Origin of the sequence: Vibrio sp. 5S239 (genome assembly GCF_041439575.1) — a bacterium.
GTDB lineage: Bacteria > Pseudomonadota > Gammaproteobacteria > Enterobacterales > Vibrionaceae > Vibrio > Vibrio kanaloae.
Genome location: NZ_JBGOOM010000007.1, coordinates 1 through 57,671, shown reverse-complemented (window position 1 = coordinate 57,671; position 57,671 = coordinate 1). Strand labels below are relative to the sequence as shown.

Sequence of the window (57,671 nt, the reverse complement as noted above, 5' to 3'; positions counted from 1 at the left end):
TATACGGCCCTGGAAATGACAACCAAACACCTGTAGATGATATTGATAAACGCGCGCTAGCGGGTGAAACTGTCATCGAGTCATTTTCTGCAGATTGGGGGAAGGGCTTAGTTATCGCCCTACCTATGAAATCGAGCGAAAACTATCGTGGTACCAACTGTGTGGCCTGCCATATGGCACCGGAAGGTGAAGTGTTGGGGGCCATTCGTCTTGAATACAACCTAAATCACGTCAACTCCTTGATCAACACTCAAACGATGGCCGCAATCGGTATTATGGCAGTGATCTCTTTTGCTGGGTTTATTCTAACAATGGGGTTGGTTCGTAAAATTATTGTTCGCCCACTGCAACACACCTCGCGCTTTATGACTCAAGTTAGCAACGACAAAAACTTATCAACTCGTCTACCAGATCAAAGCAAAGATGAAATAGGTACTTTGGCGAACTCTATTAATTCATTTATGGGGACGGTGTCTGACAGCCTAAAACAGGTGCAGAATACATCTCACAAACTGAATGCTTCCGCCACCCAACTAACTAGTGTCGCCCAAATTACAGAGCAAGCCGCCAGTGATCAGCAGAATGAAACCGCTGAAGTACAAAATAATGTGGAAGGGATACAAGCTCAACAAGTCAATGTAGAACAAGCTACTTTAACGGCATCAGACCTTATCAACCATACCGCTGACGTAGCATGCCAAAGTGCCAACCAAGCACACGACGCCAGTAATGAAATAAAGAACTTAGTGGCCAGCATTGAAGAAGTTAAACAGAAAATACTAATGCTCAATGAACAAACTGGAGAAGTGTCTTCGATATTGAGCGTAATTCGGGGCATTGCGGATCAAACAAATTTATTGGCACTTAACGCTGCAATTGAAGCTGCTCGTGCGGGTGAACAGGGTCGTGGCTTTGCGGTGGTCGCTGACGAAGTCCGTCATCTAGCATCACGAACCGCTGAAGCGACAAGTAGTATTGAATCGATTATCCTCCAATTCCAACAAGGCAGCGAAGAATCATTAACCTCTGCCGATCGCGTTTGCGAACAAGCACATCAAAGTTCAACAGATATTGATACGCTGTCCAATGAAATGAACGGTGTTGTGGAAGAGATGAAACAAGTATTAACACACGCTCGAAACATTCAGCAACAGACGCAATCCACCACACTAGCGACCATGGATGTTCAACAAAAAGTCGAAGCTATTACTTCTCATGCCGATAATACCTCACAATCTGCGGCTGAAACCCGCGACATCAGCAATGGCCTAGAAGAACTTTCTGATCATCTTGAATCACTGATTAATCAATTTACTCTATCTAACTCAGGCACCCATTATAAGAACAATTCATAGCACCGCTAAACTGCAGTATTACCATCTAATCCAAAAGTGCTCAGCCATGAGCACTTATGTCTTTGCCCAATATTAGAAAGCAACCTCAGTGCACTGCCACTATCTCCGAAGAATCTACTAACCTAGTTTAATAATAAAATCGAGCCCTCTTCACCCCTTCAGCTTTACTTTAAATAGGCTCTGTTATTAGATCTGCCACAGCAACGCGTTATGAGATCGAACAAAAAACAACCCTTCATGGTTTTTCTTGTCTGTAGACACAATATTTCTTTCGCCGAACAAGAATAAAGGTTGAAGCTGTCCGTATGACAGGTAATATGTTCAATCGATTTAGAAAGTATATACAACTCAATGTTTCGGCCAATAATTGTTCATTATTTATATTAATTTTAGGCCATGCTAATAACATTGAGTTGAATTTGTCCCTCAATGGAGAATGAAATCAACATGACTTACGCGCCTGTAACAGACGTACTTGGCGGCAAGCTAGCGGTAGACAGTGAAGTAACTGTTCGTGGCTGGATCCGTTCACGTCGTGATTCCAAAGCTGGAATCTCTTTCCTTGCCATTTATGACGGCTCTTGTTTCGACCCGATTCAGGCCGTGGTTCCTAATAATCTTAATAATTACGAAGACGAAGTATTAAAGCTAACAACTGGCTGCTCTGTTGAAGTAACGGGTAAGATTGTTGAGTCTCCTGCGAAAGGTCAAGACTTCGAACTAGCAGCAACTGACGTTAAAGTTGTAGGCTGGGTTGAAGACGCTGACACTTACCCAATGGCTAAGACACGTCACTCTATTGAATACCTTCGTGAAGTTGCTCACCTACGCCCACGTACAAACGTGATCGGCGCAGTAGCACGTGTACGTAACTGTTTATCTCAAGCGATTCACCGTTTCTACCACGAGCAAGGTTTCTTCTGGACTTCAGCTCCGCTTATCACTGCATCTGATGCAGAAGGCGCTGGTGAAATGTTCCGCGTATCGACGCTAGACATGGAAAACCTACCTCGCACTGACGAAGGCAAAGTTGACTTCAACGAAGATTTCTTCGGTAAAGAAACTTTCCTAACAGTATCTGGCCAACTTAATGCTGAAGCTTACGCTTGTGCACTAAGCAAGGTTTACACGTTCGGTCCTACGTTCCGTGCTGAAAACTCAAACACAAGCCGCCACCTAGCTGAATTCTGGATGGTTGAGCCTGAAGTTGCGTTTGCAGACCTTGACGATGTAGCGAAACTGGCTGAAGACATGCTTAAGTACGTTTTCGCTGCTGTTCTTGAAGAACGCCGCGACGACCTTGAGTTCTTCGCTTCTCGCATCGACAAAGAAGCAATCACTCGTCTAGAGCAATTCGTAGACGCCGATTTCGCACAAGTTGACTACACTGACGCAATCCAAATCCTACTAGACTCTGGTAAGAAATTTGAGTTTGACGTTGAGTGGGGCATCGACATGTCTTCTGAGCATGAGCGTTACCTAGCTGAAGAGCACTTTAAAGCACCAGTTATCGTTAAGAACTACCCGAAAGACATCAAAGCTTTCTACATGCGCTTAAACGACGACGGCAAAACAGTTGCAGCAATGGACGTACTTGCACCAGGCATCGGTGAAATCATCGGTGGTGCACAACGTGAAGAGCGTCTAGACATTCTAGACGAGCGTATGATTGCTATGGGTATCGACCCTGAGCACATGAGCTGGTATCGCGACCTACGTAAATACGGCACAGTGCCACACGCTGGTTTCGGTCTTGGTTTCGAGCGTCTAGTATCTTACGTAACAGGTATGGGCAACGTTCGTGACGTGATTCCATTCCCACGTACACCGCGCTCTGCAAACTTCTAATTCGAAACTAATTCGATATCAAAAGTTAAGAACAAATAAAAAACCTCCGCACTTGCGGAGGTTTTTTTATGTTCGGAATAAAACGAGACGACGGTTGCTTCTGCGTACCACCGCCTAAGATTCGTTATTCAAAAGCTAATCAACATCTTGGTCGATAGCGTATTTTATTGCGAGACCGCAGATTGCCATCATAACGAACGGGATAGCCGCAGTAGTGTATTCTGCCCAGGCCATATCAGCGAATGCTTTTGCCAACAATACGTGGCCGAGAATAAGCAGAAGCGCACACACAATCGCGACAATAATCAGCTTAGCTTCGTTTCCCATAGTCATTTTCAACATAACGGTATCTCCAATATTTAATCTACCGTTATTGAACCACAATTATTTACTTTATAAGGCGTACAATTACACCACAAACAACCCGTACAGTTACAATCGCTACCTCTTATTTTAGTACGTCATCTGATGCGCGATCTTACCAAGTAGGATAAGTGCCTGTTCTTTCTCTACAGTGAGTTCATAAGAAAAATTCAATCGAATTGCATTGCCTACTCTGCCTTGCTCACTAAATAAGTCACCCGATGCCACACTGATGTCTTGTGCAATAGCTAATTGATGGAATTGCTGGCTGTCGAAGTCAGGAGAGAAACGAACCCAGACAAAGTAACCACCAGCAGGCTCTTCAATCTTGATGGAATGCGGGAAGTACTGTTTGATGACGCTAATAAAGCGCTCTTTTCTAACCAACAGGTTTTTGCGCAGTTTACGTAGGTGATTATCGTAGCTTTCATGAGTCAAAAAATGTGCAACTCCAAGCTGCACAGGTGCGCTGCTCGACAAGGTAGAAAGAAGTTGAAGCTTTTGAATCGCGTCATTAAAGCGTGTGTTCACGACCCAACCGACACGATAGCCGGGGCACAGGCTTTTCGAATACGAACCACAAAGCAAAACAGAATCGGTATTATCAAAGGCTTTTAATGGCTTAGGTTTGTGCCCCTCATAATAAAGGTCTCCATACACGTCATCTTCAATAATGTAGGCTTCATGCTGCTCCGCAATCTTTACCACAAGGCGCTTCGCCTCTTCAGACAGGCTAGTTCCGGTTGGGTTTTGAAAGGTTGTCATCAGCCAGCACGCTTTTACATCTTGGTTTTTTAAGGCACGTTCAAACTGTTCGATGTTCAATCCATTAATTGGGCAAACATCCACTTCAATCGGGTTAAGCCCTAACCTCTCAACAGCCTGCAAAGCCCCGTAGAATGCAGGCGACTCAATCACCACGTTGTCGCCCGACTTAGTAACCGTTTGTAGGCTTAAATTTAGCGCTTCCATCGCGCCTGACGTAATCACAATATCTTGATGGTTAACCGTTATACCTTGCTGCAGATAACGCTGTGCGATTTGTCTTCTTAGGGACTCGCTTCCAGGTGGCAAGTTGTTAATCACACTGGCGCCGGTCATCTTCCTGCCAGCACTGGCAAGGTTTCGAGTCAAAGTCGGCAATGGGAAAAGGTCAGGGGCTGGGAATGCGGAGCCAAAAGGAATGACACCCTCTGCAGAGCTAGATTTCAAGAACTCGAATAGGCGGTCGTTGATCGCTTTCTTTTCGCGCACGAATGGCAGTTTATAATCAATGCCATCCACTCGTGGCGCTACAAAATAGCCAGACTGAGGCTTAGCGATGATCCAACCCTCACTTTCGAGCAATTGATAAGCTTGTAAGACAGTACTGTTGCTGACGTTATAATTACGGCAACTCACGCGTACAGAAGGAATCTTTTCCCCAGTTCGCCAAGTGTTATTAGCAATCTGAGTTCGAATATCCTTTGCAAGCTCTTCATAACGCGCCATCTAATTGTACTACCTAGAGAAATTCTGTGGGCCCAGATTTTATCACTAACGTTAACAACTATTGCTGCTAACCAAGTGATTACTTCTGATTTCTATAATTGTGTGAAATAGTTCACAGATAACTTTGTAAGCTTTGATAGTTTTGTACTCAAGGCGGGAGCTAAGGTCGCTCTTCGCCTCAATTATTTGATGTAACCCAGAAAACATGCGAGACAATAATGAAAAAAATAGAAGCAGACCAACTAAGTTACAAAGGAGAGTCAAACGGTGTTCATAGTTGGACAACACCGAGTGGACAGCCATATTACTGGCACCCAGACTGGCTCCATATCGCTGAAGATGCGACTGGTTCACATCCAAAGCAGAAACTCGACGTCGATCAAAACCAAGCACCAACTGAAAAACACGCGGTGTCGGCAATTCTTAAGCATTTAAACCAATGGGCTGCAGACAAGCTAGCGTCTCATCCTGAGATTGAAACAGGCTCCATCGAAGCTGAAATCAATCTGAAAAAGTAACAGGGTAAAGTAGATAACGAACCCAATCACTCGCGATTCTAACCCAGTATACAGACTGAATAGCCTCGAACCTCGACCGAGGCTATTCAAGTATCTTCATAAAAATGCAGCAATAACCCACACCTAGCTAACAAATATCCAACACAAACCAGTTTCTTGTATCAATCCACGAAAGCTATCGATAGAATCTCCGGTCTTATTCACGTCAGTTATGCTAATCATTCGTAATTCTAAAGTCGTGAATCAATGAATGCGTAAATCTAATAAGAATGAGAACAAAGGCTTATCGATGGGTACTTCAAATTACAATCAATCGCTAACGACTAAGTTATACGTCATTGCTGGTGTGCTGTTTGGCACCTATGGCAGTCGGGTGTGTCCTATGCTCGAGAGCTTAACGACGTTAGAGATTTTCACACAAGTCAGTATTGTGTTTGTCTTATTATGGCTCGCGCGTCGTTACCTATTAGCGCAACATACCTTGGTCAAGCAAGGCCGATTCGCGCAACTCGATACCCTGCTATTTTTTGTTGCAAGTGTGCCTTTCGCGCTCTACTACAACTTAAGCTATGAATTCACCATAGATAGTAATTTGAAGGTGCTGTTTGGAATGAGTCTATTCGGCTTCTTTACCGGAACCATTCTTCAATTGAACGCTAAGCTCAGCCAAATGGATAAAATGGAGACGACTGGACAATTCAACTTCCAACTGGTTGGTGAAAGGAGTTCGCTGGTTAACCAAATGATTGGTTTGGTTATCGTGCTTCTGGTAACACTGACGACTATGTTGACGATGATTGCTGTCAAAGACATATTTTGGCTAGAACATAACCCTGACCGCTTATTGGATGGCACCGGCAAGATCAGCGTAATCAAAGAGTTCATTTATTTGGCTGTGGTACTGGGTGGCTACGCGATAACCATCATGACGCTTTGGAGCAAGCTAATTAAGCGTATTCTCCTGAGCCAAGAGCACGCATTAAACAAAGTCACCAATGGTGATCAAGGCGTTCGCTTACCTATTTTCGGCTACAACGAGCTTGGCTCAATGGCATCTATGACCAATACCATGCTTGATAGCCTCGAAACCGCGCAAAACGAAGTCAAAACCACACGTGACGTGGCCATTGTGAGCTTATCGGCATTGGCTGAATCTCGAGACAATGAAACGGGCGCACATATCCTAAGAACTCAAGAGTACGTCAAGGTACTCGCACAAGAACTCAGCAAATCAGAAACCCACTCAAGCTTGTTAACACCAAACTACATCGAGTTGCTTTACAAATCTGCGCCTTTGCACGACGTAGGCAAAGTCGGTGTGCCTGATAGCGTGTTATTGAAGCCGGGCAAATTGACGGACGAAGAGTTTGAGATAATGAAAGGTCACCCCGCGATTGGTGCTGAAGCACTTTCTATTGCAGAAAAGCAGCTAGGAAGTAGCTCTTTCTTAAGAGTCGCAAAGGAGATATCTCTGACTCACCACGAGAAATGGAATGGCAATGGTTATCCTAATCAGTTGTCTGGTGAAGATATCCCGTTATCTGGCCGTTTAATGGCATTGGCCGATGTTTATGATGCGCTCATCTCGAAGCGAGTCTACAAGCCAGCCTTTACTCACGAACAAGCCAAACAGATCATCTTAGAAGGCAATGGGACGCATTTTGATCCGCAAGTTGTCCAAGCTTTTCTAGCTGTTGAACAAGCGTTCGTTTTAATTGCCGCGACCTACAAAGATGGAAAAAATGTAGCCAACGAACTCGAGCGCGAAAGCTTTATTGCTCAACCTGCCTAATCTATTCAAAAACCACTAACTTCTTGCACCCTATGGGTAACCCGTAGGGTGTTTTGTTATCAAATTTCCTCTTTAGTCAATAAATCTGATTGAAATGGATTTTTTTTGGTCTTTCTGTTCACTTCGTATTGTCATAAAAATCCCATACAGGTATAAATACCCATAGATACTATCCCCTCTCAATTGACATGGATGAAGATTATGTTTGAAAAAGTGTTAGCTGCTCCCGCCGATCCTATCCTCGGCCTTACTGAAGAGTTTAAAAAAGACTCTCGTGCAGAGAAAATCAACCTTGGTGTGGGCATCTACAAAAATGAAGATGGTCAAACGCCTGTACTTAAAACAGTAAAGAAAGCAGAAGCTGCACTTCTTGAAAACGAAAAAACCAAATCTTACCTAACAATTGAAGGTACAGCTGAATACGGTTTAGCGGTTCAGAAGCTTCTTTTCGGTTCAGATACTGAGATCGTTACGTCTCAACGCGCTAAAACAGCACAAGCGCCAGGTGGTACAGGTGCACTTCGCGTAGCGGGTGAATTCATCAAACGCCAACTGGGCGATGTGAAAATCTGGATCAGTAACCCAACTTGGGCTAACCACAACGGCGTTTTCGCTGCTGCGGGTATCGAAACGGCTCAATACAGCTACTACAACGCTGAAACTAAAGACAAAGACTTCGCTGGCATGGTTGCTGACCTAGAGAACGCTTCTGAAGGCGATATCGTTCTTCTTCACGGCTGCTGTCACAACCCAACAGGTATCGACCCTACTGCTGATGAATGGGAAGTACTGGCTAAACTGGTTGCTGAGAAGAAACTGCTTCCTCTATTCGATTTTGCTTACCAAGGTTTTGCAAAAGGCGTTGAAGAAGATGCTGCTGGCCTACGTGTTTTTGCTCAATACAACAAAGAGATCCTTGTTGCTAGCTCGTTCTCTAAGAACTTCGGCTTGTACAACGAACGTGTAGGTGCATTCACTCTGGTTGCAGAATCTGCAGACGTAGCAACGACAGCGTTCTCTCAAGTTAAGAGCATTATCCGCTCTATCTACTCTAACCCACCAGCGCACGGCAGTGCTGTCGTTACTCACATCCTTGGTGATGCTGATCTACGTGCTGAATGGGAAGCAGAAGTAGCAGAAATGCGTGACCGTATCCAAGAGATGCGTGAGCTATTCGTAACTACACTGAAATCTGAAGGTGTAGACGCAGACTTCACATTCATCGAACGTCAAAACGGCATGTTCTCGTTCTCTGGCCTAAGCAAAGAGCAAGTAACTCGCCTAAAAGATGAATTCGCTATCTACATTGTTGGTTCTGGCCGTATCAGTGTTGCTGGTATGACTAAGTCAAACATGGGTCCTCTATGTAAAGGTATCGCTGCGGTTCTTTAATCGTAAAGCGAAACCTGTATTTGTAGACCTATAGATATGCAAAAGCCAGCGACTAAGCTGGCTTTTTTGTGTCTGTCTTCTTTATTTATGAGCGGTTAAGACACGTTGTCTTTGCGTTACTAGTTAGTACTCTAGGAAAAACTCCACGCCCAGTTCATTAGTACGTTCACTACGAATCTTACCTTCACCATCTCGATGTTGGTATGACCCACCAATCGCAAACTTGTTGGTCACTAGATAACGTAAACCTAAATGATAGATCTCTTCATCAAACAGATCACTTCGATTCACTTGCACACTCCCGTTGGCAATCCAACGTTTCGCAAAGCCATAGTTAAGCCCAACTTTTACCCCTTGAATGAACTCCGTGTCTGAAGATTCAGTTCGGTTGGTATCATTATCTTCGACCTGACCTTTAGTGATACCAAGCAGGTAGTAAGCAACCACATCTAGATCTTTCTTAATGCCGTAACGGTAACCAACACCCGGCATAAGCGTATCAATTCGAGTTGTGGTGTCATCTGGGTGAATGAAGCGTGCACTGTAGTCGCCCAACAACAACCAACCGCCAGTCATCGCATAACTGCCACCCAATCCAAACGACGAAGCATTGTTATTTCCACCAGCATCTTCATTTAAGCTCCCCGAATACGCCGTGGCATATATATGGTCATAATCAAGAATGGGTACACTATGAGTTTCTGCCCACAAACTTGGAGAAAACATAAAAACGGTAGATACCAAACTAAGCTTCCACTTCGACATTTCTATCATCCTTAAACTAGCACTCCATTAGTTGAAAGATTAGCCTATCCATAAGACTTCAAAAAGGTTTTACCTCACAGATTGATTTGTGACGGCAAATTATTATGAAATGTTGTACCATGAAATCATACGAACTAATGGATGATCATTATGGATGCTGAGTTATTAGAGATTCAAAACTTTCTGGCACAATACCCTCCTTTCACCGATCTCCCTGAAGATATGTTGGCGAAAGTCACCAGTAGTGTGGAAATTTCTTATTATCGCCAAGACACACCTATCATTCACTTTGGTGACCAAATTCACGACCTTTACATCGTGCGAAGCGGTGAGGTTGAGGTGTATCGTCGTAAGGGCGAACTCTATAATCGCCTTGATGAAGGTCACCTATTCGGCCAAATGGGTCTACTCACTAACAACAAAGTTCGCTTCCCTGTTAAAGCAATAGAAGACACTCTGCTCTACTGTGTCCCAGAGGCAATTTTTCAAGAACTTTATGACAACTATGACTCTTTTGCTGATTTTGTCGAAGTGGAAGACAATGCGCGATTACGCCAAGCCAATTCCAATAATAACGATGCTAACGATCTATCGACATCAAAGGTAAAAACGCTGCTCACCGGCGAAGCCCCAATGATAGAGAAAACGTGCACTATCCAACAAGCCGCCACCATGATGGCAGAAGACAACGTCTCTTCCTTACTGATCATCGACCCAGATATTGTTGAAGATGATGAGGACGATTCAACCCCTGTGATCGGTATTATTACCGACCGCGACTTGTGTACACGTGTACTTGCAGAAGGTCTAGAGCCATCAAATGAAGTTTCAAGTGTCATGACGCCAGAAGTTATCTCACTCGACCACAATGCTTACGTATACGAAGCCATGATGACCATGCTTCGCTATAACGTACACCACCTGCCCGTGCTAAAAGATAAGAAGCCAATCGGCATTATCGAAGCGACTGATATCGTACGGTATGAATCTCAAAACTCTCTGCTACTGGTAAGCAGTATCTTCCAACAACAAAGTATTGAAGACCTTAAAGTGCTTTCGGAACAAGTGAAAGATAGCTTTGTACGCTTGGTTAACGAAGATGCCAATGCTCACATGGTCGGCACCGCGATGTCAGTAATTGGGCGTAGCTTCAAACAACGTATTATCGAGTTAGGGGAAGAGCAATTGGGTACGGCGCCCATTCCTTATTGCTTCCTAGCTCTCGGCTCTATGGGGCGTGATGAACAGCTGCTTGTGACCGACCAAGACAACGCCATTATTCTTGATGACACATACGACGAAGCAAAACACGGCAAGTACTTTGAAGAGCTTTCAAAGTTCATTTGTGACGGCTTAGACCAATGTGGTTATGTTTACTGTACCGGTGACATCATGGCAACCAACCCGACTTGGCGTATGACACGTAGAGAATGGGAAGAGTGCTTTGCGGACTGGATTGATGATCCAAATCCGAAAGCCTTACTGAATGCTTCTATCTTCTTCGACTTAGATGGTGTCTACGGCCGTTTGAAATGGGCTGAACAGCTGAACAGTTTCATCGTAAGACGCGCACGCAAGAACAACCGCTTCCTAGCGTGTCTTGCTCGTAACGCACTAAATCGAACACCGCCTCTGGGCTTCTTCAAAGATTTCGTTATGGAAAAAGATGGCCGCCATAACAACTCAATCAACCTTAAGCGTCGCGGTACTGCACCGTTGGCGGATCTGATTCGTGTTCACTCTTTGGCGGTGGCCTCTCGTTCGAAGAACTCATTTGAACGATTAGATGACATTATCGACGCAGGTATTTTGCCAAAAGGCAGAGCACAAGACCTGAAAGATGCCATGGAGTTCATCTCTTTGGTTCGTATTCGCCACCAAGCGCACGATGTCGACAACAACATCGAGCCTGATAACAACATCGAGCCAGAGAACCTGTCTGACTTCGAGCGACGCAACCTAAAGGACGCATTCCAAATCTTAAGTAATGCGCAAAACTTCCTTAAGTTCCGTTACCAAGCTAGCAATAAGTTTAAGTAGGGCCTATGAACAAACTATTTAGATCACCTGCGGTCGATTGGCCTTTTAAATTTGCTCAAAAACTAGAGCGTTCAAAGGATAAGCGTTTAAAGAAGTTCTACAGTGAGCCACTTCCCGATCCAGACACTCCGCTGTCTGAGGTGACCTTTTTAGCTGTGGATTTTGAAACCACAGGCTTAAATTCGGCGAAGGATGGCATTATTACCATTGGACTAGTACCTTTTACACTCAATCGTATTTATCTAAGACAAGCAAGGCATTGGACGCTAAGGCCTAAGCAAAAACTGGAAGAAGAATCTGTCGTTATTCACGGTATCACACACAATGACATCATCGATGCGCCGGACTTAAACGAGGTGCTTGATGAGATTTTGGACGCAATCGCCGGGCATATTCCTGTTGTTCACTACCGCCGTATTGAGCGTGAGTTCTTAGACAACGCGTTGAAAGTAAGGTTAGGAGAAGGTATTGAATTTCCAGTATTAGATACACTAGAAATCGAATCTCAAATTCAGAATAAATTGGTTGGTGGTTTCTGGAATAGACTAAAAGGTAAGAAACCCGCATCAATAAGGCTTGGACAAAGCCGACGTCGCTACCATTTACCAGATTACACCCCACACCACGCTTTGACTGATGCCATTGCAACAGCAGAACTACTCCAAGCACAGATTGCGCACCATTACAGCTCTGACATGCTTTTAAAAGATTTCTGGCTGTAGATGCTGATTATATTAATCGTAGTAAATAACTGGTCACCCTAGCTTGTTAAAGCGCTCGATAACTGCGTTGAAATTTTTGATTATAGAATAACTATTTATCGAAAAATCCGCCCTGGTTCTCAAGTCTTTTTCTTACGCTATTTCGGAATACTCACTGTAATTGGTATTAATTACCATAAGAACTACGATAAATATTTGAAACATATAAAAACGCCGCTTACGCGGCATTTTTATTCATTTCACGTAAATAAATTAAGCATATTTCTCTTCAAAATCTTTCATGAAGCTCACCAATGTTTGGACACCTTCCAATGACATTGCATTGTATAGTGATGCTCTCATTCCGCCTACAGCTCTGTGCCCTTTTAGCGACTTCAAACCAGCAGCGTCTGCCAGCTCTAAGAACTTCGCATCTAGTTCAGGTTTCGCTAGTTGGAATGGTACGTTCATTCTTGAACGGTTTGCTGTGTGAACGTCGTTCTTGTAGAAATCAGAATCATCAATCGCGTTGTAAAGTAGTGCCGCTTTTTCTTGGTTAACACCTTCCATCGCTTCAACCCCCCCCTGAGCTTTCAGCCATTTGAAGACTAGGCCAGATAGGTACCAAGCGTAAGTTGGTGGTGTGTTAAACATAGAATCTTTTTCAGCAAGCACTTTGTAGTTGAGAATGCTTGGCAATACTTCGTTCGCAAGATCGAGCAGGTCATCACGCACGATAGCGATGCAGATACCCGCAGGGCCAATGTTCTTTTGCGCGCCAGCATAAATAACACCATATTGAGACACATCAATCTTGCGAGACAAGATATTCGATGACATGTCCGCAACGATAGGCTTATCAGTTTGTGGTAGCTCACTGATCTCAATACCGTCGATGGTTTCATTTGGACAGAAGTGAACATACGCCGCTTCTGGGTCGATTTTCCAATCTTTTGCTGGAATAACAGCCGCTTTACCATCAATCGATGTTTTGGCATTAAATACATCAATTTCACAATACTTACTTGCTTCAGTCACAGCACTTTCGGCCCAGTAACCCGCGTCAATGTAAGTCGCCTTCGTCGCGTCACCTAAAAGGTTTAGAGGCACAGCTGCGAATTGAGCACGAGCGCCCCCCTGACAGAAAAGCACTTTATAGTTGTCTGGAATGTTCAGAAGATCACGTAGGTCTTGCTCCGACTCATCAGCAACTTGAATAAACTGCTTGCTGCGATGGCTGATTTCCATAACGGAAGTCCCTAAACCATTCCAATCAATAAAATCAGCTTGCGCCTGTTTCATTACCGGTTTAGGAAGTGCCGCTGGACCAGCACTAAAATTGAATACGTTATCTAATGTAAGTTCCATGGGGATGATTGCTCCTGCTAAATAATAACTAAGCAATTAATACCATGTTTTCTCCAACATAAAAACAACAAAAGAGGTCTTAAGACCCTTTTGTTTCGTACACTATCAAATGTTTAACTTATCCCGCTAGATCACCCACCAGTAATAAGCTCAACTGTTTTTATTGAACAAAAACTGGCATAAGAAGTGCGATTAATGGGATTTCTTGCCCATTTTCAAACACTAGATTTCCATTTTCTAATTCAGCGCTGATTTCATAACCACTATCGGTTTCCTTGATCATTTCCATCACAATCAATTCATCGATACCCTCACGGATGAATGGGTACTCTTCAACCAGTTCATATGAGAAGCTCGAGTGAATATTTCCCGTCAATGCTGGCAGAATTGTCGAAGGGTTATTGCTAATGTTCTCTGTCCCTTCAGGTACGCTCACCAACCAGTTTGATTGAAAATCCCCCTTGCCTAGAGCTAATGACATATTATTCATTGAGAGGTCGAAACCTTTAGCAAACAATATATCGATAAATGGAATGATCTTCGAAACGTCTTCTTGAGTCAAAACAGGACTCGATTGGTAGATCTCAAAAATTTTCTCAAACGACTGACTATCCAGTTTCGACATTTCAAAATCGACGTTTAAGTTATTGACTTGCCCATCATTGGTCTCAAGATTTTCGACACCCAACTTCAAGTTACTGCGCAGTCGCTTAGTCTCTTCATCTAAATGAGATTCAAAGTCGTACTGTGAGTTTTCTATGGTCATGAACGGTTGCATGGTTGAATCTGAAACCAAAAATCGATCTACAGTAAAGCTCTGTGAACCCAGCCAGTAGCCTTGCGCTTGTTGGCCAGAGCCTGTGCCCTTGAGATTTGATAGTGTCGCTTCTTCACCTGTTTCAAAATCAATTTGTACAGAAGGAACAGAAAGCGTGTAATCAACCTGACCTAACACGGTAGCATGGCCAGATAACGTAGACTTAGTGATGGATACAGACGTACCATTTTCACCAGAACCTTGGTGGTTGAACTGGTCCAATTCAAAATTAAAATCTGTATTACCGTTGAGCTCAGTGCTAGTCGTCAGAGTTAGAGGCAAAGTTTCTAAGTTCTCAAGCGTCGACAACGCATTCAGACTCACTAAACCGTGGCTGACCGAACTGTTGACCACGAACTCACTCGGCAGCCCATCAAGCGCTAGTTGCTGCTTCAGGTTATCATCGGTCACTGTTAAACGAGTCTTAACATTAGAAGACAAGTATCCCCTATCATATTCGACTATTTCAGCCAGAATACTTGAATTGTTAAGTTTTGCGACACCATCAGTAATAGCATTCTGCCCAATTTGCCCAACCGCCAGCGGCCAACAAAGTGCCAATGAGATTGCTCCGCCAATTGCACCAATTTTTCTTAACTGTTTCATGAGTTCTCTTCTACGCTAGTCTGTTTTTTTTCAGTCTACCCCATCAGTAGCCAACAAGGAACATTGAGTTAAATCAGTCTATTGCTAGATACCTCAACCCACTCAACAAATTAACGTCTAGCTCTCATCCTTATTCAATAGTTCTTGTTAAGCTAAAAGCATCACTACTACAAAGGTTGAGCTGTGAATCAATACGCTGTTATTTGTTTGGACAATAATCCAGTTAGCATTGAAAGAATACATTCGGAGTTAGCTCCACTGTCTTCGGTATTCGACATTTATACTGCCGAGAGCATAGAAGATGCGTATCATGCATTACAAGATATCGGTGATAATCACCAGACAGTTGCCCTAGTTATTACTCATCATCACTCTCATTTTAATGGCGTGCAATTTCTTATTGAAATTGAGCAACTACCTCACAGTAGTATCGCAAGAACAATATTAATCAGTGCTTCGTCAGAGATTCAATCAATTCTGACCGCGGTGAATGAAGGTCGGCTCAATCACTGCCTGACCAAACCAGTTCAAGATCAAGTTCTATTCAAGTCAGCACAAAAAGAACTGACTTCTTTTGTAATCCAATACGACTCCGAAAACCTCCTATTCTACAGCGACACGTTAGACCAACAGCGTCTATTGAGAGCTCACCTCGAACAAAAAATTCATTCGTTCCAATCCGGATTTATCCACGATTATCATCAGCTTTCAGATAATGCTTTAGCAGAGCGTGTCGTCAGTGCCTTACAAGATATATTCTCTATCGAGGATAAAACCAAAGCTATTAGGGAGTACTCGCCGGAACATTTACTTACTGTAGAAGGTGAAGACAATTGCTTTTTATGGTTGATCATTGAAGGTCAAGCAGCGCTCTACAAAAAGGATGAGTTAGGACAACAACGAGAAGTAGTACGACACTCCAAAGGCAATATTGTCGGTGGTATGTCTTTTGTGACTGGTGAACCTTCATTCTCTACAGCGATAACCCTAACCCAAACACGAGTGATTAAGCTTGATAAAGATAGCTTTGCTCAGGTTATGCACTCAAATAATACCCTACTGCCGTTATTTACCAATCTGCTGTTGCGTCACTTCAATCGACGCTTACAACGAAGCATCACTAATAAGATCAAGCTACAGCAAACGTTGGAGTCACTGGAATCAGCCCACCAGCAATTGATTGAAAAAGAGAAGATGGCGATGCTGGGACAACTTGTCGCAGGTGTTGCTCATGAGCTGAATAACCCGATTGCAGCGATCTTGCGAAGTATTGAAACTCTGTCGGAGCATCTCGACCATATACTCGAAAATTCATTACTTCCAGAGTCAAATAGAGGTACTGATGTATTAACGTATTCAAAGCTAGCGAAGCCACTATCTACGGCGCAAGAAAGACTGCTTGTAAAACACCTTACATCGACTATCAATGATCGTGCTTTAGCCAAAAAAGCCGTGAGGCTCAACCTAAGTCAAGATTTGACGTTTTTAGACACTCTGAAAGAAGCCCCTATTGCAGGTAAAGAACTACTTAATGACTTAGAGCATTACCACTATGTTGGGAATTCTATTCGCTCCATCCAAGTGTGTAGTAAACGTATTGCCGATATGGTGAAAAGCTTAAAAAGTTATGCCCGCGAAGATAATGAGATTCATCACTACGCGGATATCCATGAAGGGCTTGAAGATACGTTAGTGATTTTTGAAAACCGACTCAAGCATCACAAACTAGAAAAGCACTACGATACAGACTTACCACCTTTGTTATGCCAATCGCTTGCGCTGCAACAAGTGTGGACTAACCTAATCTCCAACGCGCTCGATGCCCTTTCTGGCACTGGTAAAATTACCATTACCACTTCTCGACAGGAAAAAGGCGATGATAGCTTTTTAGTGGTTAGAATATCGGATACTGGGCACGGTATTGCCAAAGAAGACATCAATACTATTTTTACCCCAAACTTCACCACCAAAAAAGAAGGTAACTTTGGTTTAGGGATTGGGTTGTCCATTTCACAACAAATCGTTTCGGCTCATCAAGGATTTATGTTGGTGGAGTCTGAGGTAGGAAGCCATACCACCATGCAAGTGTGGCTTCCGTTCAAACAAAAAGGAGCACCTCATGAATAAGTACCTAATTTTATGTGTCGATGATGAACCAGAAGTTCTCAATAGTGTCCTTCAAGATCTGGCTATGTTTGAAGATAACTTTATCGTTGAAGGTGCTGAATCGGTAGATGAAGCCAAGCAAGTGATTGAAGAAATGGCTCAAGACGGCATTAAACTCGCCTTAATCTTGTGTGACCACATCATGCCAGAAAAAACCGGAATCGACTTTCTCATAGAACTCAACCACCAAGATTCAACTAAGGCTACACGAAAGCTTTTGCTCACAGGGCAAGCAGGCCTTGAAGATACGGTAACGGCTATCAATAATGCGGCACTTGATTTCTATATCTCTAAACCTTGGCAAGGTGATCAACTCAGAGGCACCATTACTCAACAACTTACCGATTTTGTAATCAAAAACGACGAACAACTGTTAAACTGGACTTCCATCTTAGATACAGAACGTATACTCACCTCAATGTCGGATAAACGCACAAGTTTTGGTGAATAGCATTTAGAATTTGATGGTTAGCTTTCAAATTAAAGAGAATAACGCCATAAATATGAGATCTCAGTAGCAGAGTATCACTAAAAGTGATTGTTTTTTATTCGAATAACAAATGATTGGCATTTTTATGGATTACTTTTCCGTGAGTTAGATTAAACTATCTTGATGTTTATGGTTTGCCTGATTTTTCTCAAACCAAAGGAATTAACACTAATAAAGGTTTACGATCGTTATGCGCAAAATACTACTTACTACCGCTATGCTATTGGCTTCTAGTCAAGCGCTAGCTGTCGATGAACAACCACAAGTAATGAGCAACTTCAGCTACGATTACTTCGAAGCACGTATCGGTGCTAGCCCAGTTACATTTGGTGGTGCGTTCAGTAAGTCAATCCATCCGAATGCTCACGCTGTGGCGCGTATCGATTCAGAATTTGAAGGCGATTACGACTCAGCTGTAGGTCTTGGTTTCCACGCACCAATCAACAACTGGGCTGATCTAACAGGTGAAATGCTAGCGCGCATCGTTCAGCCTGAAAATTCAAGCTCTACTGATATCGGTATGGAGATCAACGTTGGTGTTCGTCAATGGCTTGGTCCACAACTAGAGGTTGGTGGTAAAGGTGGTTACGTTTCTATCGATGACAACGATGATTGGACAGGTTCTGTTTACGCACGTTTCCACTCTACTGAACTATTCTCTATCGGTGCTGAAGCGCGTATCAACGACTTCTACGGTGATCAGGTAATGTTCACTACTCGTTTCAAGTTCTAAAACTCAACGAGCCAGCTCCAATGAGCACTTACTTTTCTTATTAGGAAGGTTAAGCCAGAAACAAAAAACCGAGGACATTCCTCGGTTTTTATTTATTTACAGTAATCTTAAGCATATAAGGAGGGTTTCTTTAATGGCAGCTCTTTAATAATTGCTGCTTGCGTGGCTCTTGCAACAGCTTCCAATGGATACCATCAATTGCACCTGCAAATTTCCAAAGTAGTTTTAAGTCAACATCATTTCCGTACGCTTTGCGAACCTTATTAAACACTTCAGGCGCACCCAACTGCATAAACATTGAAACATCATCCACACCAGCCTTTTTCACCATACGTTCTAGTGTAAGTTGCATGTTGGGCAGATCTCTTAACCTGCGGCTCGCTGAAGATTTTTTGAAACTACGTTGCTGTATTGAATTATCGATTGAAGTACGAATAATGCTATCCAATTCAGGATGTTCACATGTAAACAGGTCAGTAATATCGTAATAATTTACCGTTGCTATTGTCTGCTTTTTAACATGGCGATATTTTTCACAATCAAGGTCCGTCAGTTTTTTATCTAATGAATTACCACCTCTAATGAATAAACAACCTCCTGTCAATAAAGCGAACATAGCGTCGTTTTGAAAAAGGCCAAGACCTCCAAACATAGAACGTTTTTGATGTTTGCCAAATTGATTCACGTAGTTAATAAATGCTGTCTCTGTCATTTCCGTTGATCCTTAATCAAATTACCCCGATTAGGTTGATCACCAGACAAGCAGCTTTTTATGCGAAATTTTTAAATCTATCTATTATAGTTAGGTGAATATTATAGTTGCGTTTTCCACCTTTAAATAAATGATACTTTGAAAAGAAAAATAAGTCTGGACCTAGTTCACATCAATCCAATATGCATTCGCTTTAATCATGATTGACATCACAATAAACTATCGAGCTAAGCTTGAATCTTGACGTTCGGTGATACATCGGTTCAAGTTTCTGGAGTTTATATGATCCAATCAGTATTGCCTCGCAGCATCGCGGCTTGTAAAATGGTATGACATACATATGGTTACTTCTTATATGAATCATTTATCGTTTTTCTGGCTACCACAAAATAAGGCTCTTCTCTTAAAGGGTCTGGAATCAGAGTTTGCTCAACTTGTTGGACATTCTATCTCAGCGGGAAAAATAACACTTCCTCCTATCCCTAACGTTGTACTGAAGATTCAAAAGCTGTGTACCCTTGAATCAACGGGGATTAGCGAAGTTGCCGAGTGCTTACTTGAAGACCCAGGCCTCACTGCTATCGTGATTCGTGTCGCTAACTCAGTCGTCTTTAACCGACGCAACATTACTTGCGTCGATATCATGACGGCGGTATCACGTCTTGGCATATTAAGAGTACGAGACATCGTTACTGCACAAGCTATTGAACAACTCAAGCATTCCGTGGATCTAAGTAAAGAGTGTAATCAGTTGTTGGTTCAGAGTGCTTCTGTATCCAAAGAGCTAGGCGCCACTATGGTACTAGTGACTAACGGATTCAAAGCGCTTTCGCCTGTTGAATATCGCTACCTTGAGCACGAGAAATCATTGCTTGTTGGGTTACTGGCCGACATCGGCTTGTTCTGCTTGGTTAATGAATACCACCTCTATCTCGAAAACGGCAACTACCTAGACCATGACATTGCCCTACAGATCTTCCAAGGCCAATGCTCTGCAACCAGTAAACTGGTACTTAATCGTTGGGGTTTTGACAGTGATTTCATCGATGTGTGCAGTAATACAATCAATCAACAAGAAGCACGTGAAGTCTCTTACTTAGATATAGCACGAATCGCAAGCCACTTGCTGATGTTCAGAAATAAGGATGAGAATATCGACGATCACGAGGTTGAGCTGAACGTGACGGGTGCAGAAGTGCTTTATCAGTTAAGCAACTTGAGTAAACATGATTTTAATGCAAAGCTAAACGGCGTTATCAACACTAGCGGCTTCTAGGTCACTAGTAATTGCTAAATAAGTGCACGATGAAGTAAATGCAATGGGGAAAGCATGTTTACAGGGATGATCTTTATATTTGCGCCACTCGTCGTGGGGTATCTGTTTTCTATTTCAAACGCTCAAACGTTAGAATTTATTAACCGCTCAACATCGCGTTTGATCTACGTGATTTTAGCCCTGATGGGCTTAAGCTTAGCTGCGTTAGATAACCTAGGCAGTAACTTGCAAACAATTCTTCTTTATACTGTCACTTTCTTTGTCTGCTTAAGCGTTTGTAACCTAATGGCGCTTCCCGCGATTGATAAGCTACTGCCACTCAAAACGGACAGCAGTAAAAAGAAGCTCCCCCTCTCTTCTATGGCGATGGAGTCGGCTAAGCTGATCTTGGTAGTGGGCTCAGGTCTTATTACAGGTTTAGTACTGCCTATCGGCCTTGACTGGGTAGATACAGCAAGTGAATGGATTTTATTTGTGCTGCTGTTTTTTATTGGCATTCAGCTGCGCAATAGTGGACTCACACTTCGACAGATCTTACTCAATAAACACGGTATGGTCATCGCTGTTACAATCATCATTACCTCAATGTTAGGCGGTGTTATCGCGGCTTACCTATTGGATATTCCACTGTTCAAAGCTTTAGCGATGTCTTCTGGCTTTGGTTGGTACTCTCTGGCCGGTATCTTAATGGGTGACGCGTTTGGCCCTGTCTATGGCGGTGCGTCATTCATGCTAGAGCTATTAAGAGAGTTGGTCGCGTTAGTGTTGATTCCAGTATTGATTCGCAGCTACCCATGTACCTCTATTGGCTATGCGGGTGCAACAGCAATGGACTTCACCTTACCTGTGATTCAAACAACAGGTGGCGTTCGATGCGTTCCTATCGCGATTGTCAGTGGCTTTATATTAAGCTTACTTGTCCCTGTTTTGATGTTGTTCTTTGTATCTCTTGCTAACTAGATCGCAGGAATAGCGTTTGTTTTAGATTAGAATGCGTCTCGAATACCAATGCCCAAGACACCAATACAGTTACCGAAATAAAAAGGCACTAAGTGTCATTGCTCAACAAATAACGTTCACGGTACTCTGTAACGACAAAGTTATAAAAAGAATAAACTCACAAAAGGAACCACTATGAAACGCCTTTGCGTCGCATTACTGCTAGCTACAACTTCTACTTTCTCTTTTGCAGCAGATTCAATGTCTGAGACAAATCAGTGCCAAGCAAAAAAATATGATGCGTACATCGATGCTTCTTTAGGTTGGTATGCTGATCTTGCTGCATTAACTTCTGAGCAATATCCAGAGCTAACAGAAGTAAGTGAGTGGTTCCTAGAAGGTCGTAAGCACCACTTTGAGCTTAGCCGTGCTGCGGTAAATTATTATCTAGTGAATGATTCAAGCAAAGTAGCAACCGCACAGCCTGTTGAAGGTTGGTTGCAACTCGAACAGCATGACATAAAGACGCTCTCAAAACGTGATGATGAGCTTGGCCAAATTGCGAAAACGACGTTCGACGACCGCCAATCAACGCCTCACGCTCAAAACTACGAGTTACGCTCAGCATTTGCAGAACTGCTTAGCCACCCTAAGCAAATCGACACAGCGCTTCAACGTTACAACCAGTCGATTGCTAAGCTGGAAGCGATTAAGTGTAAGTAGCCCCTCACCTAATAGGGTCTTATGAGAAGTTGGATTTCATAATTAAGACGGGACATTGTTCCCGTTTTCGTTTAGATTATTCCGCTCGCGTCAATATTAGAAAAATAACTCGCTTGCTATGGTTACGGAACAAAAAACAGCAGATGTTAGCTTCGACAGTCTTCTACGTATCTTCACGGTACCGGAAGGCCCAGATTCAACACTCACTCAAATTGAAGACAAACTTTCACGAAACCTGAATCAGTTCTTACGTGAACATATTGTGGCTGAAGAAAAGCCGCTACGTGAAATTGAGAAAGATTTTTCAAATGCTCATATCCCAGAGCAACCTGAGTTTGTTTCAGAACATACTGAGCATCTCCTAGATTCTCTCGTGTCTCATTCGGTCCATACGTCGTCGCCAAGTTTTATTGGCCATATGACGTCTGCGTTGCCGTACTTCCTGATGCCGCTTTCTAAAATCATGATTGCGCTAAATCAAAACCTAGTAAAAATAGAGACCTCCAAAGCTTTCACTCCCCTAGAGCGTCAAGTTCTGGGCATGCTACATCGCTTGATCTATCAAGATAATGACCAGTTTTATTCTCGTTGGATGCACAGCGCAAACCACTCTTTAGGTGCGTTTTGCTCTGGTGGTACCATCGCGAACATTACTGCGCTTTGGGTTGCACGTAACAACGCACTAAAAGCGCAAGGTTCGTTCAAAGGTGTGGAAAAAGAGGGCTTGTTTAAAGCCATGAAGCACTACGACTACGAAGGCCTTGCCATCTTAGTCTCTGAACGTGGTCACTACTCTCTGAAAAAAGCTGCAGATGTGCTTGGTATTGGCCAAGAAGGTTTGGTATCGGTTAAAACGGATAACGACAACCGTATTTGCACTGATGACCTGAGATTGAAGATCGAGCAGCTCAAGCAGAACAAGATCAAACCTTTTGCGGTCATTGGTGTGGCAGGAACAACCGAAACCGGTAATATCGACCCGTTAAGGAACATTGCAAAGGTGTGTGCCGAATCCGATTGTCATTTCCACGTTGATGCGGCTTGGGGCGGTGCAACTCTGATGTCTAACAACCATCGTCATCTGCTTGATGGTATTGAACTGGCAGATTCAGTTACGATTGATGCGCATAAACAGCTTTATATACCTATGGGTGCTGGCATGGTTTTGTTTAAGAAGCCAGATGCGATGACGGCGATTGAACACCACGCTCAATATATCCTGCGTAAGGGCTCTAAAGACCTAGGTAGCCATACTCTAGAAGGCTCTCGATCCGGTATGGCGATGCTAGTGTATGCTTCGATGCACATTATTAGTCGACCTGGTTATGAGCTACTTATCGATCAAAGCATCAACAAAGCACGCTACTTCGCCGACCTGATTAAAGAACAAAGCGATTTCGAGTTGGTATCAGAACCAGAGCTTTGCCTACTAACTTATCGCTACATACCTGAATCAGTAAAAGCTGCACTGCTTAAAGCGGAACCAGAACAACGCGTAGCATTGAATGAGTTGCTTAATGAACTCACCAAGTTTATTCAAAAGAAGCAACGTGAAACAGGCAAATCTTTTGTATCTCGAACTCGCTTAAACCCTGAAGTTTGGGCACATCAACCGATCATCGTTTTTCGCGTAGTGTTAGCGAACCCATTAACGGGCAAGGAGATTCTTTCTTCAGTGCTTGAAGAACAGCGTGAAATCTCTAAACTAGCGCCTAACTTAATGGGCAAAATCACTAAACTCACCATGCAAATAAGTGCATAGTCATTCAATTTTAGTTGCATCAAATTGAAAATTTCTTTCTTTTTGATGTAACTAAGCTGTCAGTTCATACTTAAATTGCATTCTTTTTGCTCAAACTCTCTTCCAATTCTGTAGTTTTCTAAAATTTTGTTGAGGTTTGTCATATTCTTAAGCATTCGTGCCGTGTTTTTGTATTAGTAAATAGTATGTTGGGTTTATACTGACTCTACGGTGCTAGTTAGCTTGATATCTATTTGATGCAGCAGTATTTACAATACCGAATATAAGTCTGGTTTTGTCATTACGGATATTTGTTTCAGCCATACCCCCTGGTAAAAGATATTAACTAGCAAGTTGTTCTCTATACCCTTGTGAACACTATGAATACATTAGAAAAAATACAAAAAAACCTGGAAAATTTCAGCAAGTCTGAGCGTAAAGTAGCCGAAGTAATCATGGCTTCCCCTCAAACTGCAATTCATTCTAGCATTGCTACCTTAGCTAAAATGGCTGACGTGAGTGAGCCTACAGTTAACCGTTTCTGTCGTCGTTTAGACACAAAGGGTTTCCCTGACTTCAAACTTCATCTGGCTCAAAGCTTGGCGAACGGTACACCTTACGTGAACCGCAATGTTGAGGAAGATGATGGCCCAGATGCTTATACCCATAAGATTTTCGAATCGACGATGGCCTGTCTGGACGTAGCTAAAAACAGTTTAGATGCGATGCAAGTCAACCGCGCAGTTGACTTGTTGACTCAAGCAAAACGCATTTCGTTCTTCGGACTGGGTGCATCTTCTGCCGTCGCTAAAGATGCTCAAAATAAGTTTATTCGTTTTAATATCCCTATTACGTGTTTCGAAGACATCGTGATGCAACGAATGAGCTGCATTAACTGCAGTGACAACGATGTCATCGTACTTATCTCTCACACTGGCCGTACAAAGAGCCAAGTTGAGATCGCGAACCTAGCTCGTGAAAACGGTGCAACCGTTATTGCTATCACAGCAAAAGATTCTCCTTTAGACAAAGCAAGCTCGCTTTCTATTTGTCTGGATGTTCCAGAAGACACTGACGTTTATATGCCAATGGCAAGCCGCGTTGTCCAAATGACGGTTATTGATGTGTTGGCGACAGGCTTTACGCTTCGTCGTGGCTCTGGTTTCAGAGAGAACCTAAAACGCGTTAAAGAGTCACTGCGTGATTCACGTTACGAGAAGTACTCTCAGTTCTAAACTGCTAAGACAAGAACTGAACACAAGTAGAACTAAAAAGCGGAGCCTAGTGCTCCGTTTTTATTGGTTTTAATAGCGCTTATACGACATTGATAAACTTTATATAATTAGGTAGCCGAACTGTAACCCTTCACAGTCACAAGCGCTCTAATGTAAAACCAGTAACCAATAGCACTTTGCAGCCATATTGATTAAACAGAGACAATGCAGATCCATCTCCAAAAATAACCTTTGATGATGGAGTATCATTCATAGAAAACAACTACAATCTTTTTTATGAACATTATTTGCTCTGATAGGTAAAACCTATTGTATTAAGAGGCAATTCCACCTTTATTTCCCTAATGCATTAAGGCATAGTTGGATTCAAGAATTTTGAGTCATATTCATTTAAGAATAGTTGACGTATTTTAGGTTAACGAGCCTCATCCCGTATTTAGGAGAAATGAAATGTTTGTAGTTATTTTTGGTCGCCCTGCTTGCCCATTTTGTGTTCGCGCAAAAGAGCATGCTGAAACTCTTAAAGCTAAGCGTGATGACTTCAACTATCGTTATGTTGATATTCATGCTGAAGGCATAAGCAAAGCAGACCTAGAAAAAACAGTAGGTAAGCCAGTAGACACTGTGCCACAAATCTTCATCGATCAAGACCACATTGGCGGTTGCACAGAATTTGAAGCATACGCAAAAGAAAACCTAGGTCTTTTCGATTAAGATTCTGTTTAGTTATAACTAGTTTTCTAGCATATTTCACAGCCCGCTATTGTTTGCGGGCTGTTTTATTTCTGACCCAAGCTAAGTAGAAGTAAATTTAAAGTAAAAAGGCAAAATACCGCTTATAATTTATTTATATTTAGATACAATTCACCTCTGTAACTTACCCCTGTGTTCCACGCCAATTATTGAGCGACCACTGTGAATATCGACGTTGTTTTTTTGCTAGAACAAAACCCTATCCTTCTCATCTTTGTTGTTTTGTCGATTGGCCTTGCCATTGGCAAAATTCGGTTTGGTAGCCTCCAACTTGGCAACTCTATAGGTGTACTTATAACTTCCCTGATCATGGGGCACCTTGGTTTTTCCTTTAACGCAGACGCTCTCACCATAGGTTTTATGCTCTTTATCTATTGTGTCGGTATTGAAGCAGGACCAAACTTCTTCGGTATATTCTTCAGAGACGGTAAACATTATCTCATTCTAAGTCTTGTGGTGCTTTCTACCGCGATCGCCTTAACCTATTTCAGCAGCCACTACCTTGGTCTCGGGTTTGGTTTATCTGCAGGTATGATGGCGGGAGCCTTGACTGCAACACCAATCTTAGTAGGAGCTCAAGACGCTCTGAATTCTGGGCTTGCAGAAATACCAAGGAACATGGATTTAGGCCTGATCATTGAAAACCTTTCTGTTGGTTACGCAATGGCTTACTTGGTTGGCTTGATCAGTATGATTATGTTCGCCCGTTTAATTCCAAAGCTTCAGAAAGTAAACCTGCACGATTCAGCAGAGCAAATAGCTCAAGAGCGTGGCCTGGGTTCTTCAGGGCAACGTAAGGTTTATCTTCCAATTATTCGTGCTTACCGTGTGGGACCAGAACTTGTTTCGTGGACAGGCGGTAAGAACCTGCGTGAGCTGGGTATCTATCGTCAAACTGGCTGTTACATCGAGCGTATTCGCCGTAATGGTATTCTTGCCCACCCTGATGGTGATGCCATTCTGCAAGAAGGTGATGAAATTGCTTTGGTTGGTTTCCCAGACAGCCACGCGCGTCTTGACCCGAGTTTTCGTAACGGTAAAGAAGTTTTCGACCGTAACCTTCTTGATCTTCGTATCGTAGAAGAAGAGATCGTCGTTAAGAGTGACAGTATCGCGGGTAAACGACTGTCGGACCTGAATTTGTCTGAGTATGGCTGTTTCTTAAACCGAGTAGTGAGAGCTCAGATTGAAATGCCAATGGACTTAAACATTGTGCTTTCTAAGGGTGATGTATTACAAGTCAGTGGTGAGAAAAGTCGAGTCCATGGCTTAGCGGAGCAAATAGGCTTCATCTCAATCCATAGTCAAATGGCAGACTTGATGGCTTTCTGTAGCTTCTTCATTCTGGGTATTTTATTCGGCTTGATCACAATGACATTTGGTCAGGTTTCATTTGGGTTAGGTAATGCTGTAGGCCTTCTTCTATCAGGTATCATGCTTGGGTTTTTAAGAGCTAACCACCCTACCTTTGGCTACGTTCCTCAAGGGGCGTTAAACATGGTCAAAGATCTTGGCTTGATGTTCTTTATGGTTGGTATTGGCTTAAGTGCTGGTGGAAAGATGTTTGAGCACATAACTCAAGTAGGTCCCCAGGTGATCGGTATCGCTCTCATAGTAAGTGTACTGCCAGTTTTCTTCGCTTACTTAGTTGGCGCTTACGTCTTGAAAATGAACCGTGCTCTGCTGTTTGGAGCCATCATTGGCGCACGAACCTGCGCCCCGGCAATGGACATAGTCAATGGCCACGCTCGCTCAACCATCCCAGCACTAGGTTACGCAGGGACTTACGCGATAGCGAATATTTTGATGACCCTAGCAGGTACTTTTATCATCATTATTAGCTAGCGTTTGAGACTTTAAAGGCAGTCAAGCTTAGATATTTCGAATGCACTAGTCCACTTTGGGTTAGTGCATTTTTTATTACTTCTTCTCTTTCACTTGCTCTTAAATCCCTTCGCATCTCGCAACTCGAATTCCCTATCTGATCTTTACCTCTTTACTCAAACAACAGACAAAAAAATAGGCGCTCAGTGAGCGCCTATTTCATTTGAATCGATTGTTGGAATTAGATGTCAGCTACATCAAATTCAACCGCTGGGTTGACATCAGCTTCGTAATCAACACCTTCAACACCGAAACCAAATAGCTTCAAGAACTCTTCTTTGTACTCTACGTAGTCAGTCAACTCTTTTAGGTTTTCAGTTGTGATTTGAGGCCATAGGTTACGACAATGCTCTTGAATGTCGTCACGAAGTTCTAGGTCATCTAGACGTAGACGGTTCACTTCATCCACTTCTGGCGCGCTGCCGTCTTCTTTGTATAGACGCTGGCTGAACATACGGAAGATCTGTTCCATACAACCTTCGTGAATACCTTCTTCACGCATCTTCTTGAACACCATAGCGATGTAAAGAGGCATAACAGGAATGGCAGAGCTTGCTTGAGTCACAACAGACTTAAGAACAGCAACGTTTGCAGTGCCGCCAGTTTGGCCTAGTTTCTCGTTAAGCGCTGATGCTGCACGATCTAGATCCATCTTAGCTTTACCTAGTGCGCCATCCCAGTAGATTGGCCACGTTAGTTCAGTACCGATGTAGCTGTAAGCAACCGTCTTACAACCGTCAGCTAGAACACCCGCTTCAGAAAGTGCATTGATCCAAAGTTCCCAATCTTCACCGCCCATTACAGTAACAGTGTCTTTGATCTCTTCTTCAGTTGCAGGCTCCACGCTTGCTTCGATGATCGCATCTTTGTTTGTATCTACCGCTGTAGATGTGTACGTTTCGCCGATAGGCTTAAGAGCTGAACGAATGACTTCGCCAGTCTCTGGCATTTTACGCACTGGAGACGCCAGTGAGTACACAACCATATCGATCTGACCTAGATCTTCTTTGATCAAGTCAATTGTTTTCTGTTTTGCTTCGTTAGAGAAAGCATCACCGTTTAGGCTTTTTGAATACAGACCTTCTTCTTTAGCTAGCTTGTCGAACGCTGCCGAGTTATAAAAACCAGCTGTGCCAGGTTTTTTCTCAGTACCGGCTTTCTCGAAGAAAACACCGATAGTTGAAGCGCCGCCACCAAATGCAGCCGCAATACGTGAAGACAAGCCGTAGCCACTTGAAGAACCAACAACTAGTACACGTTTAGGTGCGTTTGCGATTGGGCCTTGAGCTTTTGTGTAAGCTATTTGTTCTTTTACATTAGCTTCACAACCGACTGGATGTGTTGTAGTACAGATGAATCCGCGAATTCGAGGTTTGATGATCATATTCAACTTCCTTAAAAAATCAGGTTAAGGATAAGAGTTTCGTGCGCAAATGGCATCTAATTTCTGTAAAAATGTGGTGAAAATGCAAGTGGTTGGATCACTCAGCTCATATTTGCTGACTAAGTCACCACTTGTTAACGCGTCTATTGCAATTTCTACGACAAAAACAAAAAAGGCACCTTATTAGGTGCCTTTTATCATTTCTTTATCTAAGCAACGCTATTTAGCTTAGGTTTTAACTCTTTTCGCGTCAAAGTTTCACTAAAGTCATGACTGAAGTGGTCAACTTGAATCGCTGTATAGCGTAGTTTATCAGCAGCAACAATTTGGTCGACTTCTTCTTGTGTCAGAACATCAGCAGCAAGTGCTTGAGCCAGTTTATCCGCAAGCAAGCCTTTACGAGCTACTTTGCCCTCTTTCACTGCTTTGAAGATCTTACGCTCCAGAGGCTTGATGCTGTACATCGCATTGAAAGCATTCTCCATAAGGCCAACACTATCATCTTCCTCTTTGCCAATGTAACAAAGGTGAGTCAGACGTTCACGGTGTGCACCTGGAGTCATCAAGCTCTCTGCTAGTTGAACTGTTAGGTTATCACTCGGTTTCTCGAAGTGGTTACCTACAGGGAAAACTAGACCTTTAAGTACTTTACCCACCATCTTGTTCGGGAAGTTTCTGTACGCTTCTTGTAGCGATTTAGCCGCGTTGTGGAAACAGTGTTGAACCGCGTAATGTACGTAGTCTAGGTCAGCTTGTTGACGACCTTCGTCTTCATACTTCTTAAGCGCAGCAGACGCCATGTATAGATAACTGAGACCATCACCCAAACGTGCAGAGATAAGCTCTTTACGTTTCAGTTCGCCACCTAGCGTCAGCATTGCGAAATCCGCACTGACTGCAAGCGCACGGCTCAAACGAGTCAAATCTTGGTAGTAAGGTTTCGTTGGGCCACTCATGTTCGCTTTAATGAACTTAGAGCCCGTTAATGCAGCCCCAAATGCACCGAACGTGTTCTTAGTCGCGTGTGAGATATGCTTGAACAACAATTTATCGAAATCCTTCGCACCTTGCTTCTCATCAGGGTTCGCTGCTGCTTCCATTTCGCTCAATACGTATGGGTGACAGCGTGTCGCACCTTGACCAAAGATCATCAGGTTACGAGTTAGGATGTTCGCACCTTCTACTGTGATAGCAACAGGAATACCTAAGTAAGGTGCTGCCAAGTAGTTCATTGGGCCATCTTGAATGGCACGACCTGAGTGAATGTCCATTGAATCATTCAGAATAGTACGTGCCATCTCTGTCATGTGATATTTTGCGATAGCCGTTACGATACCCGGCTTTTCTTTCATATCAAGTGAAGTGGTGGTCAGTGTACGAGTCGCTTCTAGTAGATACGTTAAGCCACCAATACGGCCTAAGCTCTCAGCAACACCTTCAAATTTACCAATCGACATACCGAACTGCTTACGAACATAAGCGTACGCACCAGTCGTTTTCGCCGTTAGATGGCCCATCGCCGTGCCAAGTGCCGGTAACGAGATACCACGACCGGCAGACAGACATTCCACCAGCATACGCCAGCCTTTACCTGCATAATCTGCGCCACCGATTAGCCACTCCATTGGGATAAACACATCGTGACCGCGTGTTGGACCATTCATAAATGCAAGACCAAGTGGGTCATGACGTTCACCAATCACAACACCTTCGTGGTCTGCCGGGATTAGCGCACAAGTGATGCCGATGTCTTCTTTGTCGCCAAGTAGTTTCTCAGGATCGTGCAGTTTAAAAGCCAGCCCAAGTACAGTCGCTACTGGTGCTAACGTAATGTAGCGTTTGTTCCAGTTAAGCTTAATACCTAGTGTCTCTTTACCTTCGTGCATTCCCATACACACAGTACCGACATCAGGGATACCGCCCGCATCAGAACCTGCTTCAGGGCCGGTTAATGCGAAACATGGGATATCTGTTCCGTCAGCAAGACGAGGCAGCCAGTAGTCTTTTTGATCTTGAGTACCGTAGTGAGACAGCAGCTCACCAGGACCAAGAGAGTTTGGAACCATTACCGAAACCGCAGTGCTGATACTACGCGTCGCAATCTTAGTTACTATAGTAGAGTTGGCGTGTGCTGAAAATTCACGACCGCCATACTCTTTCGCAATAATAAGAGAAAAGAAACGCTCTTTACGTAAGAAGTTCCACACCTCTTCAGGAAGGTCTCGATCTTCTTTTACAATTTGGTGGTCATCAAGCATAGCGAGCAAGGTTTCAAGCTCATTATCCATGAACGATTGCTCTTCTGCTGTCAGCTGAGGTTTTGGGTATTGGTGCAGCTTAGTGAAATCTGGTTTACCAGAAAACAGCTCTCCGTCCCACCACACGCTACCCGCTTCCATCGCTTCTTTTTCGGTGTTAGATAGTGGTGGTAGTACTTTTTTAAAGAGTTTAAAAGCTGGGTCACTTACCCATTTTTGTCTTAGAGAGCTCATAGTTCAGATCCTTTTGTTCACTATATTGGTTGTGAATATTTCGCTTTTTATTGTTTTATTCTTCTGCTGACATGCCAGCGGCTAAATATGGAATAAGAATATCGACCACTGCCTTAGCATCTATCTTTCTGTCGTAGTCATTTTCTGCAATTTCTACCAGAGCCTGACTTGATGCCATGGTGAATACACAAGCCCCTAAAGTGAAGTGTAATCGCCAAAATAGCTGTTCTTGAGTGAGGTTCGGATTCGCCTTCATTACTGACGTCGTAAATAAAGAAAGTACTTCGCTATAACGAGTTGTAATGAACCAACGCAAGTGCCCTTGCACATCCGTATAGCCTCTGCCGATAAGTAACATAAATCGACTTGTGCCATTAGGCCTAACATCATTAAGGGCTCTTAGTGGTTGCCTTAAAGACTCAAACACATCATTCATAGAATACGTTTCGTCCAAGTTTAAGTTCACCAAAGCGTCTTGCAGTGCTGGCATAAATGCCTCTAAATAACGATTGAGAACTGCACGAACCAGAGTTTTCTTATCGCCAAAGTGGTAATTGACCGAAGCTAAATTGACATTGGCTTTACCTGTAATAGTGCGTAAAGAGGTGTCATTGAAACCGTGCTCAGCAAATAAGCCTTCAGCTACATCTAAGATTTTGTCTTTGGTTGTACTTCTTGGTGCCATTTCAATCACTCGTATTAAACAACTGTTTGAAATATACGCCTAGTACATTTATTTAACAAGCAAGCAACATCACATTTTCACAAATTGGTCGTACCAGTTAATAAAACTCAGCACTAACCGCTTGAATCGATGTGTGTTTACAAAAAAAGAAAAAATAATGAATTTTCTTGGAACTGAAATGGAAATGGAAGGTCATAAATTAGGTAGAAAACAGAGTATTTAGAAGTTTAACAGGCCGTCAAACTTGTGCTTCTCACTGCTTTCTTAATTACTGCATTTTCCTTATTAACTCCTAGACTTGTATCCGCCCAAACCACGTTGGTTTGGGCTTTTTTTTGATTTTTAGCACAAAAGATTATGGCTCGATGAAAAAGAAAGCCTCCAAATTGAAGGCTTTCTTCTCTTACTTAACGTTGTTGCGATATTGACTTAACTGATTGTTATTTAAATTAACGGTTACTTAAGCTGCATCGTTTTTGATAAGTTCTCCCAATATCGCGAGATCATTACCAAGGTCAACTGAAGCCCCCATGTCCGTTGTAATTCCTTCTATGATTATGGTTTGAGCATCACCCCCACCATTAATTGGAATAGACAGAGCAATATCTTCACCATCAACCGTCACCTCAATCATACTAAGTAACTCAGCCATTTGAGTTTCATCTTGTGGATCTTCAATGAGATCATTCAGGTCAATTAAATCACCTACGCCACTAGTATAAAGATCAAAGCCTTTAATGATGTCGATACCGTTATCGATCGCAGAGTCTAACCAAGTAAAGATGTTGTCCTCACTATCACCAATCAATAAATCATTGCCAGCAACAGCAAACAGCGGTTCGTTACTCGCAGCACTAATCACGTTATATAGTTGTGGTTCTTCAGTATCAACGGTCACCGTTTCGACCGTGCTTTCAGCGCCACTTGAATCTACAGCGACATAGTCAAACTGAGGGTCATCGGTTACAGTCTCGTTACCTTGAACATAACGCAGCTCCCAGTTACCACCCGAAGATGAAAGCTCCATACCCACAATAGGATTACTTGGTGACGAGTAGCTGAACTCGTAAAGAATCTGCTGGTTTCCTGTATCGCCTTCGTCTTTTTGATATTGCTCGCTAGCCGTTGTCCCGTCAGCAAACGTGTAAATAACTTCAATATGTACGCTGCTGTTGGTATTAAACTCTCCTCCCATACCATCTAATCCAAAGTGAACGACATCAAGCGGGTTGTTGGTAAAGTCGATGATCAAGGTCTCCTGCATGTTCATACCTCTACCATCAGTATCACCAATCCCATAACCAACATGAGGCTGCTCACCTTGATACTGCTTAAGTGGCTTGTCATTATTATCTTCGATAGTTAATGTAATGGTATTGCCGTTGGCTAAGGTGATCAGTCTTTCTGTTGGAGATACCGCCACTCCCCAATTATGGAAGCCATCGACAAGGTCAGGCATGTCCTCAGGATCGCCACTGAAGCCCATTTCAAACAACTCTCCAGCCCCAGCGACAAAACTAATATTATTTGGAACAAACAGCACGCCGTTATCCACATCAGACTGCACTATCTCTCTCGTGACTCCATTTTCATCCGTATAAAGAAGCGTGCCACTGGTTGGTAGAGTATTAATACGAACATTTAAAGGGATCTCATTGTAATCATCTTCTATGTCTGAGATGTAATCTGGCATGCCACCATCTTCAGAGTCGAACAGAATAGGAATAACGGCGTCGTCATCATTGACCACCACAAAGCTCGTTGCTTCAGGAGCATCGTTAACACCATTGATCGTTATTTCGATAACATGTTCAACACCATCAATTGCGGTGACCACATAATTCTCAATAACTGTATCGTCGTCACCTAGGTATTGAACGGCATCATTATCAACCACGTAACTCCACGCCCCCTCAGGTGTGATAGTTAACATACCCAGTGCTAATGCATTGGTAGAACCCACCGGTGTAAACACACCATTAGGCTTAAAGGCCGGCATATCATTAGTATCAACATCGGAAATCGTGAGAGTACCCGACGTCATGAGTTCGTTTGTCTCTAAGTCGACATTCAAGTCTTCGGTCACTTCTCCAGTATCAGAGTCACCTTCACCAACGGTAATTTCAGATGGATCATCCGCACCATTGATGGTAATCGTGACTTCGCTTGTTGTACCGTCAATTGCAGTAACAGTGTAAACCTCGGTAACGAACTCATCGTCGTCAAGGTATTGCACATCATCGTTGTCCACGACGTAAGTCCATGCTCCATCATCGGTTATGGTCAACATACCCAACGCGGTCTCATTGGTCGAACTTTCCGGATTAAACGTTCCGTTGGGCTCAAAAGCCGCGACATCATTGGCATCAACATCTGTAATGGTAAGTGTCCCAGAGGTCATCAAGTTATTGCTTTCTAGATCAACATCTACATCCTCTGTTACTTCTCCCATATCCGAATCGCCTTCACCAACGGTGATTTCCGACGGATCATCCGCACCATTGATGGTAATCGTGACTTCGCTTGTTGTACCGTCAATCGCAGTAACAGTGTAAACCTCGGTAACGAACTCATCGTCATCCAGGTACTGCACAGCATCATTGTTGACGACATAAGTCCATTCTCCATCCGGAGAAATAGTCAACGCTCCCAACGGTGATTGATTCGTCGACCCCTCAGGTTCAAAATCGCCATCAAGCAAGAAGGTCGGAGTTTCATTATCGACATCAGATATTGTGATTTGACCCGATGTCTCGAGCTGATTTGTCAGTTCATCAACGTTAACATCTTCTGTTACGCTTCCCGAGCCATTAGTAGCAACAGCAAGGTCATCTGTACCAATAATAGTTACGTTAATCACTTGTTCTCCCCCATCGGAGGTTTGAACAGTAATGGTATCTTGAATTTCCTCACCTTCAGAGAGTTCGTTGAATGGGCTATTGGCAACAAAGGTCCAAGTGCCATCTTCGTTTATAACAAATAAACCTAGTCCATTTTCCCCTTCTTCTTCTTTGGCCAGAAAAACAACATCTGGTTGGTCGGTAGTCAGAACTCCCCCAGTTTCAATTGGTTCATCTAGCTCAAATTCAAATACATTAGTTTCTCCAGAGACAAGCACCAACGCAATAATGTCAAACAACGCAATACTTTGGGTCTCTGATAACCCTTGCGACTCAAAACCTTCCGTTTCAAAGTTAGTTTGAGCGAGAGTCTCTGCACCAGTTCGTTCTATTCTTCCGCTGTTGGTTAAACTCGAACCTTGCTCACCGGCTCCAGTATCAAATTCTTCTCCTAATTCAGTTGGATCAAACCCTTCTTCGATAGCACGTTGTACTTGAGCGATCGCGTCATCAGTATCTAGCACATTTTGTTGGCCCTGGTTATCTACAAAACGTGCAGAAACACTTGGTACACTCTCTTCACTAGTATCAAAACTGATAATTACGTCGCTAGCGGCTGGTTGTTCGCCCGGAGACAAACGTCTAACTTGGCCTTGAGCGTCGAGCACTACACTCCCGCTAGCAAGACCTAGTATATTTAGGTTGATATTTCCCATATCTAAGTTCCCACTTCCTCTACCCAGAACACCCTCAACGCCGACTTACTCACAGTTCTGCATTATGGCTGTCGCATACAATAAATTTAGTACCGACATTATTGATAATCAACTCACTAAATAAGTGTTGTTATAGCGGTTTTAAAATTAGTCAATAGCAATAGCGACTTACCAATGAAAAAAAACAAACAAACTTCGCATTTTTTGACATATGTCCTAAGCTTCGTTTATACAGTCTGTCTCTCAATGAAGCAGAAAATACTGCTGAGAGAATGGTCAAAACATATAAAAGTAGAAGGAGAGCTACTTTGAAATTGTTTAAACTATCCATCATGTGTTGCTTAATTACTGCAACACCGCTTGCAGCTCAAACTCTAGAACAATCTGTTGCGATCACCTTGGCAACGAATCCAGAGATAAAAAGTATATTCAATGAGTATGTGAGCGTAAAAAAACAAAATGACGCCTCTGGTGGCGCTTATAAGCCTAGTATCGACCTAGATGCAGGTTTCGGTTACGAAGGTATAAACCCAGCACCAAATAACGGACCTGATACGGATCTAACCAGAAAGGAAGCGACGATATCCCTAACTCAATTATTATGGGATGGTTCCGCGACTCTATACGACATTGACCGCACCGCCGCTGAAGCCGAATCGGTTCGCTTGCAATTGCTCGCGGACGCCGAAGACAAAGCACTTGAGGTTACCCAAATCTATCTAGATGCAGTAAAAGCTACGGAGGTATTAGCCCTATCGGAAAGTAACCTTGCGATACACAAAAAAATCTATAAAGACATCAAAAAACGAGCTAATTCTGGTATAGGCTCAACGGCAGACGTTTCCCAAGTAGAAGCTAGGATCGCAAAAGCTCACGGTAATTTATTGGCCGCGCAAAATAATTTGATTGATACCCATACCCAATTTAGACGAATTGTGGGTCAAGAACCGCTAGGCTTAGTTTACCCGAGAGCTGATATCTCTATGATTCCTTTGTCACTAACAGACGCCATTGTTGATGCTTTGGATAAGCATCCCGTCATCAAAGTCGCTTCTGCAGATGTTGATTCAGCATATTTCCAATACAAGCAGTCGAAGGGAGTAAATTACCCAACTTTCTCTATTGAAGCTTCTCAATCATGGCGTGATGACGCTGGAGGGGATGAAGGTTCGAGCCAAGAAACTCTGGCAATGTTAAGAATGCGATACAACCTCTATAACGGTGGTACTGACAGTGCGAACTCTGAATCGGCAGCTTACCAACTGAACAAAGCCAAAGATCTGAGAGATCGTGCTTACCGCCAAGTAGAGGAGGGCCTTCGCCTATCTTGGAGTGCTTTGGATCTTACGTTACAACAAAAGAACTTCTTATCTGATCACGTAGATTCAGCTTCGGAAACCGTTATCGCTTATGAAAAACAGTACCGAATAGGTAAACGTACTCTGCTTGACTTGCTCAACACTGAGAATGAATTATTTGAAGCCCGTAAAGATTACTTGGATGCCCATTACTCTGAACAGTACGCTAAATATCGTGTAATGAACGCTACCGGTTCTCTATTGAACGCTCTACTGGTCGATATACCAGACGAGTGGACAACGGCCGTGGAGTATTAATGATGAAGACACCTTACTTATTACTTTCTGCTTTAACGATAACGTTATGTGCATGTTCTAACCAAAATGAAGAGACCTACATCGAAACGCCGGAAGCAGAACAGATTTCCGACCTGCAAGACGATGATAACGATGGCGTGGTTAATGCTCGAGACACTTGCCCCGGTACACCTGAAACGTCACTCGTTGACAATGAAGGTTGCGGAGAGACAGTTCGTTCGCAAGACGTCAGACAGTTGAGAATTCTGTTTGCCAATGATTCGTTTGAAGTTAACCCGATCTTCTCTGATCAAATCACGACCATGGCTGAGTTCTTAGAAACCTATCAAAGCGCGTCTATTGAGATTCAAGGTTACGCAAGCAAGGTGGGAGCTAGTGAATACAACTTAGAGTTATCGAAAAAACGCGCTCACCAAGTTGAAGATGAATTGTTATCAAATGGCGTCGACCCGAGTCGAGTGAGAGTTATAGGCTACGGTGAAGAGCGTTTAGAAAAAGATGGCGATGACCCTAAGTCTCACGCACTAAATCGAAAAGTAACGGCGACGGTAGTAGGGCTAAGTGAACAAATCGTCGAGGAGTGGACAATATTTACCACGCTTGAAAAGTAGCGTAACACTCTAGTCTCTAAAGGTTTATGGATTTGGCTTTAGAAGCAACAGCACGAAGCAAGAAAATGCCTGACACAACTAGTTGCTAGAAAAATAATTGCTAGAGAATAAGATAAAAAGCCGTGATAGGGTTACCCTCCACGGCTTTTTTATTTGTTGTCACATGAATCATTGTGATACCCATGTGACTCGGTTCTGGTTACTTGGTGAACCGATTAAATTCCCACTTACTGTTGGTTTGTTTTCGGTAGAGACAGACGCAGTAAGATATAACCCAAAATCGCAGCTGTCGTTGACCCCATCAGGATACCGAGTCGAGCAAACGTATCAAACTCCGCGTTCGTGGGGCCAAACGCCAGTGAAGAGATAAAGATTGACATTGTAAAACCAATACCGCACAACACAGATACTGCGAAAATGTTCATAAAGTTCACACCTTCAGGAAGCTTAGCGATACCAAGTTTCACCGCACCCCAGCTAAATGCAAAGATGCCAAGAGGCTTACCAATCAATAAACCCATAGCGATGCCTAAAGGCAACATACTTGTTAAGCTTGAGATTGAGATGCCTTCCAAAGAAATACCTGCATTTGCAAATGCAAAAATTGGCAAGATCGCAAAAGCTACATATGGGTGCAATGCATGCTCTAAATGTTTCAGCGGAGAATGCTCCCCTTTGTTACCTTTCAGCGGGATAGCAAAACCAATGACTACACCTGCCAATGTTGCGTGAACCCCAGACTTCAGTACTGCGAACCAAAGAATTGCCCCAACAATTAGGTACACACTCAGCTTAGTTACATGTTTGTTGTTTAACATGAACAGCACGCCAGTCGCAATAAAGCCAATAGTTAATGCAAGTGTGGATAGATCGCTTGAATAAAACAGTGCAATAATGACAACAACACCAAGGTCATCAATAATTGCCAACGCAAGTAAGAATACCTTCAAACTTACTGGCACACGGTTGCCTAGTAGAGCCATTATACCCAATGCGAATGCGATATCAGTTGCTGCAGGGATAGCCCAACCTTGTAAGGCTTCTGGGTTACCAGAATTGAATAACACGTAGATAAGTGCAGGAGCTAGCATACCGCCCACGGCTGCGATAGCTGGGAAGATTGCTGTTTCTTTAGACTTTAATGCGCCTTCTAAAAGTTCGCGCTTTACTTCCAAACCGATGAGAAGAAAGAACACAGCCATTAAGCCATCGTTAATCCAGTGAGACACAGACATACCAAGAACGTAACTGTGAAGTACACCTTGATACATTTCGTTCAGTGGTGAATTTGCTACAAACATTGCGATCGCCGCAGCGATGACTAGTATGATGCCGCCAGCAGATTCCATTTTAAAGAAGTCACGAATGACGTCGGTCATGATTTCGCCCTTATATTTATTATTTAAATAAACGAATAACAAAGAATAGCTATGAGTTTATATCCAAGCTTTAACGATAGATAATCACTTCTTCGGATGTTTAGCTTCGGTTTTTCCTACAAATACTAAACAATACGTCGTAAATTCCATAATGTTAATATGCTCCATTAAATAAGTATAGATGAGATAAACGAAGCTGTATTCACAATTTTTTTAATCCGGACGGAAATGATTCACATAAAAAAAGGCTATCAAATGATAGCCTTAGGTGTTTTTCTAGTAACCGGTTAATTGCATAAAGCCTTTCGCTTCATGGCTGCCACTCGCCATAATTGGTCCTTCCCAATAAGGTATAACAAAAGGCAACCACATATCTCTGCGTTGGATACGTGTCGTAAGGTTGATATCGTACTGTGGCACGTTGATTATCCACTGTAATGGCATTCTTCTGCCATTCAATAACGTCGTGTTCTGCAAAGGCTTAATAGAAATATCAGAATCCGTTAATTGGTAGACTTTGCCTGAACGAGTGGCTAATGTTCCAAACACATAAGGTAACTGTTGGTTATGGCGATAGCGGCTAATACTCAGAGCTGTACCATCATCGAGGTTGAAAACAAACCAGTCCCAGCCTTGTTGCCCGACGCCCAGCAAGCCACTACCCCACTCTTTATGTACCCATGCAGTACCTTTAACTTCCTTGGTAATACCATCTAGGTTCAACACACCATTCAATGATAAAAAGGGCGCACTGAAGTTGTATGACGCGACAGGCAGTAAGTCGTGTTTTTTCTGATACCCATGCTCATCATTGAACACATATGGCCCTTTTGCCACGGTATCCAATTCAAGACTAAATGTATCCGTTTTGACTTGAAGACGACTAGGAAATGGTGTGTTCCCCAGCGAACGCCAGTTCCAGTTATCAATCCAAATTCTAAACGGGCGATTGGTCATTCCAGCTTGACCAATACCACCACGCGCCAAACGCTGCTCCTTCCAGACTTTAGATTCAGAAGAGATCACTACATTTGAAATATAGATCTGTGGACTTTGCCATCCCGAAGCCTCGCGTTCATCTGTTGCGATACGAAAGAAACTCCATTGAACCGAGTATTTTTTACCATCTTCCCCTATTAACGACGCAAAGTAGTGCCACCATTCGTGTTGGAAGTCTGGATGAAATGAGAAATCTCGCGGTAAAGAAACGTCTCTATCTGGCAGCACTGGTTCAAATACATTGAAATGCTCACTGACCAGCACCGAATTGACTTCATTGACTCCCTTTTCACCAGCATCAGCGAAATATGAATAATAGGCCCAAATACCGATAAGAGCACCAAAAAAACTGACTAATAAAAGAGAAGAGACAACTCGGTGTCTTAGTTTAGTAGTACGATTCCGTTGAGACATATTAAAGCGCATCCCTAAGTGATTTCATCGGCGTGTTCCGAATCATTCTCATAACAGGTAAAGCTCCAGCAAGCATTAATGCAGCCATTGCCCACGCAAATGTCACCAAATAATCCCATGGAATCACTTGCAACTCGAGTGACCAACCAAAAGATTGCTTAATAACAATATCAACAATCAAACTCGCTAAAGCCAAACCAAGCGGAACGGCTATCAAAGAGGAAATGAGTCCAAATACAAACAACTGTAAGCTACCAGTTAAAATCAGTTCTTTTGCAGATACACCTAAACACCGTTGTAAAGAAATGTGTCTTTGACGCGACACCTCCCCTGCGACAGTAGCAAAGAAAATCCCGAAAACCGCAATAACTAAAGTGATGTTACCTAATGTGTCGGCAATCGCGAACGTTCTATCAAACACACGCATGGCTTGGCTGTGGATATTGTTATTGTCGAAAATACGTTCAGACCCTAATCGAAATATACTCTCTAGTCGGCTACGTAACCCTACAGAATTCACATCATCTTCTAATATAACGCCAAGCCCTACATTGCCTCTGCCTGCAAATCCATACAACCAGTTTCGATGTGACATCATCACCTGATGGTAAGGGTTGCCATAATCGTAATACACACCAACAACCTGCCAACCGGAGCCTAGGCTGTCATAAAGGTCAATGTAATCCCCAGGACGAATACCCAACTTTAAAGACATCGACTCGCTGATCAACACGCCTCTAGAGTGGTGTAAATGATACCAATAATTTGGAATACCTAACTTAATCGTCAGAGCTTCCAGTTCCCCCTCAGAGGAACCTGTACTCACCATTTGAATACTACCGACAGGTGAAGCGAGATCTTTCTCCCAACGCCACCACACAGAGTCTACTTCAGGTTGTTCTGACAACCAACTACTCATACGAGCAGCAGCATTGTTGGTTGGGTAGATATATAAGTCCGCCGCCAAACGCTGTGTTAACCATTTGTCAGTGGTATCCCTAAAGCTACCAACCATGGTCTCAACACCAATATTTGCCGTTAATGCCAACATAAAAGCCATGGTCGCAACACCACGATAGCTCATGCTTGAGGCTGCGTCAGCGAAGAACCAACGAGCACGAACCCAACGTAAAGAATAAGAGAGACCATTGAATAGCTTCCACATCAAGAAAGGTGTAAACAGAGCGACACTAACCAGCATCAGAGCGATAATAGCAAAGCCGGATTCTTGGGTCTGGGGAGCTTGATATACAGCAACAGCTGCGACACAGAAACCACAGCCAATCAAAGCCTGCCAAGTAAACTCAGTACCAGCAAAACGCATCAATGAAAGCCGCGAGGTCAAACGAATAGGTTGAGACTTAAGCAAACGAACCAACGGCCAAGCGCAAGCTAAAAATGCACCAAGCAATGCCATTAATAAGCTATAGCCACTCCAACGCCAACTCCAGCTTAACGTTAAACCAACATTAGCATCATAAAGGTCGCCCAAACTTGAAGAAACAGCGGGCAACAGTTGGTTAGCTAGCATTACGCCAAATATATTGCCGCATATCCAGCTCAGTAGAACCAAAAGCAACAACTCTAAACAAAGTGCTTTTGTTAACTGCCACCCTGAAACACCGGTTTGTCTTAGAATACCGACTAACGGTTGACGCTGAATAAAAGAGAGCGACATCGCTTGGTAGAAGATAAATAAACCTACCACAAAAGACAGCATACCCATCGCGGTCAGGTTCATGTGAAAAGCACTGGTCAGAGACTCAAGTTCCGCCTTCGAACTACGAGAAATAGTTAATCCATTCGGTAATATATTTTTGAGTCGTTCAAACTTCTCCGTTGGCATGTCTGAGCACGCAATCACCGAAAGCCCTGAACTGCGTTTGAGCATTCTAAGCAAAGAAATATCCGCAATGAGACGAGTGCCGTTGATCTGGTTATTTTGGTCAACGACGATTGGCCCTAACTCAGAGCCATCTATAAGGTGGATATAGTCCCCATTTATCCACTCCATATACTCAGCAAGATCATGGCTAACAAGAATTGGGTATGGTGGCTTCATTAAGTTTAAAGTCGTGAGGTCTTTTAAGGCAGTACCAGGCTGAAGTTGGAGCATAGACACAGGGTCTAAACCAGTCAGCATAAAGTTTGCCCCGTTTTCATCGGTGATACGATGATAGTCAAAAGGAGAGCACTGCTGAAATCCATCACGGCGAAGCTGAATATAAAAACCTTGTGGAATTTTATTGGCGTTGTGTTTTGGTCGAATACGGTAAGGAAGAGGATTTGAAAACAGTTGTTCGCCATGTGTATAGCTTTGTTTGGCATGTTGGTTGATGGCTGTAACACCAACCAGTAGTGAGACGCCAAGGGTTAAACCAAGCCATACCAAGATAATCTGAAGAGGGTAACGTCGATAGTGACCAAGTAGCGCTTTAACTACGGGCCATAACATGTAATTGCCCTCCTTGTAGACGGATTCGACCATCCATGTGTAGCGCCACTTTTTCACTGTGAGTGACAAGCAACAGTGTACATTCTAATTGACGAGTCAACGAAGTCAGTAAACGCATTACCGCTTCTGCATTGCGCTCATCCAAACTACCCGTTGGCTCATCAGCCAATAGAATCTTTGGTTCCATATACAAAGCTCGTGCAATCGCTGCACGCTGTTGTTGACCACCAGACGCCTCTTCTGGGTAACGTCCAAGTAAAGGCATTAAATCGAGAGCGGATAGGATTTGTCGCCACAAACCTTTATCTTCAGGTAAGCCCTTTAGTTGTCGGCAAAAGCGGATGTTATCGGCTATGTTAAGCGTTGGAAGTAAATTAAATTGCTGAAAGATGTGACCGATATTATTTCTGCGATATGCAGTACGATTGCGCTCAGTCGAATCATGCATATTGAAGTTAGGGAAAGCGATTTCACCAGAATCGGCAAGGTCTAAACCCGCAATAAGATTCAGTAAAGTACTTTTACCAGAACCGCTTTCTCCCATTAAAGCTAGCTGATCACCTTGGTTTAACGTTAACTCTGCACCTTGCAAAACAGGGTGAAACTCCCCCCCATCGACATAGCCTTTACATAGGTCTGACAGCTTTAACATTAAACCGCTCACATTAGTTAGAATTTGGAAGAAGAATCTACACTAATTCCCTGTTAGGAGGAAGTATTTTGAAAGATAGATCACACGCCAATAATAAAGTGATGTGATAGATGCGCTCTACTTCAATTTTCTATTAAATTTTTAATCCATTTCCTTGTTTTTATCCGATAGAGCGAACCGCCCCATTTAATCACCTCTTCAGTTAAGAACAGCAAATACACCCACTCAGGCGTGAACTTCAGATAAATTGCAGCGATCGCTGCCAATGGAATACCGATAACCCACTGAGCAATCAAGTCTTGATAGAGACAAAACTTAACATCCCCTCCAGCTCTCAGTACCCCTACAATGACCGTCATCGGAATTGAGCGAAGCACAATCCCTACGCTTAGAATCAGAATAAATTTTTCCGAAAGAGCTCTGGTTTCCTCAGTCAAAGCGCTAAACGAATTCAGTATTGGTGTTTGCATAAAGTAGAGAAAAATCGCAACAGCAATACTGGTCAAGAAACACAAAATCGTTAAGCCCAAAGCTTGATAGTAAACCGCTTCATTGTGCTTAGCGCCAAGTTGATTGCCGACCAAAACCGCAGCCGCATTCGACATGCCAATCAATAGGCTCAATGAGATAGACTCAACCGGCGTCATGACTGACAGTGCAGCCAAGCCTTGAACGCCCGATTGTCCCATGATTGCGTGATAAACAAAAAGACCACCAGCCCAAGCTAAGAAATTAAACGTCGTCGGTAACGATAATTTCAAGAAACGAACCACTTTCTCAACGGTCGCTGCCGCTTTTATATCGCAGAATTTAAAGGCTAATAAATGCTTAGATAAATAAAGGTAACCAAACAAGGTCGCCACCTCAATAACCCCACTCATTACCGTCGCAATCGCAGCGCCTTTAATTCCAAGAGCAGGAAAGCCCAAATTACCGAAGATCAGCACCCAGTTTAAGAACACATTAGAAAGGATACCAATACCACTAAAGAAAGTACTGAGCCCCGGCTTATGCATCGCTCTCAAGCCAACAGCCATGCTGCTAACACACGATACCGCCAACATGCTAAATGAGGTGATAACGATGTATTCCATACCCAAATTAATGACTTCTTGAGAGTCTGTGGTCACGCCCATGATTTGCGCAGGGAAAGAGACAAAGAAAACAATAGTCAGTAACGCAAACAACGTCGAGACCAACCACGTTAGTGCCGTGCTTTCTCTCACACCTTGTTTGTCGCCCGCTCCCCAATATTGTGCTGTCAACAATGCGCCACCCGTGGTCACACCCACCAACATAATGGTGGTCACGAACATAGCACGGCTTGCGACACCGACTGCGGCAATGTCTGCTTCTCCAAGCTGACCCAACATCAACACATCCACTAACCCTCGGCTTGAAAACATAATGCTCTGCAAAGTGATAGGCAAAGCAATCGCAATAAGCCTACGAACAAAATCACCGCGAGTGTGATGAAGAATGGAAGAGAGCAACATAGAGATACCTAAACGGAACGTATTGATGAATAAAGATAAATATCGCGCTATTATATCAATGTTCGGTTTTTAACCACAGAGATAAATGGAGTAACAATGAAGAAAGTACTGGTTTTAGGCGCTTCTGGATATGTTGGTTCACAACTCCTCCCTCTCCTTCTTGAACAAGGCTACCAAGTCACTGCAGCAGCAAGACATATCGACTATTTAAAGGCACGGACCGAGCCTCACGAAAACTTATCACTTGAGTATCTTGATCTGGCCGATCAAGCTGCGACACAAGCCTTAGTCCCAGACTTTGATCTTATCTTCTTCCTTGTCCACGGGATGGCGGAAGGCCACGACTTCATTGATTACGAACTCAGCTTGGCGCGTAACTTTATTGCAGCGCTTGGGCCGAAGAATCAACACGTTATCTATCTCAGCTCTCTTCAGCCTCAAACCGGTGATTCAGAACACCTTCAAGCCAGAAAGAAAACTGGAGAACTGCTCCGAAAAGGGTCTGTTCCGGTGACTGAACTCCAAGCAGGTGTGATTATTGGCCCCGGCTCTGCTGCATTCGAGATCATGCGAGACTTCGTTTACAACCTACCAATCATGATTGCGCCAAAATGGGTCGACTCGAAAGCCAACCCTATCGCCTTAAAGAACCTTAATCATTACCTACTCAAACTCGCACAATACACACCAAGTGATAATCAAATCTTTGAGGTGGGCGGTCCAGACATTGTCTCTTACCGCAACCAGTTTGCACATATTGCCAAAACGGCCGATCGACCACTGAGGCTTTGGGCTACATCCCTGCTAACACCTAAAATCGCCTCCTATTGGTTAGGCGTGGTAACTTCTGTCCCTTCAAATATAGGCAGAGCACTTCTTGCAGGTTTAAAGCATGACTTTATTGCTAGTTCGACGCCCATAAGAGAAATGTACCCTCAGAAACTTATCTCCTTCGAAAGCATGGTTGAACAAGCCATTCACGCTGAAGGAAATTTCGTTAAAAGTAATGTCTGGGGCTTTGATAAAGCCGCCTTCAAACGATGGCAGGCTGGATACGGGTACTACCCTAAAAAAACAGGCGCAAGTATCAATTCAACTGCATCATTAGAATCACTATGGTATGTCGCACAGCAAATAGGCAGCCCTAAGCAGGGTTACTTCTTTGCTAATGCTCTATGGCGCACACGCGAATGGTTAGATGTTCTGTTCGGTGGCGGTATACCCGTTCGACAAATGCCTGAAAGCCCAAACTTAAAAGTGGGTGACAAAATCGATTCGTGGAAAGTGATCCGTTGCGAAGAGAATCAGTTCTTATCTCTGCTTTTCGGAATGAAGGGCCCAGGTTTAGGGCGACTCGAGATTACCGTTTCTGACCACGGTGATTCTCGCGAGCTGAACATCTCGGCTTGGTGGCATCCAAAGGGCTTTCTAGGATTACTGTATTGGTTTGCGATGATGCCAGCTCACCTGTTTATTTTTAAAGGCATGGTGAAGGCGATTGAGAAGCAGGCACAAGAGCAGATGCGAGATTCGGATGACGGGATGCGAAGAGATTAAAAGCAGGTGCGAGATTCGGGGGACGGGATGCGAAAAGACTAAACAGCAAATTTGCGACACGCGCTATGAGAGGCAAAAAAAAGAGCGGATAATTCCGCTCTTCGTATCCCGAATCCGCTACTAGCCAATAAAGCTAATTGGAATCTCAGCCAATTGATTGCCTTGGTTTGCAGGATAAACGATATATTCACCGTGGTACTTCACCGCAGACTTGTAGTCCGTCACTTTGTGAAGCATAAAACCCGCTTCCATCGCCGCTTGAATAAACTCAGCGTGGTTTCCGCGAACAAACCAGTTCATTGGCTTAACCATCAACTCGCCGTCGAAAGAGTCGTCACACTGTTTGCCACACAAGGCAAATGAGTGCTCACCATCGGTAAAGAATTGGATTTTTCCACCAGTGGTTAGCTCGTCTTCGCTTGATACGCTCCAACCCATCTCGTACATCTTGTCCATAAACGCTTCAACATCGCAGTCTTTTAGCGCTTTCGGCTCCTCGCCTTCAGGGAAAAACTGACCGTAGAAAGCAGAGATACGTTTGAAGGTAAAGGTTAAATCAGAGTTGTTACCCTTTGAGCGCCCCTGCTTTTGCCAGCGAACTAAGTCCGGCACAATCACGCGATCGTAAGATTGAGCCTTAATCGCTTTGGTTACCCAACGAACAAGGTAAAGGTTGTTTGCAATAGGTGCGTCAATCGCTTTACCTGACTTATGCAGAGCGTATAACTCACCTAGCGCATCATTCACTAACTTCTGAATTTCAATATAGTATTTTGACATTATGCCTTCTTTCCTAATGTCCAATATAGTAATGCTGACATTACTGCACACGCAGCCATTACCATAGCCATAGACCCAGCACTGTCACTTGGTAGCATCGCAACGATCGCTCCAACGACAGAGCCAGTACCAAATCTTAATGTTCCCGCAAGCGATGAAGCCGTGCCTGCCATGTTTGGATAACCACTTAGCAATAGACCCATGGAGTTACTGCCAATTGTAGAAATAGTACCGATAAACAGCATCACAAACGGCACAATACCCCAAAGCCCGAGATCCAATGCCCAACCGGCCATTAAACCCACGCCAGCCAGTAATTGAATGACCAACGCTGTTCTTAGCATGGTATGAGAACCGACCTTTTTAACGATTCGACCATTGATTGTCGTCATTAGAATCATCGCAACAATGTTCAGGCCAAACAGATAACCGAACAGGTCAGGGCGTACGCCATAAATATCAATGTAGACAAAAGAACCCGCGGTTAAGAATGCAAACATCCCAGAGAACGAGAACGCACCCGAGAAAATCAGGCCCATAGCGGTCGGGTTTTTACATAAACGAGCATAATTGCGAATCGTCGTTTTAAAGCGCAGTGGCTGGCGATTATCAACAGACAGTGTCTCAGGGATTTTGATTATTACCGCGAGAATCACAATCACCGCAAAAATAGCCAAGACCCAAAAGATTGAACGCCAGCCGAACCACAATGCCAAGTAACCACCAATCATAGGTGCGATAAGTGGCGCAACCGTCATCACCAAGGTAACGAACGACATCGTTCTTGCGAAATCTTCACGGTCAAACATATCACGCACAACGGCTTGGATAATGACCGCCGCCGCCGCCCCTGCAAAACCTTGAGCAGTACGAACTAACGTTAACGCTTCAATGCCATGAGTAGTGGCACTCACAACAGACGCAATCGCAAAGAAGAAGACACCAATCAGTAGAACTGGCTTTCGACCATAACTGTCGGCTAATGGACCATGTAACAACTGACCTAACGCAAAACCTGCGGTGTACGCTGTGAGTGTGATTTGTACTTCACCCGCTGTTACGCCGAGATCTTTGGCGATCGTTGGCATTGCGGGCAGGTACATATCGATGGCGAGTGGTGTCAGTGCACCAATCGCACCCAGAACCAAAAATAGCATCCAACCTAACTGAGGAGTTTGTGGTTGTGAATTTGGGGTCTGTTGGGTAGACGTTTGCATAACTCTCCGACTAAGTACGAGGTTTATGTGAGCAGGAACATTCGCACAACAATACACGAATATGGGCATAACAATAACAAATAGGAATAATGGCTGAAACGGTCCTAGTACCAGTCAACATCATCAGCCGACGCTATCCTTAGTCGGCTACATCTTACGACAGAAAAGACTACTTCCAGATAGAGTCGACTTCTTCTTGCGTTAGGTAACGGTATTCACCTAATTCTAAAGATTCGTCCATCTCAATTTCGCCAATACGCTCACGGTGTAGTGCTTCTACCTTGTTACCAAGCGCCGCAAACATACGTTTTACTTGGTGGTATTTGCCTTCGTGAATCGTTAAAAGCACTTCACGCTCTGCACGAACATCAAGATGTGCAGGAAGTGTTAGGTTATCTTCACTCTTAAGCTGAATACCTTCTTTGAACTTCTCAACGTAGTCAGCTTCAACAGGATCAACCAACCACACACGGTATGTTTTTTCGCACTTGTGCTTTGGCGACGTGATGCGGTGAGACCACTTACCATCGTCAGTAATCAATACAAGACCAGTGGTATCAACATCGAGACGACCTGCAAAGTGCAGCTTGTCCATTTTGATTTCATCAAGCAATTCAAACGCAATACGATTTGCGCCATCTTCATGCGAACAGACAAAGCCTTCTGGCTTATACAGCATGATATAACGTGGACCGTGAACATGCAGTTCATTCCCTTGCCATTCTACCACGCACTCTTCAGTTACCTTAAGTGAGCCGCTTTTTTGAATGACATCATTAACTGTCACTGCTTTTGATTTTAATAAGTGTGTTGCTTCTCTTCGCGTGACGCCTAATGCATCGCACAGAAATTTATCTAAACGCATGAATACCTCAACTAATCTAAGTCAGGTATTATAGTCACCTTTGCTCAATTAGTTGAGCTATTTCACACTATTTGTTTTTCATTTTACAAGATGCGATATGTATACACTCCGCCCGTACCAAGCTGACTCCGTAAAATCAGTGATTCATTACTTCAGAAAACACCAAACTCCAGCGGTTTTGGTACTGCCAACCGGGGCAGGCAAAAGCCTTGTAATTGCTGAATTAGCAAGGCTTGCGAAGGGCCGCGTTCTGGTGCTGGCTCACGTTAAAGAGCTGGTAGAGCAAAATCATGAAAAATATGAAGGTTATGGGTTAAAAGGCTCAATTTTTTCTGCGGGTTTAGGCCGCAAAGAGACCGACCAACAAGTGGTATTCGCGTCGGTTCAATCCGTGGTTCGCAATCTCGATTCATTCTCCAATCAATTTTCACTTTTAGTTATCGATGAATGCCACCGTGTGCCTGACGAAAAGAATAGTAGCTACCAGAAAGTAATCACTCACTTACGTGAAAATAATTCGGGAATTAAGGTGCTTGGATTAACAGCGACCCCTTATCGTCTTGGTATGGGATGGATTTATCAATATCACACCCGCGGTCAAGTGCGTTCAGACGAGCCACGTTTCTTTCGAGACTGTATCTTTGAGCTGCCCATTCGTTACCTACTTGATGAAGGCTTCTTAACCCCTGCCCGCATGATAGATGCGCCAGTATTGAGTTACGACTTCTCGCAATTAAAGCCCGCGAGCACTGGTCGCTACAAAGAAGCAGAACTCGACATGGTGATCGAGCAATCGAAACGAGCGACCCCGCAGATTGTCGACCAAATCATTCACCTAGCCCAAGACAAACTAGGCATCATGGTATTCGCTGCGACCGTTCGACACGCGCAAGAGATCCTCGGCTTATTGCCAGAAGGTGAAGCATCGCTTGTCATTGGAGACACACCTACGTTAGAACGCGACCAAATCATCAATGACTTCAAAGAACGTAGAATCAAATTCTTGGTCAACGTGTCAGTTTTGACAACAGGTTTTGATGCACCGCATGTCGATTTAATAGCCATATTGCGCCCCACAGAGTCCATCAGCTTATACCAACAAATCGTAGGCCGTGGCTTACGTTTATCTCCAGGCAAGAAAGAGTGTTTGGTGCTCGATTACGCGGGCAACAGCTATGACCTTTACCAACCAGAAGTCGGCGATCCTAAACCCGATTCAGACAGTGAGATCATTACTATTCCCTGCCCTGCTTGTGGCTTCAACAACAATTTTTGGGGCAAACTAGACAGTAATGGCTTCTTACTCGAACATTTTGGTCGTAAATGCCAAGGCTACTTTACCGATGAAGACACGGGCGAACGCGAACACTGTAACTATCGCTTCCGAGCGAAATATTGTGGTGAGTGTGGTGCGGACAACGACATTGCCGCGCGAATTTGTCATGAGTGCGATGCAACTCTGGTTGACCCAGACAAAAAGCTTAAAGAAGCACTCAACCTAAAAGATGCCTTGGTGTTTGAGTGTCTGGAAATGGATCTCAACGTGCTTAAAGACGACAAAGGCAAATCACAACTTAAAGTCACCTACCGCGGCGAAAACCAGGCACAAGTACATGAATTTTGGTCATTAACCACCAAGAAGCAAAAGCAAAATTTTAAGGATCAGTTTGTTCGCCCCCACCTTGCCGACAGACACAGGCCATTTGAAGAGTCCTCACCTACAAAAGTGGTCGCTCACCAACATAGATTCCGCCCTCCTCAATTCGTGATTGCACGCAAAGTTGGGCGCTTTTGGAAAATGAGGGACAAGATATTCGAAGACGAACTCCAACATCGCTAGCGTATCACTTTCCAAGAGCCTAAATCTCAGAATGAATCTGGTTCATTTTCTATTCAGAATAACTTTTTTATACTGCAGGCTATCAACCTTCCCAAGGATTCGCTATGTTTAATAAAACTATGATTTCTTTGTTTTCTTTAAGCTTAGGCTTACTGGTTTCTGTTGGCGTATGGGCTGATTCAGCTCATAACGGCCATGACCTTGTACAAGATGTCCATAAAGCAGGAACTCGTATCGAATTTGAAGAAGATCAAGATGAAGTCTATGACGCTGTACGAGCAGGGTATATTCGTCCTTTCTCAGAAATGTACGCAGCGGTCGAAAATGATCTGCACGGCAGAATTATAAAAGTAGAGCTAGAAGAAGACGATGACGTCTGGGTCTATGAGCTGAAAATCAATTTTCAAAACAACATTATCAAAGTTGAATACAATGCTGAAACATTAGAGATGCTGATGATAAAAGGTCGCAACTTTAAAGAAGCTATCAAAAACGACCATCACTAGTAGGCGCTGAAAAGTTAACCAGCGATATCAGCAAGATTTAGCCTAAAAATAAGAAGAAGAACCCGTCATGAAAATTTTAGTCGTTGAAGACGAGCCGCGTTTGGGACAACAGATTATTGAAACACTCGAGGAAGCCGACTGGGTTCCAGAACTTTCTCGAGATGGGATCGATGCACTTTACCGAGCAACATCAGAAGCATGGGACGCGATCGTTCTTGATTTAGGTTTACCAAAGCTTGATGGGCTAACAATATTAAAAGGCATTCGAGATGAAAACATCAATACACCAGTTATTATCTTGAGCGCTCGTGACACCCTAACTCAGCGTGTAGAAGGATTAAACGCAGGGGCCGACGATTACATCACTAAGCCTTTCGAAATGGTTGAGCTAATCGCTCGGATTCGAACTCAACTACGTCGAGCATCTGGTAGTGCATCGCCTATCCTTCAGATTGGTGACTTAAGCTTAGACACTCGCAGCTCTAAAGTGCTGTGGCAAGGGCAAGCTGTAAGCCTGACAGCATTAGAATATAAAGTTGTTGCTTACTTTATGCATAATCAGAACAAAGTCATATCTCGTACTGAGCTCATTGAACATATTTACAAACAAGACTTCGACCGTGACTCCAACACTGTCGAAGTATTTATTGGTCGTATTCGTAAAAAAATCGCGCCGAAGATCATCAAAACGGTTCGTGGGCTTGGTTACCAATTAAATGCCGAGTAACACTCTCAATATAAGTGGACAGCCTATTCAGATCATTGTACTTATGACGAATAGAAACTGGCTGGTAATAAATGAATTTAAAAAGAAAGACACTTAAAAATACCAGCCTAAAAAGCCGCTTGCTCCTTGCCGCGGCTTTTTGGCTTGGTGCCATGATATTAGCAGCAGGTATCGGTATACCAAAGCTGGTTAACGACTACCTCGTCGATGACATGAAACAACAGCTTGGCTTAACCATGGATGAGCTAACAGCCAATATCGAAACCAATAATCATGGAGCACTGATAATGGCTGAGCGCCTTTCAGACCCCAGATTAAACCAACCTTACAGCGGCATCTATTGGCGCGCATCAACTCAAGATCAAATCATTCGTTCTCGCTCGCTATGGGACAAAGACCTCACTATAAAACGGTCACCGATAAATACGTCAGTCAAAGGGCCTAAAGAGGAGAAGCTGATCTATATTGAGCAAGATATCTACCTTCCCGAGCTAAGTGACCCCGTCACTATAACTATAGGCATGAATGACAATTCATTAGAATCGACACTCAATCAGCTCACAGGGCAAGTGTGGCTGATATTAATTCTATTATTCGTTGGTGTTTTATTGTTGATTGGTATTCAAGTCAGTTGGTCTCTACTTCCTCTGAATAAGATGCAACGAGAGTTAGCATTACTAAGAAAGGGTGAACAACAAGGCTTAAGCGATAATTACCCAAAAGAAGTGTCACCATTAGTGTCCGATCTCAATGCCTTACTCTTCCATTATCAAGAATTGTTAGAGCGAGCTCGTAACCACGCAGGCAACCTTTCTCACGCCTTAAAAACACCACTATCAGTTCTCAAAAATGAAATAGAAAGGCTTCCCGATGATGAAAAGAAACTCTTACAGGAACCTATCCATCAAATTCAAAGCCAAATAGATTACCACCTTGGCCGTGCACGTATGGCAGGCGCAATGAACATCCTTTCCGTTAAGTCGTCGCCTTGTGAACGTGTCGAGGCAATTGCGATGGCGTTTGACAAAGTCTATGCCGACAATGACGTAACCATGGTCAACGAACTGGATTTAGAACTTGATGTCGCAGTTGAAAAAACCGACCTCGATGAGATGCTCGGAAACCTGCTCGAGAACAGCTATAAATGGGCACGTAGTATTATTCGAGTGCACGCCAAGGAACTTACTGGCGGCAATGTTGAATTAATTGTAGAGGATGACGGACAAGGTATCCCTGAAGAAAAACTCGAACAGGTAACGAAGCGAGGTGTTCGTCTTGACGAAACTACACCAGGAACAGGACTTGGGCTTAATATTGTGAATGAGATGGCTCACAGTTATCGAGGCAGTCTAACACTCCGTAAAAGCTCTATGGGTGGCTTAAGAGCCTCTCTAATCCTAAAGGTTTCTCAGACTCGTTAGAACCTCGATACCGGTTATTGAGTAAAGTTGGTAACTATTACTGTCTAATTCTACCTTTAACCAAAGAGGGTGAATTCTATTTTCCAAATAGCCCGACATTTGAAAGACAGACCAAACATCATCGACATAAGCGAACACTTTATCGACAAACAAATTTTTTAGCCCTCTAAATTAGCAATCAAAAAGGATCTTACTTGCTCAATTAATTATGTGATGTTAGTATCCGCGCTCGCTTAAGCATGATCTCGTTTATGCTTAAGCATTGCCACATACTCAAGGTCGCATTGAGGTGTGAAGTTAATTTTTACTAATTTGAGAGTAAAACTATGAAATTTGAAGCAGTAGTACGTACTGAACTAGGTAAAGGTGCGAGCCGCCGCCTACGTCACGCTGGTAAATTCCCAGCTGTAATCTACGGTGGCGAAGCAGCAGCTGTAGCTATCGAACTTGTTCACGCTGACGTGATCAACCAAATGGATAAGCCTGAATTCTACGAAACAATCACTCTAGTGATTGACGGCGCAGAAGTTAAGGTTAAACCGCAAGACGTTCAACGTCACGCGTTCAAGCCTAAAGTTGAGCACATGGACTTCATCCGTATCTAATTCCCTACCAAGGAATAAGATTGGATAAATCCAAGCCTTCTGCATAGAAAAGATAATCGATCTTACCAATCGAAAAATCTAGAAATTCGAAACCCCGATGCTACCAACATCGGGGTTTCACCGTTTTTGAGCCCTCAAAAACGTCATAAATCTCGCGCAATACACTGAAAATAATCAACTTTCCTCTTCCCCACTTTATCCCAGTTTTGCTTGGGTGGATTAAGGGTGGACTAGCACCTAAAACCTGGAAAATTGAAGTCGGTGCCGATATTTACTGTGGCAGGTTGCCGTCCATTTTTTGCAGCCCCTGAAGGGAGTAACCTAACTACCCGACTTAGAAAGTATGCATCAAAGATAAGCTTAATTTTCCTTAGAGATCGAGATCCTTAGGAGTGCTGACACATCAAATCAAACCTTCCTCCAACTGGTTATGATTCATCAATAATCGCTTTGATGACTTCATCTAGCTATGAGTACAAAATAGAAGAACGGCTACATTCTTTATTTCATAAAATATTTTTTCCAATCCGATTCTTTGATATCTATATGACCTCCATAAAGTGTCACTTATCAACATAAATCAAGGCACCACGTTAAGGTGATTCACGTTGACTATATGAACGAAGCAAAAAGCTAAAACTAAAAGGACTAGATAGAACCTCTAATACTGGTCATACACCTAGCATTAGAAGTCACACCGCTTTTTTATTGAAGGAACAAACTTGTTTCTCGGATTATCGTCAAAAACTAGGTACTTACCATTACTAACAAGAACTTCTAATTGGATGTTTTTGTTACCGCCACCAAGGTATTTTTCGGCCCAGCTTGGCCAAAACTTATAAACACGACCTGTAAATTTAAGTAAGCCTTTTTCGGAGAGTGGCATCATGTTTTGAGCAAAATTTCGCTCAACGACAAACCCTAGGATTCCATTCTTCAACAAAAATTCATCACCAGCGTTACGTCCAACTATTTCCCATCGCTGAGGTTCATTGGTACCGAAGTATTCAGTCGCTAATACTGAAAACGGTTGAAAACAACCACTTTCGATGCGCTCCTTTCTACTACAACTGTACATTAGAACCACACACACCAGCACAATAATCAATTTGTAGTTCATATACCTGCCTCCTATTAGTGTATCAACGCCCCGCGTTAAGTGCTCTGCAAATACGTGCCAAAATGATAGCAAAGCGACACTCAGCCAGTTGCTTTCCATGCAAGCGATGGAGAAGAAAAGATATCAGGACTCATCGAAACCTACCCTGAATACCAAGCCAAAAATGAGATACTACAAATCATGCCTGGGATAGGAAAAATAGCATTAGCGCCGTCCATCAGTAACGTTCCAGAGCTTATTATAACGAAGCACCTTCGTGTGCTTGTAGCTTCATTAGCCATTTACTGCGCCTTTCTATGTCTTACGAAGGTGACAACTAAAGCCACCAACGCCAGTAGCTGAAAAAGCCAAAATAAAGGAATAAGTCCAAATGGCTCAACTAAAAAACCATTTTCATCTACGGATGAGCCGATGATGTTATAAGCAATTAAACACAAAATACCGCTGATACAGAAAAGGACGCTTATTTTATACTTACGGAGAAAATTCATCGGAACCTCAATATTTGAACATCTAAATGTTGGACATTCTTTAAAGGTACATGGTTCCCCCCTATAAGTGTAATAAGGCAGACAAGTTATAATGCGCATAAAGGTGCGAGCAACACTCTCACTTCACTTAATTTGTACACCGTAAGCACGGAACTAAAACCAAAAAAGCCAAGCGTTGGGAATCAGTCTAAAATGAGAAAGATGGTTGTTATCTTAAATTCGATACTAAGAGACGGTGTAATGTGGGATAAAGATAGCGTCAAAAATTAGCTATTGACGCCATTGTCTCTTGTTATGTTCGTACTTTTTTCACCTCTGATCTCAATAAAACAATGTGAGCAACCGAGATTACAGCGATAATAAGTGGAATAAATACCGAAACGAGTGATAGCAAAATGTATATTTGAGACATCATTAGTTTTTCCCCAACACTGCTACTATGCGTCCAACCTGCTAAATGACCATCTGCAAAAAGCCCAAAAGAACCATAATAGTAAATTGGATACATTAACGCTGACTCTTTCCAATAACCTTTCTGCAAGTACCTAATTGAAACTCCAGAAATCAGGAATGCTAGTAGGCCACCAAACACTATAAACATAAAATCTGAAGGATATTTGAACGCCGTCCCCAAAAAACTCCCTTTTGAAACTAAACCCGCGATAATCATTCCCAAAATGAACGTGATCATAGCGTTTGTTAATCTTAGCTCTTTCATATTGCCCTCCGCTCGAACAGTATGAAATAGTCTCAGAAAGAAAATGTATAAAAAAGACTCAAGCTCGACTCATATCTCTTTTTTTAACGATGGGCAGAACTCTTCGGTGTACGCTGGATTACGATGTTTAGCCATAAATCACCTCTCAATTAGACCCTAGATCTAACTTAGTAAAGTATCTACTAAACGTGGGGGACTCGGAAACATAACGCCGCGTTAAGTGGTGAGCAACGCCAACCACCCTGCCTAAACCATTGTGACATAAACACTCAACCCAAAGTAAGCCGAAAATGCCGAGCGTGCCAAATCCCTCTTAAACGCTTTGTATGGATAATAAGCACTCCAATCGGGTAAGGTGAGACCCAGACTTTAGCTGC

At 43.2% G+C, this 57,671-nt stretch carries 46 protein-coding genes and 2 pseudogenes (1 of these 48 running past the window's edge); 27 read left to right on the top strand and 21 right to left on the bottom strand.

The window, feature by feature from the left end; translation table 11 throughout:
- Window positions 1-1,355, top strand: the 3' portion of a protein-coding gene (locus ACED48_RS07805) for a methyl-accepting chemotaxis protein (RefSeq protein WP_029627148.1). It extends 280 nt beyond the left edge of the window; 1,355 of the gene's 1,635 nt are visible here — the last part of the coding sequence; its start codon lies off the left edge, out of view; the stop codon is at window positions 1,353-1,355.
- Window positions 1,356-1,802: 447 nt separating this feature from the next.
- Entirely contained in the window at window positions 1,803-3,203 is a 1,401-nt protein-coding gene (gene asnS / locus ACED48_RS07800) for an asparagine--tRNA ligase (RefSeq protein WP_017057538.1), read from the top strand.
- Between the two features lie 135 nt (window positions 3,204-3,338).
- On the opposite strand, the gene ACED48_RS07795 is transcribed toward asnS, so the two are convergent.
- Both ACED48_RS07795 and ACED48_RS07790 read right to left on the bottom strand, forming a co-directional pair.
- The gene (locus tag ACED48_RS07795; protein ID WP_017057539.1) at window positions 3,339-3,545 is read right to left on the bottom strand and encodes a hypothetical protein; all 207 of its coding nucleotides are present in this window, start codon (window positions 3,543-3,545) and stop codon (window positions 3,339-3,341) included.
- Window positions 3,546-3,656: 111 nt separating this feature from the next.
- Window positions 3,657-5,057, bottom strand: coding sequence for a PLP-dependent aminotransferase family protein (locus ACED48_RS07790; protein ID WP_017057540.1), 1,401 nt, complete (start codon window positions 5,055-5,057; stop codon window positions 3,657-3,659).
- Window positions 5,058-5,275: 218 nt separating this feature from the next.
- Between ACED48_RS07790 and ACED48_RS07785 the strand changes: the two genes are divergently transcribed.
- The 3 genes from ACED48_RS07785 (at window position 5,276) to ACED48_RS07775 (ending at window position 8,759) form a co-directional block, all read left to right on the top strand.
- The gene (locus ACED48_RS07785; protein ID WP_017057541.1) at window positions 5,276-5,575 is read left to right on the top strand and encodes a hypothetical protein; all 300 of its coding nucleotides are present in this window, start codon (window positions 5,276-5,278) and stop codon (window positions 5,573-5,575) included.
- A gap of 250 nt (window positions 5,576-5,825) precedes the next feature.
- Window positions 5,826-7,367: an HD-GYP domain-containing protein gene (locus tag ACED48_RS07780; RefSeq protein WP_017057542.1), complete on the top strand. Its 1,542-nt coding sequence runs from the start codon at window positions 5,826-5,828 to the stop codon at window positions 7,365-7,367.
- 201 nt (window positions 7,368-7,568) lie between these two features.
- The gene (locus ACED48_RS07775; protein ID WP_017057543.1) at window positions 7,569-8,759 is read left to right on the top strand and encodes an amino acid aminotransferase; all 1,191 of its coding nucleotides are present in this window, start codon (window positions 7,569-7,571) and stop codon (window positions 8,757-8,759) included.
- Between the two features lie 123 nt (window positions 8,760-8,882).
- Here the strand turns inward: ACED48_RS07775 and ACED48_RS07770 are convergent, their stop codons facing one another.
- Window positions 8,883-9,524 (bottom strand): outer membrane beta-barrel protein, encoded by a 642-nt coding sequence (locus ACED48_RS07770; RefSeq protein ID WP_017057544.1) that lies wholly within the window; start codon window positions 9,522-9,524, stop codon window positions 8,883-8,885.
- A gap of 150 nt (window positions 9,525-9,674) precedes the next feature.
- On the opposite strand from ACED48_RS07770, the gene ACED48_RS07765 reads away from it, so the two are divergent.
- Both ACED48_RS07765 and ACED48_RS07760 read left to right on the top strand, forming a co-directional pair.
- Window positions 9,675-11,564 carry a DUF294 nucleotidyltransferase-like domain-containing protein gene (locus ACED48_RS07765; protein ID WP_017057545.1) on the top strand — a complete coding sequence of 630 codons (1,890 nt, stop codon included), beginning with the start codon at window positions 9,675-9,677 and terminating at the stop codon, window positions 11,562-11,564.
- 5 nt (window positions 11,565-11,569) lie between these two features.
- Window positions 11,570-12,286: a 3'-5' exonuclease gene (locus ACED48_RS07760; RefSeq protein WP_017057546.1), complete on the top strand. Its 717-nt coding sequence runs from the start codon at window positions 11,570-11,572 to the stop codon at window positions 12,284-12,286.
- Window positions 12,287-12,538: 252 nt separating this feature from the next.
- Here the strand turns inward: ACED48_RS07760 and serC are convergent, their stop codons facing one another.
- Both serC and ACED48_RS07750 read right to left on the bottom strand, forming a co-directional pair.
- Window positions 12,539-13,633 (bottom strand): 3-phosphoserine/phosphohydroxythreonine transaminase, encoded by a 1,095-nt coding sequence (gene serC, locus ACED48_RS07755; protein ID WP_017057547.1) that lies wholly within the window; start codon window positions 13,631-13,633, stop codon window positions 12,539-12,541.
- A 160-nt stretch (window positions 13,634-13,793) separates the two neighbouring features.
- On the bottom strand, window positions 13,794-15,056 hold the full coding sequence (locus ACED48_RS07750) for a DUF945 family protein (RefSeq protein WP_017057548.1): 1,263 nt from the start codon (window positions 15,054-15,056) through the stop codon (window positions 13,794-13,796).
- Between the two features lie 183 nt (window positions 15,057-15,239).
- Here ACED48_RS07750 and ACED48_RS07745 point away from each other — a divergent pair, with 183 nt between their 5' ends.
- The 3 genes from ACED48_RS07745 (at window position 15,240) to ACED48_RS07735 (ending at window position 18,445) form a co-directional block, all read left to right on the top strand.
- Window positions 15,240-17,183: an ATP-binding protein gene (locus ACED48_RS07745; RefSeq protein WP_017057549.1), complete on the top strand. Its 1,944-nt coding sequence runs from the start codon at window positions 15,240-15,242 to the stop codon at window positions 17,181-17,183.
- Window positions 17,176-17,673, top strand: coding sequence for a response regulator (locus ACED48_RS07740; RefSeq protein ID WP_017057550.1), 498 nt, complete (start codon window positions 17,176-17,178; stop codon window positions 17,671-17,673). Before ACED48_RS07745 ends, ACED48_RS07740 begins: the two co-directional genes overlap by 8 nt.
- A gap of 229 nt (window positions 17,674-17,902) precedes the next feature.
- On the top strand, window positions 17,903-18,445 hold the full coding sequence (locus ACED48_RS07735) for a hypothetical protein (protein WP_017057551.1): 543 nt from the start codon (window positions 17,903-17,905) through the stop codon (window positions 18,443-18,445).
- 130 nt (window positions 18,446-18,575) lie between these two features.
- Here the strand turns inward: ACED48_RS07735 and ACED48_RS07730 are convergent, their stop codons facing one another.
- A complete protein-coding gene (locus ACED48_RS07730) occupies window positions 18,576-19,157 on the bottom strand; it encodes a TfoX/Sxy family DNA transformation protein (protein WP_017057552.1) in 582 nt (193 codons plus the stop codon).
- A 355-nt stretch (window positions 19,158-19,512) separates the two neighbouring features.
- Here ACED48_RS07730 and ACED48_RS07725 point away from each other — a divergent pair, with 355 nt between their 5' ends.
- The 7 genes from ACED48_RS07725 to ACED48_RS07695 all read left to right on the top strand — a co-directional run bounded on the left by ACED48_RS07725 (window position 19,513) and on the right by ACED48_RS07695 (window position 27,669).
- Window positions 19,513-20,433, top strand: coding sequence for an HDOD domain-containing protein (locus ACED48_RS07725; RefSeq protein ID WP_029627151.1), 921 nt, complete (start codon window positions 19,513-19,515; stop codon window positions 20,431-20,433).
- Between the two features lie 54 nt (window positions 20,434-20,487).
- The gene (locus ACED48_RS07720; protein WP_017057554.1) at window positions 20,488-21,393 is read left to right on the top strand and encodes a lysine exporter LysO family protein; all 906 of its coding nucleotides are present in this window, start codon (window positions 20,488-20,490) and stop codon (window positions 21,391-21,393) included.
- 174 nt (window positions 21,394-21,567) lie between these two features.
- Complete coding sequence (locus ACED48_RS07715; protein ID WP_017057555.1) at window positions 21,568-22,095, top strand: hypothetical protein; 528 nt, start codon at window positions 21,568-21,570, stop codon at window positions 22,093-22,095.
- 118 nt (window positions 22,096-22,213) lie between these two features.
- A complete protein-coding gene (gene panP / locus ACED48_RS07710) occupies window positions 22,214-23,857 on the top strand; it encodes a pyridoxal-dependent aspartate 1-decarboxylase PanP (protein WP_017057556.1) in 1,644 nt (547 codons plus the stop codon).
- Between the two features lie 359 nt (window positions 23,858-24,216).
- Window positions 24,217-25,071, top strand: coding sequence for a MurR/RpiR family transcriptional regulator (locus tag ACED48_RS07705; protein WP_017057557.1), 855 nt, complete (start codon window positions 24,217-24,219; stop codon window positions 25,069-25,071).
- Between the two features lie 450 nt (window positions 25,072-25,521).
- Window positions 25,522-25,785: a GrxA family glutaredoxin gene (locus ACED48_RS07700; protein ID WP_009847069.1), complete on the top strand. Its 264-nt coding sequence runs from the start codon at window positions 25,522-25,524 to the stop codon at window positions 25,783-25,785.
- Between the two features lie 201 nt (window positions 25,786-25,986).
- Window positions 25,987-27,669: an aspartate:alanine antiporter gene (locus tag ACED48_RS07695; RefSeq protein WP_017057558.1), complete on the top strand. Its 1,683-nt coding sequence runs from the start codon at window positions 25,987-25,989 to the stop codon at window positions 27,667-27,669.
- Window positions 27,670-27,889: 220 nt separating this feature from the next.
- Here the strand turns inward: ACED48_RS07695 and fabV are convergent, their stop codons facing one another.
- The 4 genes from fabV to ACED48_RS07675 form a co-directional block, all read right to left on the bottom strand.
- A complete protein-coding gene (fabV, locus tag ACED48_RS07690) occupies window positions 27,890-29,092 on the bottom strand; it encodes an enoyl-ACP reductase FabV (RefSeq protein WP_017057559.1) in 1,203 nt (400 codons plus the stop codon).
- A 209-nt stretch (window positions 29,093-29,301) separates the two neighbouring features.
- Window positions 29,302-31,584, bottom strand: a complete 2,283-nt coding sequence (locus tag ACED48_RS07685; RefSeq protein WP_017057560.1) for an acyl-CoA dehydrogenase — start codon at window positions 31,582-31,584, stop codon at window positions 29,302-29,304.
- A 55-nt stretch (window positions 31,585-31,639) separates the two neighbouring features.
- Window positions 31,640-32,269, bottom strand: coding sequence for a TetR/AcrR family transcriptional regulator (locus ACED48_RS07680; RefSeq protein WP_017057561.1), 630 nt, complete (start codon window positions 32,267-32,269; stop codon window positions 31,640-31,642).
- 460 nt (window positions 32,270-32,729) lie between these two features.
- On the bottom strand, window positions 32,730-35,825 hold the full coding sequence (locus tag ACED48_RS07675; protein WP_017057562.1) for a VCBS domain-containing protein: 3,096 nt from the start codon (window positions 35,823-35,825) through the stop codon (window positions 32,730-32,732).
- A gap of 308 nt (window positions 35,826-36,133) precedes the next feature.
- On the opposite strand from ACED48_RS07675, the gene ACED48_RS07670 reads away from it, so the two are divergent.
- Together ACED48_RS07670 and ACED48_RS07665 are read left to right on the top strand one after the other, a co-directional pair.
- Window positions 36,134-37,441 carry a TolC family outer membrane protein gene (locus ACED48_RS07670; RefSeq protein WP_029627152.1) on the top strand — a complete coding sequence of 436 codons (1,308 nt, stop codon included), beginning with the start codon at window positions 36,134-36,136 and terminating at the stop codon, window positions 37,439-37,441.
- Window positions 37,441-38,052, top strand: coding sequence for an OmpA family protein (locus ACED48_RS07665; RefSeq protein WP_017057564.1), 612 nt, complete (start codon window positions 37,441-37,443; stop codon window positions 38,050-38,052). Before ACED48_RS07670 ends, ACED48_RS07665 begins: the two co-directional genes overlap by 1 nt.
- Window positions 38,053-38,279: 227 nt before the next feature.
- Here the strand turns inward: ACED48_RS07665 and nhaA are convergent, their stop codons facing one another.
- The 5 genes from nhaA to ACED48_RS07640 all read right to left on the bottom strand — a co-directional run bounded on the left by nhaA (window position 38,280) and on the right by ACED48_RS07640 (window position 45,447).
- Entirely contained in the window at window positions 38,280-39,431 is a 1,152-nt protein-coding gene (gene nhaA, locus ACED48_RS07660; protein WP_017057565.1) for a Na+/H+ antiporter NhaA, read from the bottom strand.
- A gap of 276 nt (window positions 39,432-39,707) precedes the next feature.
- Window positions 39,708-40,856, bottom strand: a complete 1,149-nt coding sequence (locus ACED48_RS07655) for a lipocalin-like domain-containing protein (protein WP_017057566.1) — start codon at window positions 40,854-40,856, stop codon at window positions 39,708-39,710.
- Window positions 40,846-43,299 (bottom strand): ABC transporter permease, encoded by a 2,454-nt coding sequence (locus tag ACED48_RS07650; protein ID WP_017057567.1) that lies wholly within the window; start codon window positions 43,297-43,299, stop codon window positions 40,846-40,848. Before ACED48_RS07650 ends, ACED48_RS07655 begins: the two co-directional genes overlap by 11 nt.
- Window positions 43,280-43,951: an ABC transporter ATP-binding protein gene (locus ACED48_RS07645; RefSeq protein ID WP_017057568.1), complete on the bottom strand. Its 672-nt coding sequence runs from the start codon at window positions 43,949-43,951 to the stop codon at window positions 43,280-43,282. Before ACED48_RS07645 ends, ACED48_RS07650 begins: the two co-directional genes overlap by 20 nt.
- 122 nt (window positions 43,952-44,073) lie before the next feature.
- Window positions 44,074-45,447, bottom strand: a complete 1,374-nt coding sequence (locus ACED48_RS07640; RefSeq protein WP_017057569.1) for an MATE family efflux transporter — start codon at window positions 45,445-45,447, stop codon at window positions 44,074-44,076.
- Between the two features lie 96 nt (window positions 45,448-45,543).
- Between ACED48_RS07640 and ACED48_RS07635 the strand changes: the two genes are divergently transcribed.
- Window positions 45,544-47,004 carry a DUF2867 domain-containing protein gene (locus ACED48_RS07635; RefSeq protein ID WP_017057570.1) on the top strand — a complete coding sequence of 487 codons (1,461 nt, stop codon included), beginning with the start codon at window positions 45,544-45,546 and terminating at the stop codon, window positions 47,002-47,004.
- Between the two features lie 120 nt (window positions 47,005-47,124).
- Here the strand turns inward: ACED48_RS07635 and ACED48_RS07630 are convergent, their stop codons facing one another.
- From ACED48_RS07630 to rsuA, 3 genes are all read right to left on the bottom strand, one after another.
- A complete protein-coding gene (locus ACED48_RS07630; RefSeq protein WP_017057571.1) occupies window positions 47,125-47,784 on the bottom strand; it encodes a DUF2913 family protein in 660 nt (219 codons plus the stop codon).
- On the bottom strand, window positions 47,784-49,001 hold the full coding sequence (locus ACED48_RS07625) for a Bcr/CflA family multidrug efflux MFS transporter (RefSeq protein WP_017057572.1): 1,218 nt from the start codon (window positions 48,999-49,001) through the stop codon (window positions 47,784-47,786). Before ACED48_RS07625 ends, ACED48_RS07630 begins: the two co-directional genes overlap by 1 nt.
- 169 nt (window positions 49,002-49,170) lie before the next feature.
- Window positions 49,171-49,866: a 16S rRNA pseudouridine(516) synthase RsuA gene (gene rsuA, locus ACED48_RS07620; protein WP_017057573.1), complete on the bottom strand. Its 696-nt coding sequence runs from the start codon at window positions 49,864-49,866 to the stop codon at window positions 49,171-49,173.
- Between the two features lie 97 nt (window positions 49,867-49,963).
- Between rsuA and ACED48_RS07615 the strand changes: the two genes are divergently transcribed.
- The 5 genes from ACED48_RS07615 (at window position 49,964) to rplY (ending at window position 54,965) form a co-directional block, all read left to right on the top strand.
- Window positions 49,964-51,706 carry a DEAD/DEAH box helicase gene (locus ACED48_RS07615; RefSeq protein ID WP_017057574.1) on the top strand — a complete coding sequence of 581 codons (1,743 nt, stop codon included), beginning with the start codon at window positions 49,964-49,966 and terminating at the stop codon, window positions 51,704-51,706.
- A 104-nt stretch (window positions 51,707-51,810) separates the two neighbouring features.
- Window positions 51,811-52,212, top strand: coding sequence for a PepSY domain-containing protein (locus ACED48_RS07610; RefSeq protein ID WP_017057575.1), 402 nt, complete (start codon window positions 51,811-51,813; stop codon window positions 52,210-52,212).
- 67 nt (window positions 52,213-52,279) lie between these two features.
- Window positions 52,280-52,939, top strand: a complete 660-nt coding sequence (locus ACED48_RS07605) for a response regulator transcription factor (protein ID WP_017057576.1) — start codon at window positions 52,280-52,282, stop codon at window positions 52,937-52,939.
- Between the two features lie 71 nt (window positions 52,940-53,010).
- On the top strand, window positions 53,011-54,360 hold the full coding sequence (locus ACED48_RS07600; protein WP_017057577.1) for an ATP-binding protein: 1,350 nt from the start codon (window positions 53,011-53,013) through the stop codon (window positions 54,358-54,360).
- 326 nt (window positions 54,361-54,686) lie between these two features.
- Complete coding sequence (rplY, locus tag ACED48_RS07595) at window positions 54,687-54,965, top strand: 50S ribosomal protein L25 (protein ID WP_009847093.1); 279 nt, start codon at window positions 54,687-54,689, stop codon at window positions 54,963-54,965.
- A gap of 685 nt (window positions 54,966-55,650) precedes the next feature.
- Here rplY and ACED48_RS07590 read toward each other — a convergent pair.
- Window positions 55,651-56,085: a hypothetical protein gene (locus ACED48_RS07590; RefSeq protein ID WP_017057578.1), complete on the bottom strand. Its 435-nt coding sequence runs from the start codon at window positions 56,083-56,085 to the stop codon at window positions 55,651-55,653.
- 111 nt (window positions 56,086-56,196) lie between these two features.
- On the opposite strand from ACED48_RS07590, the pseudogene ACED48_RS07585 reads away from it, so the two are divergent.
- A pseudogene (locus ACED48_RS07585) lies at window positions 56,197-56,322 on the top strand (IS110 family transposase); the annotation flags it as partial.
- Between the two features lie 44 nt (window positions 56,323-56,366).
- On the opposite strand, the gene ACED48_RS07580 reads toward ACED48_RS07585, so the two are convergent.
- On the bottom strand, window positions 56,367-56,576 hold the full coding sequence (locus ACED48_RS07580) for a DUF3955 domain-containing protein (protein ID WP_017057579.1): 210 nt from the start codon (window positions 56,574-56,576) through the stop codon (window positions 56,367-56,369).
- A gap of 156 nt (window positions 56,577-56,732) precedes the next feature.
- On the opposite strand from ACED48_RS07580, the pseudogene ACED48_RS07575 reads away from it, so the two are divergent.
- Window positions 56,733-56,846 (top strand): annotated as a pseudogene (locus ACED48_RS07575) (IS110 family transposase); the annotation flags it as partial.
- Window positions 56,847-56,868: 22 nt separating this feature from the next.
- On the opposite strand, the gene ACED48_RS07570 reads toward ACED48_RS07575, so the two are convergent.
- Window positions 56,869-57,294, bottom strand: a complete 426-nt coding sequence (locus ACED48_RS07570) for a hypothetical protein (RefSeq protein ID WP_017057580.1) — start codon at window positions 57,292-57,294, stop codon at window positions 56,869-56,871.
- Window positions 57,295-57,671 lie beyond the last annotated feature (377 nt).

Bases quoted from the DNA above. Each gene is read 5' to 3' on its own strand.
- ACED48_RS07600 (WP_017057577.1), top strand. From the start codon at position 53,011: ATGAATTTAAAAAGAAAGACACTTAAAAATACCAGCCTAAAAAGCCGC.
- ACED48_RS07770 (WP_017057544.1), bottom strand. From the start codon at position 9,524: ATGTCGAAGTGGAAGCTTAGTTTGGTATCTACCGTTTTTATGTTTTCT.
- ACED48_RS07795 (WP_017057539.1), bottom strand. From the start codon at position 3,545: ATGTTGAAAATGACTATGGGAAACGAAGCTAAGCTGATTATTGTCGCG.
- ACED48_RS07735 (WP_017057551.1), top strand. From the start codon at position 17,903: ATGCGCAAAATACTACTTACTACCGCTATGCTATTGGCTTCTAGTCAA.
- fabV (WP_017057559.1), bottom strand. From the start codon at position 29,092: ATGATCATCAAACCTCGAATTCGCGGATTCATCTGTACTACAACACAT.
- ACED48_RS07640 (WP_017057569.1), bottom strand. From the start codon at position 45,447: ATGTTGCTCTCTTCCATTCTTCATCACACTCGCGGTGATTTTGTTCGT.
- ACED48_RS07665 (WP_017057564.1), top strand. From the start codon at position 37,441: ATGATGAAGACACCTTACTTATTACTTTCTGCTTTAACGATAACGTTA.
- ACED48_RS07675 (WP_017057562.1), bottom strand. From the start codon at position 35,825: ATGGGAAATATCAACCTAAATATACTAGGTCTTGCTAGCGGGAGTGTA.
- ACED48_RS07725 (WP_029627151.1), top strand. From the start codon at position 19,513: ATGAATCATTTATCGTTTTTCTGGCTACCACAAAATAAGGCTCTTCTC.
- ACED48_RS07760 (WP_017057546.1), top strand. From the start codon at position 11,570: ATGAACAAACTATTTAGATCACCTGCGGTCGATTGGCCTTTTAAATTT.
- ACED48_RS07740 (WP_017057550.1), top strand. From the start codon at position 17,176: ATGAATAAGTACCTAATTTTATGTGTCGATGATGAACCAGAAGTTCTC.
- serC (WP_017057547.1), bottom strand. From the start codon at position 13,633: ATGGAACTTACATTAGATAACGTATTCAATTTTAGTGCTGGTCCAGCG.
- ACED48_RS07610 (WP_017057575.1), top strand. From the start codon at position 51,811: ATGTTTAATAAAACTATGATTTCTTTGTTTTCTTTAAGCTTAGGCTTA.
- ACED48_RS07580 (WP_017057579.1), bottom strand. From the start codon at position 56,576: ATGAATTTTCTCCGTAAGTATAAAATAAGCGTCCTTTTCTGTATCAGC.
- ACED48_RS07680 (WP_017057561.1), bottom strand. From the start codon at position 32,269: ATGGCACCAAGAAGTACAACCAAAGACAAAATCTTAGATGTAGCTGAA.
- ACED48_RS07650 (WP_017057567.1), bottom strand. From the start codon at position 43,299: ATGTTATGGCCCGTAGTTAAAGCGCTACTTGGTCACTATCGACGTTAC.
- rplY (WP_009847093.1), top strand. From the start codon at position 54,687: ATGAAATTTGAAGCAGTAGTACGTACTGAACTAGGTAAAGGTGCGAGC.
- ACED48_RS07630 (WP_017057571.1), bottom strand. From the start codon at position 47,784: ATGTCAAAATACTATATTGAAATTCAGAAGTTAGTGAATGATGCGCTA.
- ACED48_RS07645 (WP_017057568.1), bottom strand. From the start codon at position 43,951: ATGTTAAAGCTGTCAGACCTATGTAAAGGCTATGTCGATGGGGGGGAG.
- ACED48_RS07765 (WP_017057545.1), top strand. From the start codon at position 9,675: ATGGATGCTGAGTTATTAGAGATTCAAAACTTTCTGGCACAATACCCT.
- ACED48_RS07625 (WP_017057572.1), bottom strand. From the start codon at position 49,001: ATGCAAACGTCTACCCAACAGACCCCAAATTCACAACCACAAACTCCT.
- asnS (WP_017057538.1), top strand. From the start codon at position 1,803: ATGACTTACGCGCCTGTAACAGACGTACTTGGCGGCAAGCTAGCGGTA.
- ACED48_RS07720 (WP_017057554.1), top strand. From the start codon at position 20,488: ATGTTTACAGGGATGATCTTTATATTTGCGCCACTCGTCGTGGGGTAT.
- ACED48_RS07685 (WP_017057560.1), bottom strand. From the start codon at position 31,584: ATGAGCTCTCTAAGACAAAAATGGGTAAGTGACCCAGCTTTTAAACTC.
- rsuA (WP_017057573.1), bottom strand. From the start codon at position 49,866: ATGCGTTTAGATAAATTTCTGTGCGATGCATTAGGCGTCACGCGAAGA.
- ACED48_RS07570 (WP_017057580.1), bottom strand. From the start codon at position 57,294: ATGAAAGAGCTAAGATTAACAAACGCTATGATCACGTTCATTTTGGGA.
- ACED48_RS07715 (WP_017057555.1), top strand. From the start codon at position 21,568: ATGAAACGCCTTTGCGTCGCATTACTGCTAGCTACAACTTCTACTTTC.
- ACED48_RS07790 (WP_017057540.1), bottom strand. From the start codon at position 5,057: ATGGCGCGTTATGAAGAGCTTGCAAAGGATATTCGAACTCAGATTGCT.
- ACED48_RS07700 (WP_009847069.1), top strand. From the start codon at position 25,522: ATGTTTGTAGTTATTTTTGGTCGCCCTGCTTGCCCATTTTGTGTTCGC.
- panP (WP_017057556.1), top strand. From the start codon at position 22,214: ATGGTTACGGAACAAAAAACAGCAGATGTTAGCTTCGACAGTCTTCTA.
- ACED48_RS07775 (WP_017057543.1), top strand. From the start codon at position 7,569: ATGTTTGAAAAAGTGTTAGCTGCTCCCGCCGATCCTATCCTCGGCCTT.
- ACED48_RS07615 (WP_017057574.1), top strand. From the start codon at position 49,964: ATGTATACACTCCGCCCGTACCAAGCTGACTCCGTAAAATCAGTGATT.
- ACED48_RS07635 (WP_017057570.1), top strand. From the start codon at position 45,544: ATGAAGAAAGTACTGGTTTTAGGCGCTTCTGGATATGTTGGTTCACAA.
- ACED48_RS07785 (WP_017057541.1), top strand. From the start codon at position 5,276: ATGAAAAAAATAGAAGCAGACCAACTAAGTTACAAAGGAGAGTCAAAC.
- ACED48_RS07780 (WP_017057542.1), top strand. From the start codon at position 5,826: ATGCGTAAATCTAATAAGAATGAGAACAAAGGCTTATCGATGGGTACT.
- ACED48_RS07590 (WP_017057578.1), bottom strand. From the start codon at position 56,085: ATGAACTACAAATTGATTATTGTGCTGGTGTGTGTGGTTCTAATGTAC.
- ACED48_RS07730 (WP_017057552.1), bottom strand. From the start codon at position 19,157: ATGACAGAGACAGCATTTATTAACTACGTGAATCAATTTGGCAAACAT.
- ACED48_RS07655 (WP_017057566.1), bottom strand. From the start codon at position 40,856: ATGCGCTTTAATATGTCTCAACGGAATCGTACTACTAAACTAAGACAC.
- nhaA (WP_017057565.1), bottom strand. From the start codon at position 39,431: ATGACCGACGTCATTCGTGACTTCTTTAAAATGGAATCTGCTGGCGGC.
- ACED48_RS07605 (WP_017057576.1), top strand. From the start codon at position 52,280: ATGAAAATTTTAGTCGTTGAAGACGAGCCGCGTTTGGGACAACAGATT.
- ACED48_RS07750 (WP_017057548.1), bottom strand. From the start codon at position 15,056: ATGAAACAGTTAAGAAAAATTGGTGCAATTGGCGGAGCAATCTCATTG.
- ACED48_RS07705 (WP_017057557.1), top strand. From the start codon at position 24,217: ATGAATACATTAGAAAAAATACAAAAAAACCTGGAAAATTTCAGCAAG.